The following is a 57,293-nucleotide window of genomic DNA, read 5'->3' on the forward strand; positions in this document are numbered from 1 at the left end:
TCGCCAAATAGTAATAACCGTTGTAATACTGCATCCACGGATCCGGACCACGCATCTTGATCGGGTTGGTGAACGTGCGCCCGCCCGTACCCCCGTCGGTGTACCCGGCCAGCCGCCACAGGCGCGCGGCGGTCGTGTCGCACGGCAGCTGGACGAGCCGGTTGTCCGACGCCGGCGCGACACACTTGTTGGAGTGCACCGCGATCACCTGGAAGGCGCCGGACGTCTGCGTCAGCCTGAACCGCTGGTTGTTGTTGCTGTGGCAGGCGTACTGGATGATCGTGGCGTTGTCCGCCGTGGAGGCGCCGAAGACGTCGACGCAGCTGCCGGACGTGAGCGTGTGGATGTTGTACGTCGCGGCCACGCCGGCCACCGGTGTGAACGTGAACGTCTGCCGCGCGCCGGCGCCGCACGCGGCCTGCGCGAGCTGGAGCGCGCTGGTCGAGGCGCCGCCGGGCACCTCGGCGCAGGTGGCCGCGCTGTGGTTGACGATCGTGGTGGTGAACGTGACCTCGGCGGACGCGGGGGCGGCCGGCACGACGATCCCGGTGACCAGGACCGCGAGGAAGATGACAGGCAAGCGGGGCACTCGACATCACATCCCATCCAGGATGGTGGATTGCCCGGCTAGTCGGCTGCACTGTATCCGATGCGGCGCCACCCGCGATAGTGGCCCGGCGTTACCTTCCCGTTACCGGACGGCCCGAGACCGGGACGTAGAGGTCGGCTAGCGTGGCGCTCGAGACGCAGGTCGGTACGCACCGCTCCGAAACATCCATGAGCTACATTCCGGCCGGATCGGATGGCGCATGACGGGCGATGGGCGGAAGCCGATGCGGATACTGCTCGTGGAGGACGACCGCCGGGTCACGGCGGTGATGACGTCGATGCTCCAGCGGCGCGGATACGAGGTGGAGCACGCCGCGACCGCCACCGCCGCGCTGGCCGCGGCGCCGTGCGACCTGGTGCTGCTCGACCTCAACCTGCCCGACGGCGACGGCGTCGACGTGTGCCGCACGCTGCGCGCGCGCAGCGAGCACCTCGGCATCATCGCGGTGACCGCGCGGGCCGAGGAGCGCGACCGGGTCACCGGGCTGCGGGTGGGCGCCGACGACTACGTGGTCAAGCCGTTCTCGATGGCCGAGCTCCAGGCCCGGATCGAGGCGCTACTGCGCCGCGCGGCCCGCCACGTCCCGCCGCGCGAGGTGGTCGAGGTCGGCCCGCTGCGGATCGACCACGCGGCCCGCACCGTGCTGCTGCGTGACCGGGCGGTCAGCCTGACCCGCAAGGAGTTCGACATCCTCGCCTCGCTGGCGCGCCAGCCCGGCGTGGCGGTCACCCGCGAGCGGATCCTGCTCGACGTCTGGCAGACCACCTGGTCCGGCCGCCACACGCTGGAGGTGCACGTGGCGTCGCTGCGGGCCAAGCTCGACGAGCCCAACCTCGTGCAGACCGTCCGTGGCGTCGGCTACCGTCTGCGCACCGACTAGAAGGACCGACGAAAAGGGAGGAAAGTGCGCCGGCGACTGGTCAGCACCTACGTACTGCTCCTCTGCATGGTCCTGCTCGCCCTCGAGGTGCCGCTCGCGGTGTCGCTCACCAACCGGGAGACGCAGCGTGTGCTGGCCGACCGCCTCGCCGACGCCACCCGCTTCGCCGCGCTGGCCGCGCCCGCCCTGCGCGGCAACGAGTTCGACACCGTCAAGGCCGAGCTGCGCCGCTACTACGACCTGTACGGCATCGGTTCCGTCCTGCTCGACCAGGACGCGCAGGTGAAGAGCGTCTTCGGTGGGCCGCTGCCCGGAGCGGAGCGGATGGACCCGGCGATCCGGGGCGCGCTCGCCGGCCGCCAGATGGGCTCGCCGACGACGCTGTGGCCGTGGCAGGCGCAGCCGCTGATCGTGGCCGTGCCGGTCAACGACGGCGGCGCCGTGCTCGGCACCGTCGTCACGATCTCACCGACCAGCCGCAACCGGCGCGTGGTGATCTCGTCGTGGCTGGAGCTGGGCCTGTTGGGCCTGCTCGCGGTCGTCGCCTGCGTGGTCACCGCGCTGCGCATGGCCGGCTGGGTGCTGCGGCCGGTCACCCGCCTCGACGCCGTCGCGCACGAGATCGCGGCCGGCGACAGCGGTGCGCGGGTGCAGCCCGAGCACGGCCCGCCCGAGTTGCGGCGGATGTCCGCCAGCTTCAACGAGATGGCCGACGCGGTCGCCGAGGCCCTGGAAAGGCAGCGCTCGTTCGTCGCGCACGCCAGCCACCAGCTGCGCAACCCGCTCACCGTGCTGCGCCTGCGCGTGGAAGACCTGGGCACCAAGCTCGTCGACGACGACTACGCCCGCGCCGACCACGAGATCGCGCTGGCCGAGACCGACCGCCTCGCCGACGTGCTCGACGGCCTCCTCGCGCTGGCCCGCGCCGAGCGCGGGCAGCGGCAGGTCGTGGTCGTCGACGCGGTCGAGGTCGCCCGCAACCGGTGGCTGGCCTGGCGCCCGATGATCGAACGTCGCGGCATCGACCTGGTCACCCTCGTCCCGGACCAGCCGTTGTACGCCCGCCACGTGGCCACCGCGCTCGACCAGTCGCTCGACGCGTTGATCGACAACGCGCTGAAGTTCACGCCGAGGGGCGGGCGGGTCGAGATCGAGGTCGCCGCGCACGACGGCGGCGTCCAGGTGACCGTGCGCGACAACGGCAGCGGCATGACCGAGGAGCAGTGCCGCCTCGCCACCGAACGCTTCTGGCGCGCGCCCGACGCGCAAAACGTGGAAGGCGCCGGCCTCGGCCTGCCGATCGTGATGGTGCTCGTGGAGGCGTCGGGCGGGCGGTTCACGCTCGGGCCGGCCGAGCCGAGCGGGCTGGAGGCGCGGATGTGGTTTCCGGCCGGGCCGGCGCCCGCTCCCGCACCCACGCCGGCGCCGGACGCGGCGAGCCTTACGGTTTGACCGACTTGAAGTACTCCGCGGCGCCCGGATGCAGCGGCACCGGGAGCGTGGCGACCGCCGAGCGGACGTCGAGGTTTTCCGCGGCGGGGTGCGCGGCGGCGAGCACGTCGCGCCGCTCCAGCAGCATCCGCGCCAGGTCGAACGCGAGGTCGTCGGCCATCTTGCTGGGCACGACGAGAAAGTTGGGCACCGCGATCGTGGCGACCGACTTGAGGTGGTACGCCGAGGCGGGCACGTCGCGCACCACGTACACGTCGCTGTACCTCTCGCGCATCAGCGCGACCGCCTTGGCGAGGTCGATGATCCGCTTGCCGTTGAGCTGCTTGATGCCGGCGACCGGCAGCCCGCCGGAGAAGAAGAACGCGTCGATGTCGCCGGCGGTCAGGGCGGTCAGCGAGTTGTCGAGGTTGAGCTTCTCCTGCCGCAGCACGCCGGGCGCGCTCAGCCCGGCGACCGCGAGCAGCCGCCCCACGGTCACCTCGGTGCCGGAGCCGGCCGCGCCCACCGACACCCGCTTGCCGCGCAGGTCGCGGAGCGCGTGGATGGCACTGTCCGCGCGCACCACAAGGTGGAGCAGGTCGTCGTACACCCGGGCGAGCGCGGCGATCCGCGGGTCGGGCGTGGCGCCGGCGACGAGGATGTCGGCCTGCGTGAAGCCGATCTCCGCCTTGCCGTTGATGATGAGCTGGACGTTTTCCGCCGACGCCGCGGTGACCAACGCGGTCGCGTCGGTGGAGGGCAGCTCCTGCGCGATGACGCCCGCGTACGCGGTGCCCACCGCGTAGTACACCGCCGTGCGGCTGCCGGTCGCGATGCGGACGTGACGCCGCTCCGGAGAGCCTCCCACGCAGCCGGCGAGCACGGCGGCCGGCAGGCCAGACAACAGAGCGCGGCGCGCCACGCGGCGACGCCGGAGCGGTGTCGTCTGGGAGGTCACCCCGTGTCCCGTCCCTCTCGACAGTGCGGCCTTGTGCGCTCGGCCCGGTCCGCGCAAGTTTCCCTCAAGTCCTCCCCGCCGGTGTACCGGCCGAACGGGCGGATCAGCCACGGTGATTGCGGCAAGCGGAAGAAGGGGACCACGATGACCGACGAACCGGCCCGCGCCGTCCTCCCCGCCCACGTGCTCTCCACCGCCTTCGAGGCCACCAGCCTCATCCAGTGCACCGAGACCAGCCGCACATCCGGCCGCCGCCGCCCCGAGTGGCGCGGCACACCGGCGATGGCGCCGCTGGGGTTGCCCGCACTGGCCGAGTTCGACGGCGGGGAGGCGGCCGCCCGCCTGGCCACGCTCCTCGGCGACCTCGGCTTCCCCGCCACCCTCGAGGTCACGATCGGCGGCGGCCGGCGCCGCTACCAGGTGCACCGCGTGGCCGTCCGCCCCGACCAGCGCGACGACGCCATCCGCCTGCTGGCCACCGCCTGGCGCCAGGGCCGCCGCACGCTGCTGGGCACCGACCCGATCGGCTCCTCCTCCCCCCGCAACGCCCAGCGCGCCACCCTCGCCCGCGCCGCGTGGCGCGCCGCCCTGCTGGCCGGCGGCCGTCGCCTGCGGACCGACTCGCTCGGCGTCCGCCTCGGCGACCAGGAGATGGCCGCCGTGCTGGTCCGCGCCGCCCGCCTGCTCGGCGTGACCGCCGGCGTCATGACCCGCCCCGGCTGCCTGCTCGTCACAGTATCCAATATGGACGAACGCACCCGCGTCCTGCGCACGCTGCACACCCCGCGCGTCCCGGCCCTCCTCTGACGCTTTCTCTCCGAACAGATTTGCCCACGTCCGCGTCAGCTGTAGACCGTATGCTCCCGCGGGCACCGCTCCCGGCCGGCGGCTCGCAGCGCTCGCCGAAACCCCCGGCCGTCCACTGCCGGCTCCGCGGCACAAACCCTCCTCGCGACAGGTTTCCCTTGATCGAGGTAACGAAGGCGGGTGACGCTGGCGATCGTGGTACACAACTGACCCTGGAGGGGCAGTAAACGTCCACGATCTGTTCGCCGGGCGGCGCCATATACGATTCCACAATGGACGGGCGGCGCGGCGCAGCGCATAGCCGGGGCCGGGTCCCGGGCCGGACCGCGGCCCCGACCTTGGCTTGCGCGGCCGGCTCGGCCAGACTCCAACCATGATCGTGCGCACCTGGTCCGCCCGTGCCACCCCGGCCGGCGCCGCGGACTACCACGCCTACTTCGAGGGCACGCTGCTCCCCGAGCTACGCGCCCTGGCCGGTTTCGCCGGCGCGTACCTGCTCTCCCGCACGGACGGCGCGACGGTCGAGCTGACCGCACACACCTTGTGGGAGTCGCTCGCCTCGATCCAGGCCTTCGCCGGTGACGACATCACCCGCGCGGTCGTCGAGCCCGAGGCCCGCGCCGTCCTGCTGGACATCGACGAGACCGTCACCCACCGCGACGTCCTGGTGGACGCCCGCGCTACCCGGGCTTGACCGCGAGCAGGCCGAGCACGTCGGCCACTCCCCCGGGCCCGCTCTCGGCCGCGCGGACGAAGCGCAACCCCGCGGCCGTCACCGCGTTGAGGAGGTCGGCCAGCGGGACGTGCCAGGCGCCGACCCGGGCGCGCACGCCCGACGGGTCCCAGGCCTCGGTCGTGTAGGAGCGGTCGGCGTAGCGCTCGTCGACGAAGACGCGCGGGCGGTCGCTCCAGTCGGCGAACGCGCCCACGAAGCACGGGTGCACTCCCACGTGGACGAACCGCCCGCCGGGCCGCAACACCCGCGCCACCTCGCGTACCACCGCGGGGTAGTCGGGCAGGTCGGTGTGCGCGAGCACGCAGGCGACCGCGGGCAGTGACCCGGTCGCGACCGGGAGGGCGGCCGCGTCGGCGTGGGCGACCGGGAGGCGGGCGGTGGCGTGGCGGAGCTGGCCGCGGGAGAGGTCGACGCCGAGCGGGGTCCAGCCGAGGGCGCCGATCGTGGCCGCGCGCACGCCGGTGCCGCAGCACAGGTCGAGGCAGGCGCCGGCGCCGGCGCCGAGCAGGTCGGCGAGCAGCTCGCCGCTGCGCCGCGTGTACGGCGCGGCCTTGCCGGAGACGTAGTCCTCGTACCAGTCGGCGTAGGCGTCGTACGCGGCGATCAGCGGCATCCCCGGATCGTATGGCCGGGCGCGGCCGGCCGGCAGGCCTGAACGCTACGAGCGAACGAGCAGCGCCGCGGTGATCGTCGCGCCCTTGGGGCCGGTGCGGACGTCCACCTGATGCGACATCTGCCGCACCACCCACAGGCCGCGCCCGCCGTACGCGGTGATCGGCACCAGCTCGCGGTCCAGCTCGCTCTCGTCCAGGCCCGGTCCGGCGTCGCTGACCTCGCAGTGGATCAGCTCGCCGGCGCGCCAGAGGCGCAGGCGGCCGGCGCCGCCGCCGTGGCGGATCGCGTTGCTGGCCAGCTCGTTCGCGACCATGACGAGCTCCTCGACCACCTCGTCGCCGGCGCCGAGGTCGGCGGCGTGCGCGGCGACGGCGGCGCGCAGGGAGTAGAGGCCGTTGGTGTCGAAGGGCTGGTCGAGCGCGACGTCGCCGTTCGGGGCGGCGGTGAGGGGCGCGCCGTCGGCCTGGGCCGCGTCGTCCGTCGGGAAGGGACCGTGGTCACGGTCGGCCATCAGCCAGCCTTACCCGAATCGCGGGCTGATCAGTCACGCCAACCAGATCCAGCACCTTGTGTACCGCCCGGCGGCACACGACGGCCATCAGGCGGCCCGGCTGGAGGCTGAGCGCCGCCTGACCGATCGACGCCGCGGCGGCCGCGTCCATGAAGGTCAGCTGCGTGAGGTTGACGTGGATGTCGCCGCCGAGCCGCAGCGCCTCGGCGAGGGCCTGGTTGAGCTCGGGCACCCGCCGGTAGTCGATCTCGCCGGCCAGCCGGATGCCGGGCGGCGCGTGCTGCCGGCAGATGCGCAGCAGCGGGTCCTCGTAGTACACGGCGGCGGCGACCGCCCGCGAGTGCGCCTTCGCCGCGAACGCCAGCGTCACCTGGTCGAAGCTCTGCCGGTCGTACTGGCAGACGGCGGTCAGCCGCCCGTCGCCGAACAGGCCGGCCACCCGCGTCTCGAAGACCAGCAGCTCGTCGACGGCCGCGACCGGGCGGGTGGCCCAGCACATGTCAGCGGTGACCCGCAGCCCGGCGAACCCGTCGCGGTGGGCCGCCGCCAGCTCGCCGGAGAGCATCTCGATCATATTGGTGGCCGAGACCCGCCCGCCGGACAGCCACGCGGCGTCGTTGTCCCGGATCGCGAGCTGGCCGCCGTTGGTGGTCTTGACGTCCCGTTCGGCCAGCTCGCCGGCGAAGTCGGGCTCGGTCGACGGTTCGGTGAAGCAGATGACCCGCTGGCCGGCGCCGAGGCCGTCGCGGACGAACGCGGCGACGATGTCGAGGCGCTCCTCCGCGTCCGAATAGGTCAGACACGCGTGGTCGCCCGGACGTAGATCATCAACAGATGCAGCAGCCGCCATCGCGCCTCACCCTAGACGACCTTGTCCGGACCCGCGGGCTGGCCGGAGAGTTGCCGCCGAGGGAGCCGAACGCACAAACGGGGTGATTCGCGGATGGCGGACAAAAACCATAAGCCCGCCCTGGTACGCGAAACGGTCCCCTAGCGTCATCACGGGGGTGCGACGGATGCATGAATGGCACGTCGGGACCGAGCAGCACGCCATCCCCCTGCTGGCGTCGAAGCTATCGGTCCCACCGCCGCCGGAAGTCCCGCTCGCCCGCCCGCGCCTGACCCGGCTGATCGATGCCGGGGCGCGCGGGCCGGTGACGCTGGTGGCCGCTCCGGCGGGGTGGGGAAAGACAGTACTGCTGGGCGCGTGGGCGCGGACCCACCCGGACCAGCCAGTGGCCTGGTACACGGTCGAGGCGGGTGACGGCCCGAGATTCTGGGCCTACGTGGGCGCGGCGCTGGCCCGCGGCGGCCTCGCCGTGCCCGAGGACGCCGACGTGGAACGCCTCGCCGCGGCCATCGCACGGCTGCCACGGCCGGCCGTGCTGCTCGTCGACGACCTGCACCTGGCCGGCGACGAGACCGTGGCGAACGGCCTCGACTACCTGGTGCGGCACGCCGACCGGCGCCTGCACCTGGTCGCCGCCTCGCGCACCGAGCCGCCGCTCGGGCTGCACCGGTGGCGCCTCGAGGGCGGGCTCACCGAGGTCTCCGCGCACGACCTGGCGTTCACCCGGGAGGAGACGGCCGAGCTGCTCTCCCGCCACCGGGTGCCGGCGAGCGCGCGGCGGGTGGAGGACCTGCACCTGCGTACCGAGGGATGGCCGGCGGGGTTGCGCTTCGCGGCCCGCTCGCTCTACGCGCACCCGGACCCGGACAGGTTCATCGCCGGGTACGGCGGGGAGCACCCGAGCGTGGCCGGTTACCTGGTCGACGAGGTGCTCGCCGGGCAGCCCGCCGACGCGCGGGACGTGCTGCTGCGCACCTCGATCGCCGAGCCGGTGAGCGGCGAGCTGGCCGACGCGCTGACCGGGCGGGAGGACGCCGCTCAAGTGCTGGCCGAGCTGGAGCGCACGAACGGCTTCGTGGTCCCGGTCAAGGGCCGGCCGGGCGCGTACCGCTACCACCGGATGTTCGGCGAGCTGCTCCGCGCCGAGCTGCGCCGCCGCTCGCCGGACCAGCTCACCGACCTGCACCGGCGGGCCGCCGCCTGGCACGCCGACCGGCACATGCCGCCGGACGCGCTGCGGCACGCGCTCGCCGGCCGCGACTGGACCCGGGCGACCGAGCTACTGGTGCTGCACTGGCCGGAGCTGATCCCGTACGGCGCGGAGAACGACCAGCCGCCCGCGCCACCGATCCCACCGCCGCCGGCCAGCGCGCTGCGTGCGGACCCGGCGCTGGCGCTGGCGTACGCGGCCGCGTTCCTCGACGCGCAGGACCGCGCGTCGGCGACCGCCTTCATGCGGCTGGCGCAGCGCCACCGCGACCGCATGCCACAGGGGCAACGGGCCAGGTACGCGCTGGTCGCGGCCGCGTTGCGGCTGGCCGAGGCCCAGCTCTACGGCGACCAGGCGGCCGTCATGCCGGCCGCCCGCCAGCTCCTCGACCTGTCCGCGACCGCCGCCGTGGGCCGGCCGGTCGCCGCCGCGGCGACCGGCGCCCGGCCGGCGGGCACAGGCGCGGTGGTCGCACGCAACGGTGGCCAGGGCACAACGCCGGCCACCGCCGGGACCGGTGCCGCACCGCTGAGCCGAAGCATCGGCCCGGCCGGTGCCCCGTCGCCGAGCCGGACCACCGGCGCGGCCGGCAGCTCACCGCTGAGCCAGAGCGCCGGCGGTTTGCCGGGCCGCGACGCCGGGCCCGCGGCTGGCTCGCCGGTGGACCGCAACGCCGGGCCGGTCGACGGCTCGCCGCTGGGGCGCAACGCCGGCCCGCTCGCGCCGGGCGCCACCGGCGAGCGCAACGCCGGACCGGTCGCCCCGGGCGCCACCGGCGAGCGCAACGCCGGCCCGCTCGCGCGCGACCCCCAAAAGGGCAGCCCTGTGGGGCGTGAATTCCCAGAAGGGGTCCCGGCTACCCCTCCAGGCGGTGAGAGGGCTGCCCTCTTGGCGACGGAGCTGTCGCCGTTCGGGCGGGGCGGCGAGGGCCCAGCGAACGCCGGGGAGCGTGCCTTTCGGGCCGCCGACCCGGCCACCCGCGCGGTCGCGCTCGCCGCGGTCGGCGTGTCCGAGCTGGAGACCGGCGACCTGACGGCGGCCGGGTTGGCGCTCGCCGCCGGCCTGGCCGAGGCGCGCACCGCCGGCCTCACCCGTCCCGCCTCCGCCTGCGCCGGGCGCCTCGCGGTCGTCCACGCCATCCGCGGCGAGCTGCGGGAAGCCACCGAGGCCGCGCGAGCGTACCCGGGAGGCTCTCCGGCGGACCGCGCCCACGCGCACCTGGCGCTCGCGCTCGTGGCCCTGCACCGCGACCAGCTCGCGGAGACCGCCGCGCACCTGGACCGCGCCGCGCCGCCCGGCCCCACCGGTGGCGGTGTGCCCGAGGGGGACCGTGCCGGCGCCGCGTTCCCGGCGCTGGTGGCGGTGGCCCGCGCGGGCCTGCTGGAGGCCCGCGGCGACCTGGCCGGGGCGCACCGCGCGCTCTCCGCCGCGCGGGCCGACCGGGAGCTGCCGCCGCTGGTCGAACGCTGGCTGGCCGTCGCCGAGGCCGACCTGCACACCGCGCGTGGCGACGCCTCCGGCGCGCGCACGCTGCTCGGGGCGTCGGCGAAAGAGGCATCCGGCGCGGTCGCCCTCGCACGGGCCTACCTGCGCGCCGGCGACGCGGCCGCCGCCATGCGCGCGCTGCCGGCGTGGGACGACCTGGAGGTCGACGTGCCGCTCGCGGTCCGGGTGGACGCGGGCCTGCTCGCCGCCATCGCCGCCCGCCGCGACGGCGACCACCGCCGGGCCGCGCGCGACCTGGAGACGGTGCTGGGGTGGGCCGGGCCGGATGGGTTCCGGCGGGCCTTCACGCGGGCTGGGACGGACGCGCGCGACCTGCTCGCCGCCCACCTCGACGCGGGCACCGCGTACTGGCCGCTCGTCGCCGACCTGGTGGCCGCCATGCCACCGCCGGCGGCGGCCGACCCGCCGCCGTCACCGGAGACGGGCGAGACGCTCACCGAACGGGAGCTGACCGTCCTGCGCTACCTGCAAAGCATGCTGTCCACTGTGGAGATAGCGGGCGAGCTGTCGCTGTCGGTCAACACCGTCAAGACGCACGTGCGCAACATCTACCGCAAGCTCTCCGCGACCCGCCGCCGCGAGGCGGTGCGCAGAGGCCGGGAGCTGCGGCTGATCTGAGTCACCCGCGCCGCGTGATCCGGGCTCACCCGCACGGCACCCACTCTGGGCCGGTGAAGACGTTCGTAGTGATCGGCGGCACGAGCGGGCTCGGGCTCGAAGTGGCCCGCCTCCTCGCGGCCGAGCACCGGGTCGTGGTCATGGGCGACCGGGTCGACGAGGTGAAGAATGTCGCCGCCGACCTCGGCTGCGACGGGATGACCTGCGACGTGTCGCGGGCCGACCAGGTGGAGCGCGCGTTCGACGAGATCGCGATGCGCGGGGCCGTGCACGGCCTGGCGCACTGCGCCGCGATGTGGGTCGGCGGTGGCCTGAACGACCTGGCGCCCGAGACGATCCGCCGCGCGGTGGAGGTCAACGTGCTGGGCCCCACCTACGTGCTCCGCGAGGCGCTGCGCCACATGCGGGCCCAGGGGCACGGCAACGTGGTGTACGTCGGCGCGATCGCGGTCGACGCGGCCCGCCCCGGCATCCCCGTGTACCGGGCCACCAAGAGCTACGGCAAGAGCCTGGTGGAGTCGCTCGCCCAGGCCACCGGCAGCAACCGGGTGAAGCTGATGCAGGTGCACCCGGGCCCGATGCCCACCCGCCTACAGGAACGCGTGGGCGACTCGTTCCTCGACACGGTCTACACCCCGCCGGCCGCGGTGGCGCGGGAGATCGTGCGGCTGCTCCTGCTCGCGCCGGAGGACCCGTACGTCTCCGACCTGAGGGTGCTCCAGGCCGACGGCAGGTGGTGAGCGCCGAGGGCCAGGCACAGGCGTGGGCGCCGCTGCGCATCGCGGCGTACCGCAACCTGTGGCTGGCGTTGCTCGCCGCCAACATCGGCACCTGGATGCAGACGGTGGGTGCCCAGTGGCTGCTGGTCACCCACTCGCACGCGGAGACGCTCGTCGCGGCCGTGCAGACGGCCAGCATGCTGCCGATCCTGCTCTTCGCGCTGCCCGCCGGCGTGCTCGCGGACGCGTTCGACCGGCGGCACCTGCTGATCGCCGTGCAGGGCTTCCTGGCCGCGGTCGGCGTGCTGATGACGGTGCTCACCGCCGTCGGCCACATGCGGCCGCCGCTGCTGCTCACGCTGACGTTCGCCCTGGGTACCGGCCAGGCGCTGACGCTGCCGGCGTGGGCGGCGGTGATCCCCCAGCTGGTGCCCCGCGAACAGATCCGGTCCGCGTCGGCGCTCGGCGCTATCAGCGTGAACGTGGCCCGCGCGATCGGCCCCGCCGTCGCCGGCGTGCTCGTCGCCGAGGCCGGGGTGTCGGTGGTCTTCGGCATCAACGCGGCGACGTTCGTGCTCTTCGCCGCCACGCTGCTGCACTGGCGGCCGGAGAGCGCGCGGCCGACCGAGTCGCCGGAACGCTTCACCGCCGCGCTGAAGGCCGGCGGCCGCTACGTGCGCTACTCCCCCACGCTCCGCCGCCTGCTGATGCGGATCGTGCTGTTCATCCTGCCCGGCAGCGCGCTGTGGGCCTTGCTGCCGCTGGTGGCCAGCGAGCGGATCGGCACCGGTCCGCACGGGTACGGCGTGCTGCTCGCCGCGCTCGGCGTCGGCGCGATCGCGGGCGGCGTCGCGCTGCCCCGGCTCCGCGCGCGGATGTCGGCGAGCAAGCTGCTGGGCATCGCCGGCATCCTCTTCGGACTCGTGCTGCTCGACGTGGCCGCCCTCAACGACCTGGCCGCCGTCGCGGTCGCCCTCACCCCGGCCGGCGCGGCGTGGGTGATCGTCCTGGCCAACCTGAACGCCGAGATCCAGCTCTTCCTGCCCAACTGGGTACGCGCCCGCGGGCTCGCCGTGTACCAGGTGGTGTTCGCCGGCGGGCAGGCGATCGGCGCGCTGGCCTGGGGCGGCATCGCGCAGGTGGTGGGGCTGGAGGTGACGTTCCTGCTCGCGGCGGCGCTGATGTTCTTCGACGCGGTGGCGCTGACCATGTGGCCGCTGCCCGACCTGCGCGAGGTCGACCGCGAACCGGCCGTCATCTGGCCCGAGGTGTCGCTGGCCGTCCATCCCGACCCGCAGGCCGGTCCGGTGCTGGTCACCTCCGCGTACCACGTGCGGCCGGAGCGGGAGAAGGAGTTCATGGAGGCGATGCGCCTGGTGCGCGGCACCCGGCTGCGTACCGGCGCGCTGAGATGGGGCCTGTTCCGGGTGGGCGAGGAGCCGCAGCGGTTCGTCGAGGTGTACCAGCTCGCCACCTGGGACGAGCACGTGCGCCAGCACGACAACCGCTTCACCAGCGCCGACAAGGAGTCCGAGGACCGCGCCAAGGAGATCGCCGACGAGGGCCCGGACGCGCAGCACCTGCTGCCCGCCGACACGAGGGCGGGCGACCCGGGAGCCGGCGCCGTCGACGTGGGCGCGACGCCGACCGACGCCGGCGGCCCCGGGGTGAGCGCCGATACGGTCACCCGGCGGGCGTGACGCGGCGTCACCCGGCCACTGGCGATCATGCCGACATGAATGATCCTTTCCGCTTGACGATGAGCCGGCTCCGCGGGCCGGTCACCGAGGAGGACCATCTCCTCGGCAGCTCGTACGCCCCGGTCACCCTCGTCGAGTACGGGGACTACCAGTGCCCCGGCTCGGCCGTCGCGCACACGGTGGTCCGGGAGGTCCTGCGCCAGCGCCCCACCAAGGTGGCCTACGTCTACCGGCACTTCCCGCTGACGGACGTGCACCCGTACTCGGAGATCGCCGCCGAGGCCGCCGAGGCCGCCGCCGCCCGCGGCCGCTTCTGGCAGATGCACGACTGGCTCTTCGCCCACCAGGACCAGCTCAAGCCGCTCCAGCTGGCGCTCGCCGTCGACCGTCTGGGCCTGGACATCGAGCGGGTCGGCCGGGCCATGGGCGGCCACCACTACCTGGCCCGCATCCGCCGCGACTTCGGCAGCGGCGTACGCAGCGGCGTGGCCGGCACGCCCACCTTCTTCGTCAACGGCATCCGCCACGACGCCCCGCACTCGCTCGAAGCCCTGCTGTCCGCGGTCGACGACGCGATCGACACCTAGCCGATCTATCCACACCTTCGTGAATCTTCGCCGCTTGCGGCGCCGGGCAAGAGAGCCGAGTGGGGTCGTGAAGCGCGGAGGGTGAGGCCGCGGGAGCAGCGGTCCGGACCACCGCGGACATCGCGGTAGCTCAAATTTCCATACAGATCGTCTAGGGCCGACACGGGGCCGGCGGTCGCCGCCAGCCCCGCCCCCGTCCAGTCGTTCCGGCCTGGTCCCAGGTTGGGCCTAGTTCCAGGTTCGGCCTAGCGGAAGAACGTGCACTGGAAGGCCATGTCGTCGACCCGCACCGGACCGCTGCCACCGAGCAGGGAGATCCGCATGAACACCTGGGTCGGACCGTCCCGGTAGGTCGCCACGTCGTGCCGGCGCCAGGCGGTGTCCGTGACCCGGACCGTGCGCAGCGCGAGGTACGTCCAGCTCACCGGGTCGATCACCTCGACGTTGAGCACCGCCGGCCCGCCCAGCGGCCGGACGAAGAAGCCGCCGCCGCACGTGGTGGAGTGCCCGGCGGTGCGGGGCCGTACGGTGAGCAGCTTGCCGACGCCGGACCAGCCGCCCGCCGAGGTGGTGAGGATCGCGTTGTTCTGGCCGTTGTGCGCCGTCCCCGCGCCGATCTCGAAGGCGCCGCTCCCGGCACCGGAACGGTGGAACTCCCACACCGCCGCCGGGTCACCCTCGAACCCGTCGGTGTGCTGGAAGAGGTCGGCGTACGCCGGGCTCGCGGCCACGCCGAGCGTCACCGCCGTGGTCGCCACGGCCGCGACGGCGAGGCGGACGAACTTCGCGTAGGTGGATCTCATGCCGGTCTCCTTCTCGTTCGTGGCCGTCACGGCGCGCCGTAGATGACTACCTGGTACGTGTTGATGGGCTCGGACACCGGCTGGTGCCAGGTCTTGGGGCTGGAGTTGCACACGCTGCCGTTCCGGTTGGCGTGCGAGTTCAGCCCGTACCCGATGTGGCTGGCGAACAGCGGCCCGCCGCTGTCGCCGCCGAGCGTGCAGATGTTGGTCTCGATCATCTGGCGCACGGTGCCGCCGGCGCCGTTGACCGTCACGTTGGTCTTGAGGACGCGACCGCACCGCAGCCCGGTCGTCCGGCCGGAGTTGCAGACCGAGAGCCCGCTCACCGCCGTGGCCCAGCCGTGGATGCCTTGGCTGCCCGGCCAGAGGTTGAACACGCCGGTCGGCCAGACCGACGGGCCGTTCATCCAGATCAGCCCGAAGTCGTTCTCCGGGTAGTGGCTCTCCAGCGTCGGCCCGACGTCGGACCCGTCGGGCAGCGTCCAATGTGGGAAGCCCTGCGTGCAGTGCCCGGCGGTGATGATGTAGTTGAAGCTGCCGTCGGTGGCGGTGAAGCCGGCCGAGCAGCTGCCCAGCGGGTCCCCGCTGGAGATGCCGACGTTGGGCTGGATCGCGCCGTCCTCGGTCTCGAAGCGCACGGCCGAGCCGAAGCGCCGCGCGGCCGTCCGCTGCGCGGCGTTCTTCGCCCCCGCCGCGGGCAGGCCCACCACGACCTGGTTGGCCTGCGGGTCGATACCCCAGGACGTGTTCGGCTCGCTCGGCGCGGCTTCCAGCGTCCGCTGGATCGCCTCGAGCTGACGCTGGCCGCGCGTGACGATCCGCGCCTTCGCGCCGGCTGCGGTCACCTTCGCGGCGGCCGCGGCGTCGGTGACCGTGACGACGACGGTGCCGCCGGCCAGGTACGCGCCGCCGCTCTTCGCGCCCAGCGCGGTGGTCAGCCGGTTGGCGAGGTCGACGCTGGCGTTCTCGGCACGCAGCAGCTTCTCCGCGGCGTCCCGGCTGATGCCGCGCTGCCGGGCGATCGCGCCGGCGACGTCCGCGCCGCCGGCCGCCCGGTCTGTGGTGACGGCCGTGCCGCTCGTCGGTGCCGGCTGGTCGCCCGGCTTCGCAGTCGCGGCGGTCGGGACGAAGGCGACCGGTGCCACGACGGCGATCGCCGCCGCGAGCACGGTTCGCCGGCTTGGCCTTCTCGCGCGCGGGTGTCTTGCACGTTCTGACATTCCCGTTCCCTTCACCAGAGGACTGGTGCAAACGGGTCCGGAGCCTGATGGCCGGACCGAGCGGCCATCGTCGCAATCGAACGAGGCCGATGGGCCGGACGTCGGACACGGTCGGAATCCGCTGGACGTCGCTGGACACGCCTCAATCCCCGTCGGCCAGCTCCTTGACCTTCGCCCGGACCTCGGCGGCCTCGGAGCGGCCGAGGTCCTCGAAGATGGCCACGGCCGCACGCCAGGCCGCCAGGGCGGCCGGCCGGTCGGCCATGGCCAGGCGGGTGTCGCCGACGTGGACCAGGGTGTCCGCCTCGTAGTAGCGGTCACCCAGCTCGCGGAACGTCTCCAGTGCGCGGTCGTAGCAGGCCAGCGCCTCGCGGTGCTCGCCGAGGTGGTGGTGGGCGTACCCGACGCTGTCCCACGCCGTCGCCTCGCCGAGCCGGTCGCCCACCTCGGCGAGCAGGGTCACCGCCTGCCGGCAGTTGTCCAGCGCCCGCGCGTAGTCGCCGACCAGCGCGTGGTACCAGCCGACCGAGTTGTACGCGTACGCCTTGCCCGGCTGGTCGTCGGTGCGCAGCAGCAGGTCGCGGCTGCGGCGGGCGTGCTCCAGCGCGTCGGCGTAGCGGCCCTGCCGTTCGAACATCAGGCACATGCCGCGGTGCGCGCGGGACAGGCCGACGTCGTCGGCGAGGGCGCCGTAGAGCTCCAGCGCCCGCTCGAAGTGCGCCTGGCTGTCCGCGTAGCGGTCGAGGCTGGCGTACGCGTACGCCACCTCCCGGTGCAGCCGTGCCCGCCACAGCGGATCGGCCAGCCGGTACGCGGCCGGCAGCGCGGCCTCCTGGAGGGCGGCCCAGTCGGTCCAGTACACGCGCAGCCGGCAGAACGCGCCGAGCACCCAGGCGAGCTGGCACGCGAGCTCGTCCAGCCCGGTGTCCAGGGCCAGCGCCACGGCGTCCCGCAGCGCCGGGTACTCCGCCGTCAGCCAGGACACGGCCGCCCGCGCGTCGGGAAGCTCCTGCGTGGCGGCGCCCGGCTCCGGGTCCCACGCCGGGAGCAGCTCGCGGCTGGGGTCGATCAGCGCGTTGGCCGCCCACACCGCGCGGACGCAGAAGTCCAGCAGCCGGCGCACGGCGGCGCGCCGCGGCTCCTCGCCGTCGAGGGTGCGGCTCTGCTCCATCGCGTACGCGCGCAGCAGGTCGTGCAGCCGGTACCGACCGGGCGCGTGCTCCACGACCAGGTGCGCGTGGGCCAGCTCCGCCAGCCGCCGCCGCGCGTCGTCGGGTGGCTCGCCGGCGAGGCTGGCCGCGGCCGGTACGCCGATCTCCTGTCCGGGGTGCAGGCCGAGCAGCCGGAACATCCGCGCCGTCGCGGGCCGCAGCGCGCGGTACGACCAGGAGAAGACGGCGCGCACGTCGGCCGCGTCGTCGCCCGCGTTGAGCGTGTCCAGGCGCCGGTCCGCCTCGGCCAGGTCGTCGGCGAGGGCGGCGAGCGTGAGGCGCCGGTCGGTGACCGCGTGGGCGGCGGTGATCGCCAGCGCCAGCGGCAGCCCGGCACACCGCTCGATGATCTTCTCGGTGGCGCCCGGCTCGGCCGTCAGCCGCTCGGTGCCCAGCCGCCGCCCCAGCAGGTCCCACGCCTCGACCGGGGTCAGCACGCCGACCGCGACCGGGTACGCGCCGGCGGTGGCGACCAGCGCCGCGAGCTGGGTGCGGCTGGTCACCACCGCGGCGCACGACGCGCCCGGCAGCAGCGGCCGCACCTGCGCCGCGTCCCGCGCGTTGTCGAGCACGACGAGCATCCGCCGCTGCGCGAGCAGGGCACGGTACAGCGCCGCCTGCTCGTCGGGGTCGGCCGGGACCTGGTGGGCCGGCACGTCCATCGCGTTGAGGAAGCCGCGCACCGCGTCGGCGGGCCTCATCGGGGACGCCACCGGATCGAACCCGCGCAGGTCCACGTAGAGCTGCCCGCCGGGGAACTCGTGCGCCACCCGGTGCGCCCAGTGCACCACCAGCGCGGTCTTGCCCACGCCGGCCGAACCGGAGACGGTGGCCAGCCGCGCCGCCCGCCCGCTCTCGGGCAGCAGCGCGTCCAGCTCGCCGAGCTGGGCGACCCGGCCGGCGAACCCGTACACCTCCGCGGGCAGCAGGTTGACCGGGGCCGGCGGCGGTGTGGCGGTCACGGCCGGCGCGGGCGGTGCCTTGACCTGCCGCCGCTCCGCGACCCGGTCCCGGGCCGTGGCCAGGGCACCCTGCTCGACGGCGTTGGCACCGAGCAGCGCGGTCAGGATGTCGAAGCGGTCGGTCGGCGGCAGGATCTTCCCGGTGAAGTAGGCCCCGATGATGCTCACCGACCAGCCGGTCTTCGCGGCCAGCTCGCGGTAGGTGAGCTCGGGCTGCCCCTGGCGGCGGGCCTCCCGCCGGCGAAGCTGGCGTAACGCCCGGGCCAGGTCTTCCAGGGTGGCGATCCCACCGTGAGCAGCACTCATGATTGCCTATCTGTACGAGCATCCGTCCGCAACAAATGATAGAAGTCCGCGCATAGGACGCCGCTGTCCATGATGGACACATTTGACCGCCCCGTCCGCCGGCGCACCCGGCGCGCGTAGGCTCGGGTCGTGACGGATCTTCGCAGCGCCCAGTGGTACGGCGGTGACGACCGCAACGCCTACATCCACCGCGCCTGGATGCGGCGCGGGCTGCCGGACGGCGCCTTCTCCGGGCGGCCGCACATCGCGATCGCCAACACCGCCTCCGACCTCACCCCCTGCAACATGCACCTGAACGACGTGGCGGAGAGCGTCAAGGCGGGCGTGTGGGAGGCCGGCGGGGTCCCGCTCAACCTACCGGTCATCTCGATCGGTGAGACGCAGGTGCGGCCCACGGCCATGCTGTGGCGCAACCTCGCCGCGATGGCCATCGAGGAGATGCTGCGCGCCAACCCGATCGACGGCGTGGTGCTGCTCGGCGGCTGCGACAAGACCATCCCCGCGCTGCTGATGGCCGCCGCCTCGGTCGACCTGCCCGCCGTGGTCGTGCCCGGCGGCCCGATGCTCACCGGCCACTTCCGCGGCACCCCGCTCGGCTGTGGCACCGACGTGTGGCGCCTGTCCGAGGAGGTACGGGCCGGCACCCTGTCGCAGGAGGCGTTCATGCGCTCGGAGTCCGCGATGATCCGCAGCCGCGGCCACTGCAACACGATGGGCACCGCCTCCACGATGGCGAGCATGGCCGAGGCGCTCGGCATGACCCTGCCCGGCATCGCCGGCACGCCCGCGCCCGACAGCCGGCTGCTCGCCCTCTCCCACGAGACCGGCAGGCTCGCCGTGGAGCTCGTCGCGGCCGGCCGCCGCCCGAGCGACATCCTGACAAAAGCCTCGTTCCACAACGCGATCGTCACGCTCGCCGCGATCGGCGGCTCCACCAACGCCGTGGTACACCTGCTCGCCATCGCCGGCCGCGCCGGCGTCGACCTGACCCTGGACGACTTCGACGAGGTCGGTTCCGGCGTACCCCTGCTGGTCGACCTCCAGCCCGCCGGCCGCCACCTCATGGACGACCTCTACCGCGCCGGCGGCCTCCACGCCGTCCTCAACGAGGTCGGCGACCTGCTCGACCCCGACGCCATCACGGTCACCGGCCGCCCGCTGGTCACGCATCTGGCCGGCGCCGAGATCTGGGACGAAGAGGTCATCCGCCGCCGCAACAAGCCATTGCTGGACGACGCCGGCATCGCGGTCCTGCGCGGCAATCTCGCCCCCGACGGCGCCGTCATCAAACCCGCCGCCGCCTCACCCGAACTCCTGCGGCACCGCGGCCGCGCGGTCGTCTTCGAAAGCGTCGAAGACCTGCACGCCCGCCTCGACTCCCCCGACCTCGACGTCTCCGCCGACTCGGTGCTGATCCTGCGCGGCTGCGGCCCCAAGGGCTACCCCGGCATGCCGGAGGTCGGCAACCTCCCGCTGCCCGCCAAGCTGCTCGCCAAGGGCGTCCGCGACATGGTCCGCGTCAGCGACGCCCGGATGAGCGGCACCGCCTACGGCACGGTGGTGCTGCACGCCGCCCCCGAGGCGGCTGTCGGCGGCCCGCTGGCCCTGGTGCGGACGGGCGACCCGATCGTGCTCGACGTGCCCTCCCGCCGGCTCGACATCGACCTGCCGATCGAGGAGCTGGCCACCCGCGAGCCCACCGAGGCGAGCACCGCCGCGTACGCGTCGCCGACCCGCGGCTGGGAACGCCTCTACGTCGATCACGTCATGCAGGCCGACAAGGGCGCCGACCTGGACTTCCTCACCGGCGCCAGCGGCCACTCCGTATCCCGCGAGTCCCATTAGGACGGTCGACCGGGACGCGACGCCACGGGCTCGCCCGGGTGAGCGGACTCGTCACCCGGGCGAGCTCCGGTAGGGCACCGGTCAGGACGCGCAGATCCCGTGGGCGGCGGAGAACCACCCGGCCGTGGTCGAGTCGTTCTCGAACGCCTTGACCGTCGCGGTGAGCAGCACCAACGACGCCGGGGTCATGTCCTCGATCACGACCTGCCCGGTCGCACCGCTGGAGACGACGCCGGGGCCGTGCAGCTTGGTGCCGGTCGGGCAGCCGACGTCCTCCTCCTTCGGCGAGGTGGAGTCGTTGGCGAAGTCGGACTGGGTCTGCGCCACGTGCGTCGCGGCCTGCGGTCCGCAGATCGCGAAGGCCTCGACACCCCACACCAGACCGTTGTTGTTGTCGGTCACGGCGCGCACGTTCCAGGCGAGCAGGTTGGAGTTACCGAACGACCAGGTCATGAACACCTGGCCGTAGCCGAGCGGGAAGATGAAGCCGCCGCCGTACACCTTCCGCCCACCCGTGCACGGGACCGTCGCGCTCTTGTCCGTGCTGCTCGAGTTGGGGACGATCACCCGTTCCCGCTTCAGGTTCGAGTTCGGCGGGCCGCAGATCGCCTCGGCGGTCACGCTCCAGCTGCTGGTGATGCCGCTGTCGGTCTCGTTCGCCTCGACGAACACCTCGGTGAGGGCCTCGTTGGGCAGAAGCGTGTTGACCGCCACCTTGCCCAGGCCGTCCGTGACCCGGTACGAGGCGCCGTACACCTGCTCGCCGAAGTCGCAGCGGGCGGTGGCGTTCTTGAAGTTGGTCGAGCTGTACGCGCTGGTGCCTTGCTCGAACTCGGGCGAGGCGACCGCCTGGCTCGGCGTCGGCAGCAGCGCGACGGCGGCGACGCCGGCGACCAGTGCCGTCGTGGCCCCGAGAATTCTCCGGCCCACCCGTCGTCGAATGTTCATAGGTAGATCCCTTCGTCGGTGACGCGAACGTCACCGGCGAGGATGCCGAGGCGCCTTCATGGAACCCGCACCGAAATCTTCATCGCTACGGCTTCAGCAGCGATCCCAGGTAGGCGATCTGCTCGGCCTTCTGGAAGTTCTGGCCGCCCTCGTGCCCGTTGTACGACCAGATGCGGATGTCCTTCTCCGCGGCCCAGTGGTTGTACGCGGCGTACACTGTGGACGGTGGGCAGACGTCGTCCATCAGCGCGACCGAGAAGAGCGCCGGCGCCGTCGCGTGCGCGGCGAAGTTGACGCCGTCGAAGTAGCGCAGCGTCTCGAAGACCCGCTCGACGTGGTCGCGGTGCGTCTTGCAGTACGTGGTGAGCTCGAAGTACGGCGCCTTGTCGGTGATCTCGGTGGCCCGGCGGTAGTGGCACAGGAACGGCACGTCCGGCATCACCGCGGCCAGCCCCTCGACCAGGCCGCCCACGGCGAGGGCGATGCCGCCGCCCTGGCTGCCGCCGGCCACGGCGACGCGGGTCGGGTCGACGAGGGGGTGTTCGCGGGCGGTCTCGACGGCGCGCACCGCGTCGGTGAAGAGGCGGCGGTAGTAGTACTTCTCCGGGTCGAGGATGCCGCTGGTCATGAAGCCCGGCGTCTGCGGCCCGCCGGCTCCCTCCGGGTCCGGCGTGTCGCCCGGCAGCCAGCCGCCGCTGCCCTGGCCGCGGGTGTCCATGACCAGGTGCGCGTAGCCGGCGGAGCTCCAGGCCAGCCAGTCGAGCGGGAGGCCGCGGCCGCCGCCGTACCCGATGTACTCGACCACGCAGGGCAGCGGGCCCTCGGCGCCGCGCGGCGCGAGGAACCAGCCCTTGATCGGGTGCCCTCCGTAGCCGCTGAACGTCACGTCGTGGACGTCCACCGTGGACAGGCCGCTGTCGTGCGGCGTGAACGTGGGCGGCGTGGCGGCGGCGCGCGCGGCGTCGAGCGTGCCGTCCCAGAACGCGCGGTAGTCGGCGGGCTCGTCGCGCTCCGGGCGGTAGGCGCGCAGCTGGTCGAGGGGCAGGTCGACGAACACCTGGGCACTCCTTAATGATCATCCGTGGGTCGTTTCACCCTAACCGCGGGTGCCCGCTCCTCGATAGAGTCGAGGCGTGCGGCCGGCGCTGGCACCCTTCATCGCCTCGATGGGATACCTCGAGGGGCGGTTTCCGCACGGCCGCGAGCGCGTGCTGCCCACCGGCACGGTGCAGCTGCTGGTCAACCTCGACCGCGACGCCCTCCACTCCGCCCCCGACGGCCTGCCGCCGGTCCGCACAGGTGGCGCCGCCCTCCAGGGGGCGACGGCACGCCCGGCCGTGGTCGACACCGCCGACCAGCGGGCGATCGTGTGGGTGGCGTTCCGCCCGGGTGGGGCGGCGCCGTTCTTCCCCGGGCTGGCGGAGGCGTGCGACCAGCTCGTTCCGCTCGACGCGCTGTGGGGTCGCCGCGCGGCGGCGCTGCGCGAGCGGCTGCTCGCCGCCGGTTCCCCGGACGAGATGCGGGAGGTGGTCGAGGCCGCACTGCTCGCCGCGGCCGACCCACCGCAACCCGACCCCGCACTCACCGCGGCGGTGGCCGCCCTCCACGGCGGCGCGTCCGTCGCGGAGGCCGCGGACCGCCTGGGCTGGACCACCAAGAGGCTCGTGCGCCTGTTCAGCGCACGGGTCGGTCTCGCTCCCAAGAGATTCGCCCGGGTACGTCGCTTCCAACGCCTTCTGTCCGCAGCCACCGGACGCCCGGACGGCGACTGGGCACGCCTCGCCGCCGACTGCGGCTACCACGACCAGGCACACATGATCCACGACTTCCGCGCACTAGCCGGCCAGAGCCCGACGCAGTGGACCCCCCGTTCGTCCGCCGAGCCCAACCACGTCCCCCTCTAGAGTCCTTTCAGGCCCCCGCGGGCTTGCGGCGCGGACCTGGCAGCGCGGGTCGGGGATCTCGGCGAGCGCCAGCGCGCCGCCGGCCCGTTTTTACAAGGCGAGGCCCCAAGGCCTTGGACATGATCGGGGCATGAGTGACATGTACCCGCGCCTGGTGGTGATCGGCGCCGCCAAGGCCATCGACTTTTACGTTTCCGCGCTCGGGGCGACCGAAATCGCCCGCTACACCGACGAGGCCACCGGCCGCATCCACCACGCGGCGCTGGAGCTGGCCGGCGTGACGTTCGCGGTCAAGGACGAGGGCGACGGCGACCCGGCCCCGCCCACGCTCGGCGGCAGTCCGGTCGTGATGGCGCTGTACGTCGACGACGCCGACGCCGTCGGGCGGCGCATGGAGGAGCATGGCGCCACCGTGGTGTTCCCGATCGCGGACCAGCCCTACGGCGAGCGGGGCGGGCGCCTCGCCGACCCGTTCGGCCACCTCTGGATGATCGCCCAACACGTTGGGACATAAGCGGGACCGGCTGTCCTACGCCACCCCGGCCGGCAGCCGGCATACTCCGAAAGATGCCGGCACTGAAGTCCTACGCCAGCGGGAGTGTCGACGAGTCCCGCGAGGTGGTGAAGGAGCATTTCTACGCCATCGCCATGGACGTGCACGGCCCCGCCGAGAGGTTCGCGTTCGGTATGGACGTGGTCCGGTTCGGGCCGCTGACCATGGCGGATCTGCGCTTCGGCGCGGAAATCGGGTTGGAGATCGACCGGATGCCCACGTACCACATGGACCTGCCCCTGGCCGGCCACGCGGTGACCCGCCAGGGCGGCATCGAGGTCGTCGTCTCGCCGGAGCACGCGAACCTGTACCGCCCGGAGGCGGGGCCGGTCGACGTGCCGGGGATCAGCGCCGACTGCCGACTGCTCAGCACGAAGATCGAGCCGGCCGGCCTGGAGGCGGAGCTGGAGGGGCTGCTCGGCCACCCGGTGCGCGCGCCGCTGCGGATCTCGCGCGGTTTCGACCTGACCGGGGGCCCGGGGCGCAGCCTTGCCCGCCTGGTGCGGCTGGTCGGCGCCGAGCTGCACGACGACGGCGGCCTGATCCACCACCCGCTGGTCGCCGGCCGGCTGTGGCACGGCATCCTGACCGGGTTGCTGCTGGCGGCCGACCACCCGTACCGCGACGAGCTTGCCGGCGGCGCCGCGCCCAGCCGCCCCCGCCACGTCAAGCGGGCGATCGACGTGATGGAGGCCGACCCGGGCCTGCCGGTCACCGTCCAGGACCTCGCGCGGATCTCCGGCGTGGGCGTGCGCGCGTTGCAGGAGGGCTTCCGCCGCAACGTGGGCGTGTCGCCGATGGCCTACCTGCGGCGGTTGCGCCTGGCCCGCGCGCACGAGGAGCTCCGCGCCGCCAGCCGCGGCCAGGCGACGGTGGCGAGCGTCGCCAGCCGGTGGGGCTTCGTGCACCTGGGCCGCTTCGCCGCCGCCTACCGCCGCACCTACGGCGTCTCCCCCGCGACGACGCTCGACCGCTAGTTTGTCCCGCGCCCGAACCTTCACCGGGTCAGGGGCGGCCTTGCGCCGCCGCTCATCAGGGCCGGCGAAGCCGGCCAACGTTTGTGGCCACCGCACTAGCGGGCGTGATCAGGCCAGGCCGGCCTCGGTGCGATAGCGCTCCAGCCGCTCCGCCAGCTCGGCCGGGCGGCTGAGCGCCACAAGATGGCCGCCCGGCATCACGTCGATCTCGATGCCGAGCCGCTCGCGGGCCTGCCGCCGCTGGAACTCCAGCGGAAACAGCCGGTCGTCGCGTGCCTGGAGGAGCCGCGTCGGCACGTCCGGCCACGCGTCCAGCGGCCACGGCTTTTCGAACGGCGTCCCCGACTGCGACGGCTCACCCCGCGCGAGCACCGCCGCCGTCACCTCGGCCGGCACGTCGTGGAAGAACCACGTCTCCAGGTCGAACTCCGCCGACCGCCCCTCCCGCGCCGCCATCTCCGCGGACGCCGCGGCCTGCCCGGTGTTTTCCCACCACTCGCCGCCGGACTCGCCCGGCCGCGGGATCATCGCGTTGAGCAGGACCATCAGATCCACCGGAACGCGCGCGGCCACCAGTGGCGCGCTCAGCCCGCCCATCGACTGGCCGACGAGCACGATTCCTCCGGTGCGGCCGCCGATCGCCTCGACCACCACGTCCGCGTACTCCTCCAGGCCGGCGGCGTCGTCCCCGGCGGGCAGGTCGACGGCGACCACGTCGTGGCCGCCGCCGCGCAGCAGCGGCGCGACGCGGTGCCAGTAGAAGGCCGCGCCGCCGGCGCCCGGGACCAGCACGTACCTCGCCACGTCAGGCGCCGCTTCCGGACAGCACCTTGGGCATCCGGGACTGGAAGTCGACCAGCCCGACCCAGGTGGGGCGGAGGGAGATGCGGGCCATCCGCAGGCCCGGCCGGTCGATGCCGGCGATGTTGCGGGCGCCCTGCTCGGGGCCGTAGTAGTGGTGGTGGATCCACACGTACTCGGGCACCAGACCCTCGACGTCGGTGACCTCGACGGGCCCGCGCAGCAGCAGGATCTCGGACGGTGGCCCGGGCCGGTCGATGGTGATGGCGACGTCGGGCCGGGCGCGCAGCGCGCGGATCTTCTGGGCGCCGGCGAACGTCGCGAAGACGAGCTCCTCACCGTTCCAGTGGAACTGCATCGGGAACACCCGCGGCGTGCCGTCCTTCGCCACGTACGCCATACGGGCCAGCTCGGTCGAGGTGAGCAGGTCGCGGGCCAGGTCGGCGCCGAGCAGCCGCACGTCGCCCTGCGGCAGTTTCATCAGGTCGGTCATGCTCCTAATTTAGGAGTGAGTACCACTGTTGCGCAAGTGCCCGCTAAGATTTTCGTCGTGAGTGGTAAACGGACGTACGCCGACCCGTGCGGCGTGGCGCGCGCCCTCGGCGCGGTGGGTGAGCGGTGGGCGCTCCTGGTGGTGCGCGAGCTGCTCTTCGGGCCGAAGCGCTTCAGCGACCTCAGCCGCGGCCTGCCCGGCATGAGCCAAAATGTGCTGTCCCAGCGCCTGCGCGAGCTGGAGGAGGCCGGCGTGGTGCGGCGCGGACGGCTGGGTCCGCCGGCGAGCATCCAGGTCTACGAGCTGACCGAGCGCGGCCAGCGCCTCGAGCCGGTGCTGCTCGCCCTCTCCGCGTGGGGCAGCCGGCTGCCGCTGCCCGAGGGGGGCCAGCTGAGCGTCGACGCGCTGATGCTCGCGCTCCGCTCCACGTTCGACCCCGCGGCCGCCGGCGATTTGGCGGCGCGGGTCGAGCTGCGGCTGGGCGACGACCGCTTCCGGGTCGAGGTGGCCGGCGGCGAGCTGAGTCTGGCCCGCGGCGCGTTTCCGACCCCGCCCGACGCCATCCTGACCACGGGCCCGGCGACGCTGCGCGGGCTTGTCTTCGCCGGCCGCAAGACCGCCGACGCCCTGCGCAGGGGCGACCTGCACATCGACGGCGACCGCAAGGTGGCCGACCGGCTGCTCCGCTCGTTCCCCCGCCCCGCGGCAGACGAGACCTAAGAACGAGCCGGCCGCGTGATTACGCAGCCTTGGACACGAATCGGCGACTGCTCATGACTGTCCGGTCGACGCCTGCTTGCATGATGACGCAGTTGACGACACGGGACGGGGAGGCAGTTCGATGACGGGTTTCCGTCGCACGAGGTTGGCGTTGATCGGGGCGACCTGCCTGCTGGCGCTGGGGGTGCCGGCCGGTCCGGCGCTGGCGGTGCCGAGCGAGCAATGGTCGCCAGTCTCGTGTGCCACCGGCGCGATCACCGGCTTCGGCGTGCGCGTGGACGAGGGCCGGACCCTTCTCGGGCTCTCCGGATGGGTCCAGCCGTGCCTACCGGCCGAGCCGGCGAACGGGTTCGCGGTGATCGTCTACCGCGGGATGGGCGCCGGGATCGGCACGCCCATACTGCCCTACGGCTCGCCGGCCGGGCCGACGGAGTTCACTGTGGACGTCGCGCTGGTCGGCAGCGGCGACACGGTCGGCAACGAGCTACTGGCCGCGTGCCTCGCCTACGCCCCGTACGGGCGCCTGGCCTGCCTCGGCATCGACGAGGGCAGCCGGGAGGCGCCGCCGGTCGTCGCACCGCTCCCGGTGGACGCCCCGGCGGTGCTGGGGATGGTCGTCGACACCGGCGGTCCGGTCCGCCGAAATCCGGTGTGCGGCACCTGCCTGTGACGGGAAATGCCGACACCGCTGCGCGAACGCGCAGCCTTGGATACGAATCGGCAACGGCTCGTGACTGTCCGGTCGACGCTTGGTTGCATGATGACGCAGGCGGCTGAGTCCTGGGGAGGCGACTCGATGGCTGGTTACTTCCGCGCGGTCTTCGGGGCGTCGTGTCCCGTCGTAGCCATGGCCGCGCCCACACCGGCGGCCGCGGCACGGGTGCCGCACCCGCCCAGCGGGAGGTACCGGTGACCGCGTCCACGGAGCCGGTGCCGTCGCTGATCGGCTGGGGCGCGTCGCCCGACGCCGACCTCGTCTACCGGCGGCTCTCCACCTTCGGCCGGGCCACCGCCCGCGAGCTGTTCCGCGAGCTGGGGATGCCGCGCCAGCGGGTCAACCAGGCCCTCGACAAGCTGGCCGCCCTCGGCCTCGCCGTCGCGCGCCGGTCGCCGGGCCAGACCGGCCTGGTCTGGGTACCCCGCTCCACCGCGAGCGTGCGCCGCGAGCCGCCGCCCCCGCCGCCGGCCGACGCCGTGCGGCGGGAGCCCTTGCCGGAGGTGGTCGCGCAGGCCACGCAGCTGGGCGAGGGGCTGCGGCACCTGCGCACGCGGGCCGCGAGCCGCGCCCGGCTCGGCGAGCTCGTCGCGATCGCGCGGCACGAGCACCTGGCCATGCACCCCGAGCCGAGCTTCGACGCCGAGGCCGCGAAGCCGGCCGTGGCCATGGACCGGACCCTCCTCGAACGCGGCGTGTCCATGCGGGTGCTGGGCGTACAGCCCGCCACACCCGACCCGATGTCGCCGTACGGGCGCACGCCCGCCGACCCGCAGCCGGCGTACCGGGAGATGCCGGCCGTACCCATGAAGCTCTTCGTGGTGGATCGAAAGGTCGCCCTGTTTCCGGTGACGCCGACCGACGTCAACCGGGGCTACCTGGAGGTTACCCAGCCGCCCGTCGTGGCCGCGCTGGTGGCTCTCTTCGAGCGGCACTGGGCGGCCGGCCGAGCCATACAGGAGAACCCGATGTCACGGATAGAACTCGACCCCCGCGAACACATGCTCATCGGGCTGCTGGCGCAGGGGCACACCGACGCCTCCGCCGCCACTGAGCTGCGGGTCAGCGCGCGCACCGTCTCCACGATCATCCGTTCCCTGATGGACCGGCTGGGCGTGGAAAACCGCTTCCAGCTCGGCGTGGCTCTCGGCGCGCGGCATCTCGTCGCGCCACCGGAGCCCGACGCCGGCGGCGAGCCGGCGTAGCCTTGCGCCATGGGTTCTGGTGTGGACAAGGGGGACCTGGTCCCGGACTTCGAGCTGCCCGACCAGACCGGCACGCCACGGCGGCTCAGTGAGCTGCTCACGGGTGGGCCGGTCGTCCTGTTCTTCTACCCGGCCGCGTTGAGCCGGGGCTGCACCGCCGAGAGCTGCCACTTCCGCGACCTGGCGCGGGAGTTCAAGGCGGCCGGCGCGCAGCGCGTCGGTATCAGTCGCGACAGCGTGCGGCGGCAGCACGAGTTCGCCGAAAAGCACGGCTTCGACTACCCGCTGCTGTCAGATAGCGACGGTGAGGTGGCCGAGGCCTTCGGCGTCAAGCGAAAGCTGCCGCTCGGGCCGATGAGCATGAAGCGGATGACGTTCGTGATCGGCACCGACCGGCGGATCGTGGCGGTCATCCACAGCGAGCTGAGCATGGAGCAGCACGCCGACCGCGCGCTGGAGGTGCTGCGCACCGGCCGGACGGTCTAGCCCGCCGTCACCGTCCACCGTGGATCTACCATTCGGCGAACGAGCCGTCGTCCTGCCGCCACACCGGGTTGCGCCACGCGTGGCCGGTGCGGTCGGCGCGGCGCACCGCCTCCTCGTCCACGTCGATGCCGAGACCGGGCGCATCCAGGCGGGCGATGTGGCCGTCGACGATCCGCAGCGGCGCCGGGTCGACGAGGTAGTCGAGCAGCTCGGTGCCGCCGTTGTAGTGGATGCCGATGCTCTGCTCCTGGATGAGGAAGTTGGGCGTGGCGAGCGCGACCTGGAGGCTCGCCGCGAGCGAGATCGGCCCCAGTGGACAGTGCGGGGCGAGCAGCGCCCCGTGCGTCTCGGCGAGCGCGGCGATCCGGCGCACCTCGGAGATGCCGCCGGCGTGCGACGGGTCGGGCTGCACGACGCTGACCCCGGCCTGGAGCGCGGGCAGGAAGTCGGCCCGGCCGTACAGGCGCTCACCGGTCGCCACCGGCACCGGCGCGCAGGCGACGAGCTCGGCGAGGCGGTGGCCGTGCTCGGGCACGAGCGGCTCTTCCACCAGCAGCGGGTGCAGGCCGGCGACGGCGGGCAGGATGAGGCGGGCGGCCGGGTAGGTGGCCCGCCCATGCAGGTCGAGCGCCACGTCGCGGTGCGGGCCGAGCACTTCGCGGGCGGCGGCGAGGCGGCGCACCACATCGTCCACATCGGCCAGTGTCGGCACCGGGGCGAGGCGGCCGGAGGCGTTCATCTTGACGGCGGTCATGCCGGCCTCGACGTGCGCGGCCACCGCCTCGGCGATCTCGGCGGGGTCGTCGCCGCCCACCCACGCGTACACCCGGACCCGGTCGCGGACCGGGCCGCCGAGCAGTGCGTGCACCGGTGCGCCGTACGCCTTGCCGGCGATGTCCCACAGCGCCTGGTCGAGCCCGGCGACGGCGCTGGAGAGCACCGGCCCGCCACGGTAGAAACCACCCTTGGTCAGCACCTGCCAGTGGTGCTCGACGCGGAGCGGGTCTTCGCCGACGAGGTACTCGGCCAGCACGTCCACCGCCGCCCGCACCACCTCGGCACGCCCCTCGACCACCGGCTCGCCCCAGCCGACGACGCCCTCGTCGGTGGAGATCCGGCAGAAGAGCCAGCGGGGCGGGACGAGAAACGTCTCCACGCGGTCGATCTTCATGACGGTGCCTCGCCCAGCCGGGCCACGTCGTCGAAGGCCTTGCGGAGCAGCTGCCGCATCGCGTCGGCGGCCGCTGCCGGCTCGTGGGCGCGGATCGCGTCGACGACCGCCCGGTGCGACGGGACCGGATCGTCGGTGCCGAGCGCGCCGTGCACCATCCGGTCGCGCTCGGCGAGGCCGGTCTCGATCACGACCTCCATGCGTACCAGCAGCTCGTTGTGCGTCGCGGCGAGCAGCGCGCGGTGAAACGCGAGGTCGGCGGCGACGGCGGCCGAGGCGTCCGGGCCCGCCGCGGCCATGGCCGCGAGCGCGGCGTCGAGGGCCTCGACGTCGGCGTCGGTGGCGCGTGCCGCGGCGAGGCTCGCGGCGCCCGGCTCGACGATGCTCCGCAACTCGTGCAGGTCCTCGAAGAGGCTCGGCTGGGCCGCCCGCGCGAACTGCCACCGCAGCACGTCGCCGTCGAGCAGGCTCCAGTCGGCGCGCGGGCGGACGAACGTGCCGCGCTTGGGGCGCGCGTCGACCATTCCCTTGGCGGCGAGCACCTTGAGCGCCTCGCGGACCACGGTCAGGCTGACGTCGAACTCCGCCTGGAGCGCCACGATGTCCAGTGTGGAGCCTTCGGCGAAGTGGCCGGTGAGGATGCGCTGTGCGATGACCTCCACGGTCTGGCCGTGCACCCCGCGCGCCGCGTACTGCTGCATCTGCCTACCTTCGGTTTTCAGGATGACGACTTCACCGCGGTCCAGCCGCCGTCGACGACGAGGCTGGCACCGGTGACGTAGCTGGCGTCCGGCGACGCGAGGAACGCTACCGCCGCCGCCACCTCGTCGGGGGTACCCAGGCGGCGGGCCACCGTCACGGACGCGGTGAACGCGCGGTCCTCGGACGAGATCCGATCCCACGCCGGTGTGAGGATCGGGCCGGGCAGCACGCTGTTGACCCGCACCTCGGGCCCGTACTCGACGGCCAGCTGCCGGGCGAGCGCGACGAGCCCGCCCTTCGCGGCGGCGTACGCCGGGCGGCCGGGCAGCCCGACCAGCGCGTGCACGGAGGACACCACCACGACGCTGCCGCCGGTCGCGCGCAGGTCGGGCAGGCACGCGCGGACCCCGAGGAACGTGCCGGTGAGGCTCACGCCGATCTGGTGGTCCCAGGACGCGCGGGTGGTCGCGTCGGCGGGCGCGATCTCGACGGCGACCGCGTTGGAGACGAGGATGCCGACCGGGCCGAAGCGCTCGCGGGCCGCCGCCACGGCCGCCGTCCAGTCTCCTTCGTCGGACGCGTCGGCGCGGATCACCAGGGTGTCGCCCTCGATGGACGCCGCCACGTCATCGGCGGGGCGGATGTCGGCGAGCACCACGGACGCGCCCTCGGCCGCGAGGCGGCGCGCACAGGCCGCGCCAATGCCCGACGCAGCGCCCGTGACCAGGGCATTCTTGCCCGTGAGCCGTCCAGCCACTGACCACTCCCGCCAACTAACCATTAATTACGAAGATATCTTGACAGCCGCCCAGGGCTGTTGCAACCTTTCGGAAACACACCGCTTACACACACACGGGGCTTCGCTCGCAGGAGGACAACGATGGTTCACAGCGAACTCGGCCGCCGCAAGTTCCTTGCTGGCATCGGCGGCCTGGGCGCCGCCGCCCTCCTCGGCGGCTGCGCGACCGGCAGCTCCGACAGTGGCGGCGGATCCTCGGCCACCCTCACCCTCCAGTCCTCGCTCTCCGACCCGTCTCCCAAGGCCGCGCTCACCAAGGTTGTCGAGGGGTACACGAAGACCAAGGTCACCCTCAACACGATCGCGATCGAGACCTTCCGGGCCCAGCTGCCGACGTACCTCAACTCGGCCACACCACCGGACGTGCTGACCTGGTACGCCGGCTCGGTGGCCCGCGACTACGCCAGCAAGGGCTTCCTGCTCGACGTCTCCGACCTGTGGACCGGCAGCGGCGCCTGCGCCGGCTTCTCCCCCGCGCTCAAGGAGCTGTCCACCGGCGCGGACGGCAAGCAGATCTTCGTACCGACGAACTACTACTGGTGGGGCGTCTTCTACCGCAAGAGCGCGTTCCAGGAGTGGGGCGTGCAGCCGGCGACCACGTGGGACGAGTTCATCGCGCTGTGCAAGGCCATCAAGGCCAAGGGCGTCGCCCCGCTGAGCATGGGCACCGGCTCCACCCCGTGGGTCGCGTCCGGCTGGTTCGACTACCTCGACCTGCGGATCAACGGGGCGCAGTTCCACCGCGACCTGCTCGCCGGCAAGCACTCCTTCGACGGCCCCGAGGTCAAGGCGGTCATGGAGCACTACCGCGAGCTGCTGCCGTACATCGACCCGAAGGGCCGCTCGTACTCCTGGCAGGACGCGGTCACGCCGCTGGCCAGCAAGAAGGCCGGCATGTACCTGATCGGCGCGTTCCTCACCCAGTCGCTGCCGAAGGACGTCGTCGACGACATCGACTTCTTCCGGGTGCCGATCATCGACCCGAGCGTGCCGGTGGCCGAAGAAGCGCCGACCGACGGCTACTTCGCCAGCGCCAAGTCGAAGAACGTGGCCGGCGCCAAGGAGCTGCTCTCGTACCTCGCGTCGGCGCCGGCCCAGGAGCTGTTCATCAAGGAGTCGGCCTCGTCCAACCTGCCCACCTCGCCGCAGGTGAGCACGACCGGGTTCTCGCCGCTCGTGCAGAAGGGCATCACGCTGCTCAACGAGAGCGCCGCGATCACGCAGTTCTTCAACCGCGACTCCAGCGACGAGCTCCAGAGCACCGCGGACACCGCGCTCACGAAGTTTCTCGACTCGCCCGGTGACGTCGACTCGATTCTCGCCAGCTGGCAGTCGTCGGCCCAGAAGGTACTCAACTCGTGACGGTTGCCGCCGCCCGAAGAAGAAGGCAGCGCCACCTCTCGCCGGTGGTCTGGCTCTTCCTGCTCGTACCCGCTGCCATCGAGATCGGGCTGGTCTTCTGGCCCGCCCTCAACAGCTTCTACCTCTCGCTCACGAAGTGGAACGGGCTGGGCGCGCCTGAGCAGGTGGGCCTTTCGAACTACCGCGACCTGTTCTCGGACGACGTCTTCCGGGAAGCGCTGGGCAACAACGTGATCTGGGCCGTCGGCTTCGGAGGACTCTCCGTGGCCGGCGGCCTCGCCCTCGCCGTGGCGCTCAACAAGCCGCGCCGCGGCGTCGGCATCTACCGAAGCGCGATCTACCTGCCGATGGTGTTCTCGCTCGCGGTCACCGGCCTGTTCTGGCGGGTGCAGTACCAGCCGGACGGCACCGTCAACACGCTGCTCGGCGCGGTCGGCCTGGAAAGCCTCGAACGGCAATGGCTCGCCGACCCGAAGACCGCCCTCTACGCGGTGCTCGTCGCGGCCGTGTGGCGGCAGGTCGGCTACGTGATGGTGCTCTACCTCGCCGGCCTCAAGGGCACCGACCCCTCCCTCGACGACGCGTCCGCTGTGGACGGTGCCGGCCCGTGGCAGCGCTTCTGGTACGTCACCTGGCCACAGCTGCGCGGCGTCAACACGGTCGTCTTCGCGGTGACGGTCATCGACTCGCTGCGCACGTTCGACATCGTGTGGGCGATGACGCAGGGCGGGCCGTACCACTCGTCGGAGCTGCTGAGCACCTACATGTTCCAGCAGGGCTTCACGTTCTTGAACCTCGGCTACGCCTCGGCCATCGCCGTCGTCATCTTCGCGCTCGCGCTGCTGTTCATCATCACGTACCTGGTCCGGACCCTGAAAGAAGAGGTCTCATGAGCGCACCGGCCGTCGCCACGCCGGCGCCGCCGGCGACATCACCCTCCACTTCGCACGATCGTCATCGGGTACGGCGGAAGGGTTGGGTCTTCCACGCCGTCATGGCGCCGCTGACGCTGCTGTGGGTGGCGCCGATGGTGTTCGTGGTGCTGATCTCGATCCGCTCCTTCGACGACATCGCCGCGCGGGGCACCGCCGCGCTGCCGGACAGCTTCACGTTCGACGGCTTCCGCACCGCGTTCGGCGAAGGGTCGATGGGCGAGGCGCTGTGGACCAGCGTCCAGGTGACCGTGCCGGCGGTCGTCCTCAGCCTGCTGCTGTCGTCGATGGCCGCGTTCGCGCTGAGCCGGTACGCGATCCCGGGGCGGCGCGCGATCCTGCTCGTCATGCTGGCCGGCAACCTGCTGCCGCCGCAGATCCTGCTGATCCCGGTCTCCCGGATCACCGAGTCGCTCGGCATCTACGACACGCTGATCGGCCTGATCGCGATCCACGTCGGCTTCGGGCTCGGCTTCTACACGTTCGTGCTGCACGGTTTCATGCGGTCGATCCCGTCCGAGGTGACCGAGGCGGCGCGGATCGACGGCGCGGGCGCGTTCTCCGTGTACGCGCGGATCATCATGCCCCTGTGCCGCCCGTCCCTCGCGGCGCTCGGCGCGCTCGCCACGACCTGGATCTTCAACGACCTGATCTGGTCGATCACCGTGCTCCGCACGCAGGCCAAGTTTCCGGTGACGGCGGCGCTGCTCAACCTCCAGGGCGGCTACGTCAGCAACTGGAACGTGGTCGCGGCGGCGTCCATCATGGCCGCGGTACCGACGGCCGTCGTCTTCTTCGCGTTCCAGCGCCACTTCGTGTCCGGTCTACTGATGGGGTCTACCAAGTGACTGACCGCCTCACCATTACCCTTTGGGACTTCACCTGGTACACGCGCACCGGGCCCGGAGAGCCGTTCGAGGATCTCGACGAGGCGTTCCGGCAGGCGGCCGAGCGCGGCTACAACGCGATCCGGATCTGCGCGATGCCGCTGCTGCTGTTCGGCAGCGGGCTCGACACGAGCCGGCTGACACTCAGCGGGCTGGGCGGCGACTACGGCCAGCGCACCCGGTGGTACGACGTGCGGCACACCACCACGGTGGACGGCCGGGCGCAGCTCCTGGCGCTCTTCCGCGGCGCGGCCCGGTACGACTTCAAGGTGATCGTCTCCAGCTGGGAGTACCAGCAGAGCCCGTCGTTCCTCGCCGACGACTCGTGGCACCGGGCGGTCACCGCGATCCCGCCGGCCGACCGGGCGAACGCGCTCGCCGACGCGCTCGCCGCCCTCGTCGACCTGCTGAAGGCCGAGGGGCTGGACGACCGGGTGGCGTTCGTCGAGCTGCACAACGAGGTGCAGATCGGCCGGCTCGCCGACGTCACCGGCACCCGTGGCGAGGCGGCGATCGTGCCCCTCCAGCCGTACCTGGAGGGCGGCATCGACCGCTTCCGGGGCCGCCACCCGGGGGTGCCGGTCACCACCAACTACGCCCGCGTGCCGGTCGGGTACATGCGCGGCCTGCCCCGCAACGCCGGCGTCGCCGTCTTCCACCCGTACGTGTACGGCGTGCTCGAACAGCTCGTGGACGAGTTCGCGCTCCGCGACGGCAGCCGGCCGTATCCGCAGGAGCGGGCCTACGCCGAGCTGCTCCGCGACGGCGCGCCCGCGCTCGACGACTGGCAGCCGCCGGCGGCCGACCGGTGGCGGCTCGACGCGACCGCGGTGCGGCACCGGGAGATGTACACCCACGACTGGTGCGACCCGGTCAAGTGGGACCGCTGGCTCTACGACCGGTACGGCGAGCACCGCCGCGCGATGCGCTCCACACTGGACACCTGGATCGACGTGGCCGCTGACTGGGCCGCCGAGCACTCGGTGCCGCTGGTCTTCGGGGAGGGCTGGGTCGGCTACACGCCCCTGTACGGCACCTTCGAGGAGGGCCCGGTCGGCGCCGAGATCTGCGCGCACGCGGTCCGCCGCTCGTCCGAGGTCGGCGCCTGGGGCACGCTGGTCTGCTCCAACGCCGCCCCGCACCATCCGATGTGGGCCGACGTCGCGCTCCAGCGGCGGCTCAACGAGGGATTTCTCAAGTGAGTCGCGAGTGGACGCTCACCGGTGCCACCACGGAGTACACCGTCGGGCTGCCGGAGCACGGCGGCTGGCTGGAGCTGCGCGCCTGGGGGCCGCACGGGGTCGGCGCCGGCCCTTCTCCACTGGCCTGGGAGGGCAAGGCGCAGTACATGACGCCAGGCGACGTCGCCGCGGTCGAGTACGCGCCGGACGGCGCCCGCCCGTTCGCCGGCCCGGATCTCGTGGTGCGGCCGGCGCGGGCGCTGTCCTGGTCGTTCGACGGCGCCGCCCAGCACGGTGACTCGCTCCGGGTCGACTTCGCCGACGCGGCGACCGGGCTGCGTGCCGCCCTGCACTACCGGCTCGCCGCTGACTCCGACGTCGTGGAGCGCTGGGTCGAGCTGACCAACACCGGCGACGCGCCGCTCCAACTCGTCGAGATCGGGTCGGCCGCCTTCTCCGTACCCACCCCGCACGGCGCCCGCCTCACCTACCTCAGTGGACAGTGGGCGCGCGAGTTCACGCCGGCCAACACCGACCTGTGGCGGGGCCGGTTCGAGATCGGCAGCACGCTGGGTGTGACCGGCCACCAGTTCTCGCCGTACCTGGCGGTGCGCGACGTCCGCGACGCCGCCCAGGCCTGGGGGGTGGCGCTGGCCTGGACCGGGTCGTGGCGGATCGCCGCCGAGCGGGACGCCGCCGGCCTCACCCGGGTCCGCGCCGGCCGGGTCGCCGTCGACGGCCCGCTGGCGCTCGCGCCCGACGCCACGCTCGTCACGCCGGTGGCCGCCGGCGCCTACAGCGCGGACGGCGTCGAGGGGCTGGCCCGGGTCTGGCACGCGTACGAGCGGAGCCTGGCCGGCGACCGGCTCACCCGCACCCGCAAGGTCGTCTACAACTCGTGGGAGGCCACCTACTTCGACGTCACCGCCGCCGGCCAGCTCGCGCTCGCCGAGGTCGCGGCGGAGCTGGGCGTGGAGACGTTCGTGGTCGACGACGGGTGGTTCGTCGGGCGCGGCGACGACACCGGCGGACTCGGCGACTGGACACCCGACCCGGCGAAGTTTCCGGACGGGTTCGACGCGTTCGTCGACCAGGTGCGCAAGCTGGGCCTGGAGTTCGGCCTGTGGGTCGAGCCGGAAATGGTCAACCCGCGCTCGGCACTCTACGCGGCCCACCCCGACTGGGTGTACCAGGTGGACGGCCGCCCCCGCACCACGATCCGCAACCAGTACCTGCTCGACCTGGGCCGGCCCGAGGTCGAGGACTTCGTCCACTCCACACTGGACGGTCTGCTGCGCGGGTACGACATCACGTACCTGAAATGGGACTTCAACCGCCCGCGTACCGAGCCCGGCCGCGCCGGTGTACCCGACGACGGGCTCGACCTCGACGGCGCGCACGTGGCGGCGCTGTACCGGATCCTGGACGCGCTGCGCCGCGACCATCTACACGTGACGGTCGAGGGGTGCGCGGCCGGCGGCGCGCGCGTCGACCTGGCGATGGCGTCCAGAGTGGACGTGGTGTGGCCGAGCGACAACACGGCGCCGATCGACCGGCTGCGGATCCAGGACGGCTACCTGCGCGCGCACGCGCCACACCTGATGAGCTCGTGGGTGACCGACGCGACCGGCCTATTCGACACCCGGCCGCGGTCGCTCGCGTTCCGGTTCGTGCTGGCCAGCGCCGGCGTGCTCGGCATCGGCGCGGACATCCGCCGCTGGAGCCCGGCCGAGCGGGCCGAAGCGGCGCGCTGGGTGGCCCGCTACAAGGCGGTCCGCGACGTGGTCACCCGCGGTGAGGTGCACCGGATCGGCGGCCCCGACGAGGAGCGCTGCGCCGTCCAGTACACGTTGGACGGCCGGGTCGTGGTCCTGGCCTGGAACCCGGGCCCGCTGGACGGCCTCGACACCGTGCCCGCCCGGCCGGTGCGACTGCCCCTGCGCGGCCTCGACCCCGCCGCGAGGTACGAGGCGGCCGGCACCGTCTACTCCGGCGCCCACCTGACGTCGGTCGGCCTCCCGGTGCGCTGGACGGCCTCGTACGACGCCGACGTGTTCGCGCTCACCCGGGTCAGCTGACCGAGCTCGGCACGCCGCTCTTGCACTGGATCTTCATGTGGACCCGCTCCGGGCCCTCGAACCAGACGTGCACCGTGCCGGCCGGGCCGGGCTCCGTCTTGCCGACCGTGTAGCCGTCGGCCGCCGACCAGCTGAGCGCGTGCGCCAGGCGGCCCTCGCAGCGGACCTCGACGGTGCCGCCGGCGGAGGCGAGCGTGCGGGTGGTGCCGTCGGGCGTCGGGTCGGGTGACTGCTCGACCGTGGGCGAGGACCCGGGCGTGGTCGGTGGCCCCCCGGTCGGCACGCCGGTGATCGGCGCCGCCGGGCCGGACGTCACGCCGCCGGTCGTCGCCGCGGGTCCCGCCGGCTGGCCGGGCCCGCCGGTGGACGGGTCGCCGCCGCCGGGCGGCGTGACCGCGCCGGGCGTGCCGGTGGCCTCGACGTCCGGCACCTGCTCGGCGAGCGCGCCGGTCGGGTCGCCGCCCGCGCCGGCGATCAGGACGGCCACCACCGCGGTCGCGACCACCGTGGCGGTGACGACCCCGACCGCGAGCATGCGCTGGCGGCGCCGGACGGCGGCCGGCTCCACAGTCGGCTGGTCGTCGGGCGCGGGGCCCGCCTCGGCGGCGTCGAGGACCGGTGCCGCCGCGTGCCGGCCGGAGGTCTCCCCCGGCAGCAGCACCATGCCGGCGGCCGCCGCCAGCACCTCGGCGACCTCGGTGGCCGTCGGCCGGTCGGCCGGGTCTTTGGCCAGGCACCGCCCGCACAGGTCGGCCACCTCGGCCGGCACACCGCTGACCGGCGGCAGCGGCTCGGGCTCCGCGTAGGTGTGCGCGCGCAGCATCTGCGTGGTCGTCTCCGCCGCCCAGGGGAGCTTGCCGACCAGGACGTAGTGCAGGAGCAGGCCCAGCGCGTACACGTCGGAGGCGGGCACGACCTGGTCGCCGGTGAGCCGCTCCGGCGCCAGGTAGGCGGGCGTGCCGATCATCCGGTCGTCCTGGTCGAGGTCTTCGAGCGGGCCGGCCGCGGCGGCGATGCCGAAGTCGACCACCTTCGCCCCGCGGGTGGTCAGGATCACGTTGGCCGGCTTGATGTCGCGGTGCACCAGGCCGGCGTCGTGCGCGGCGGCGATGCCGCTGGCCACCTCGGCGCAGACCCGCATCGCCAGCTGCGCGGGCAGCGGCCCGTCGGCGATCCGCTGGCTCAGCGTCGGCCCACGCAGCAGCTCCATCACCACGAACGGCTCCGGCCGGCCGGACTCGTCGACGGACTCGCCGAAGTCGTACACCCCGCAGACGTGCGGGTGGGAGAGGCGGGCGGCGGCGCGGGCCTCGGACTGGATGCGCAGGCGGGCGCCCGGGTCGGCGGCGAGGCGGCCGGCCAGCACCTTTACCGCTACGGGCCGGCGCAGCACCTCGTCGGTGGCCCGCCAGACCACCGACATGCCGCCGGAACCGATCTGGTCCTCCAGCCGGTAGCGGCCACCCAGTAGTCGGAGCGCTTCCACGCGGCACAGTCTGCCCCAATTGACATTGATGAGAAAGCCCGCCAACCGGACGACGGATGTCCGACCACTTCGCCACGTATCACCGTTGCGGTGATCTCCTCCCACTCCGGACGGACCCCCGCCTCCCGCCGTGGGGTGACGCGCCCGCCGGATCGGTCACCGACGATGGGCCGCATGAGGAAACGACAGATGGTACGCGCCGTCGCGGCCGTGGCCGTGGCTCTCGTGGCGGTCGCCGGCCTGCCCGCATCCGCCTCGTCCGCGCCCGCCGCACCGATCTCCCTGAGCCGGGCACTCGCCGCCCTGCACGCCTCCGGGGTGCCCGCCGCCTTCGCCGAGGTCCGCGACGGTCGCCGCACCTGGTCCGGCGCCTCCGGCGTCGCCGACCTGTCCACCGCCCGCCCGGCGCGGCCCGACATGCGGCACCGGGTCGGCAGCATCACCAAGAGCTTCGTCGCCGCCACCGTGCTCCAGCTCGTCGCCGAGGGAAAGGTCGGGCTGGACGACCCGGTCGGCCGGTGGCTGCCGGAGCTCGTCCCCGGTGAGGTGGGCCAGCGGGTCACGGTGCGGATGCTGCTCAACCACACGAGCGGCATCGGCAACTACACCGAGGCGATCCTCGATTCCTACGCCGAAGTGACCAGCGTGGGGCAGACCCGCTTCACCCCAGAGGAACTCGTCCAAATCGGACTGTCGCTGCCGCGCACCGGCGCGCCCGGCGACCACTACTCGTACTCCAACACCGGGTACATCATCATCGGCCTGCTGATCGAGAAGGTCACCGGCAACGCCGCGTCCGCCGAGGTGACCCGCCGGGTGATCCGCCCGCTGCGCCTCGACGACACCTACTTCCCGGGCGCCGACCGGACCATCCGCGGGCGGCACGCCGGGGCGCACTTCGCGCTGTTCGGCGTGCGCGACTTCGCCACCTACGACATGTCGTGGGCCTGGACGGCCGGCGAGCTGATCTCGACGCCCTCCGACCTGGACACCTTCTACCGGGCGCTGCTCGGCGGCCGGCTCCTGCCGCCCGCCCAGCTCGCGCAGATGCGCACGACGGTGCCGATGGACCCGGCGCGGCCCGACGACGGCGGATACGGGCTGGGCCTCTTCTGGTTGCCCACGCCGTGCGGCGCGGCGTGGGGCCACGACGGCGGCGTGATCGGGCAGATCACGGTGTCGCTGCACGCGCCCGACGGCGGGCGGCAGATGTCCCTCGCCACCAACCTCAGCCACTACAACCTCGGCGTCATCCCGGAGGTCCACCCGATCGACGCCGCCTTGGCGGACGCCGTCATGGCCGGTGTCTGTCCGAACGCGACGGCACAGCGCGCGGCGGCGGGCACGACCATGCGCCTTCCCCTTCCGGGCGCGATCGCGATCCCGCTGCGCTGATACGTCGCAGTTCCGACAACACACGGCCGGGTACCGCCTCGCCTTGTGCGAAAGCACAGGAGACCCGAGGCGGTACCCCCCGTCGTCTAGACGGCGTTAAACGCATTAACGCGTCTCGGTCGGCGGCGCTCCGACCGCCCAGCCCCGCGCCGACCTCGGCCTCCAAGCGGGACCGGCACCTCGGTTCGCGGATCGCACGTGCGGGTGGCAAATCAACGACTTTGCCTTTTGGCCGGCGCCGAAAAGACGAGAATAGGCGCTGAGACCTTCGGATGAATGGGGCGGGGATACGTCACATCGACCGGGAGCCTCTGTGCGGGGGTGACCGATGCCAACGACAATTGGCGCTTTGCGGGAGGCGACGGTAATTGTGCCGGGGGCTCCCATTGAAGAATGGGCCCGATTCGCGCTCATCCTCGCCTGGCCGCCGCGGTGGTCAGCCCACGCCTGCGCGACCAGCTGCGGCTGCGCGCCGGCGGCGGTCAGGGCGACGAGCTGGATCTCACGGTAGTTCAGGAGGGGCGACATGGACGTTCGGCAGGTATTCGCGGACTCAGCGGTCAAGCAGGAGTTCCTCGACCGCTTCGACGAGCTCGCCGAGCACGCACAGGACCAGTTGGGCGGCCTGGAGGGCCTGGAAGGCGGGCCCGGCGTCGACGACGCCGCCGCCGTCGCCGACGGGATGGCCGAGGGCACCTACGAGCCGGGCGCCGAGCCGGGCCTCGAAGCGATCATCGAACGCTTCACCCGGCCGGTCTACCTGGTACAGCGGTCGACGTTCGAGGCGCCGCCGGACGACTTCCCGGAGAGCGAGCTGATCCGCGAGCGGCTGGCGACGGCACGGGCCGCGGTCGAGTCGATCATCGGCAGCGCGGGGCGCATCGACCTGAGCAACCACCGGCTCGACTGGGTCGGCACCGGCTGGATGGTCGGCGACGGCATCGTGGTGACCAACCGGCACGTGGCCCGGGAGTTCGCCACCGCGGTCGACGGCGGGTTCGCCTTCCGGGCCAACTTCGGCGCGCCTCCCGTTCGCGCCTCCGTCGACTGGCGGCACGAGCACCAGCAGACGGAGGAGTCCCGCTTCCGGGTCCGCGAGATCCTGTGGATCGAGCCGGAAGACTCGCTCGACGTCGCCCTGCTGCGCGTCGACGCGCAGGGCGCGGACGGCGAGCCCCTGCCCCGCACGATCGACCTCATGTCCGGCGAGGAGATCGCCGCCGCGGGCGTCGGGTCCTGGGTCGCGGTGATCGGATACCCCGCCCACGACAGCCGCAACGACGCCGCCGACCAGCAGCGCATCTTCGACGGCGTCTACAACGTCAAGCGGCTGGCGCCGGGGCAGGTCACCGCCGTCGTGGCCAAGGACCTGCTGCACCACGACGCGACGACGCTGGGCGGCAACTCCGGGTCCGTCGTGCTCGACCTCGACAGCGGCAAGGCGCTCGGCCTGCACTTCGGTGGCATCCAGGGCGACCGCAACGAGGCCGTGCAGGCCTCGCGCGTACACGAGATCCTGCAACGGGTCCTGCACTGAGGGGGCGCATGATGTCCGGTCCGCCCGCACCCTGGTGGGACGATCCGCGGACCGACTGGTCCGCCGGGGAGCCGGGACGCGTGGTCGACGTGCTGACCTACGCGTACGAAGACCTCGCCGCGATCCAGGCGATCGCCGAGTCGGTCGGGCTCGACTGGCACACCGGGCCGGCGGCGGCCTCGGCCCGTGCCCGGTGGCAATGGGCGCTGACCGAGGCCGCCGGGCGGGGTCGGGCGCTCGACCTGGCCGCCGAGGTGCTGCACGACCCGGGCAGCGAGGCGTTCCACCCGCCGCTGCGCAAGCTGCTGGGCGACCGGCTCGCCCCGGCGTACGCCCGCCTGGCCGCCCGCCACGGGCTTCCGCCCCCGCCGACCGAGGGCACCGACCCGGTCGTCACCAGCCTCGTCGAGTCGATGGAGGAGCCCGGTGACCAGCCGGTCGGTGGTCTCGAGGCGATCACCTCGGTCACCGCCGGCCTCGACGACCCGCGTTCGCTGGTCCAGGCGATCCTCGACGCGATGGCCCGGACGGCGATGATCGAGGTGGCCGGACAGCCCCGGGGCACGGGTTTCCTGGTCGGTCCCGACCTGCTGCTGACCGCCGCCCACGTCGTCGGCGCGTCGCCGGTGCTGCCGGCGGACATGGTGGCCCGGTTCGACTACAGCGACATCCCGGGCCGCAGCCTCGCCGAGACCGGCACCGGGATCCCGGTGGTGGAGCTGCTCGCGGCGAGCCAGCCGACCGACGCGGAAGGCACCGGCCGGGTCCGCGACTGGAACGCGCCGGCCGACCGCCTCGACTTCGCGCTGGTCAAGCTCGGCTTCCCGGTCCCGCTGGCACGCGAGGTGACGCCGCGCGGCATGTACCCGCTCGAGGAGACCGCCTACGACTTCAGGTCCAGCCCGCTGCTGTTCATCACCCAGCACCCGCTGGGCCAGACGCAGCGGGTGACCTGGATCCGCACGCCGCCCGAGTGCAACCAGCTCGGCACCCGCATCCGCTACCGGGGCAACACGCTCAACGGCTCCTCCGGTTCGCCGGTCGTCGACATCCGCGGCCGGCTTGTCGCGCTGCACCACTACTCGCAGGGCGGCGACAACCAGGCCGTTCCCATCTCGTGTATCGCCAAGGCGATCTGCGACGGGCCGTACGCGAGCCTGCTGTCGGCGGCCGCACCGGTCTCGCCGGCCGTCGTGGCGCCCACGCCGCCCGCGCCGGTGGACATCGATCCGCTGCGGACGACGTCGGTCGGCGGCCGACCCCTGGTCAACCGCGGCGGCCTCCGCGACCGGGTCCGCACCATGACGGCGAAGGAGCCGGCCAACCGGGTCCTGGCGATCACCGGGGAGAGCGGCAGCGGCGTCTCCTACTCCTTCCAGTTCCTCCAGCACGTGGCGGAACGGGCGAAGCTCAGCGCGCCGATCCGGAAGGCGGCGCCGGACGGTCTGGTGGCCATCCAGATCAACCTCAGCAACTACATCGGCCTGGGGATCGACACCCGCCGCGAACGCATCATCGACGACCTGCTCATCGGCCTGGAGCTGCCGTACCCCAAGGAGCAGCTGGCACAGGACGCGCGGACGATCAGCACGCTCCAGATGTGGCTCACCACGAAGCTGCGCGACTCGCCGCGGCAGTGGTGGATCTTCATCGACAGCGTCAACGACACGACCGCCGCGAAGCAGGGCGGCCTCGACGAGCTGATCCACGCGCTCGTCACGGTGGCGGACGACCCGCGGGTCCCGCTCCGGCTGGTACTGGCCGGCCGCGACGCCGAGCGGTTCGCCCTCGAACACTCCCAGTGGCTGGAGCAGGACACCGCGATCGGGCTGGCCCGCAGCGAGGTGGAGGCCTGGTTCCGGGCCAGGGCGGTCGAGGAGGGCGGCAGCCTCGACGAGGCGAGCCTGGCCACCCAGCTGGACACGTTGTTTCCCGTCGGCGGTCCGCTCCCCGAGCCGCGCAAGCTGGCGCCGCGGCTGCCCGCGCTCCTGTTCGACGTGCTGGGGGCCCGGGATGGATCCTGAGCAGGCACTGTCGTTTGTGGACGCGGCCGAGGCGGAGGAGCGGCTGGCCGCCGACCCGGCGGTCGAGCGGCTGGCCGTGCTCGGCACGTTCGACCCCGGCGCGCTCCGCGCCACGAGTGAGGGGGCGAGCCTGGAGCACCTGCTGTGCCGGCCGCTGCCCGCCCGCGGCGGCCGCCCGGAGGTGGTGCTCTTCGAGCGGCGGCGGATCGACGCCCTGGCCGCGATGCTCCGCCGGGGCGGGCAGGCGGAGCTCGCCCGGATCCGGCGCGAGGTCCGGCCCGAGCACGACACGCCTTTGCAACGGGTACTCGACGACTTCGTCCTCGCGACCGGGCGGCCGGTCACGGCACTGAGCGAAGACGAGCTGGTGGTCGCCCTCGACGTGTGGCGGTGGGCGACCGAGGCGGTGGCCCGCGCGGGGCTGGCGGGCACTGTCAAGGTCACGCCGAGCCGCGCCGAGATCGAGGGGCGCCTGGCCCTCCTCGAGGTCGTCCGCAGCGTCCGCAAGCTCGCCGACGCGGGCTGCCTGGGCCGCGAGCACGAGGTCGCCAGGCTGCACGCGTACCGCACGGCCGCCCCGGTCCCCGGCGGGCTGGCCGCCGACCCGGCGATGGTGGTGTACGGCGTCGGCGGCGTCGGAAAGTCCACTTTGGTCGCCCGCTTCGTCATGGACATGTACGAGTCGTGCGGCCCCGCCGACCGCTGGGCGTGGGCCTACCTGGACTTCGACCGGCCGACGCTGTCCGCCTGCGAGCCCACGGCCGTGCTCAACGACGTCATCCGGCAGGTCGGCGCGCAGTTCCCGGAGTACCGCCGGGAGCTGGAGCACGACGAGGACGTCGCGCACCGCCGGGGTAAGGGCGCCGGCCTCGAAGCGGCCGACACGGCGACCTCCTACCGCGAACGGGCGGCCGGCTTCGCCCGCGGAAAGTCCATGGTGGACACCGCCCTCGTCGTCGTCCTCGACACCTTCGAGGAGGTGGAGCGCACCCGGCCCGACCGGGCGGCGGACCTCTTCGACCTGTTCGCCACACTGGCCGGTGAGCTGCGCTCGTTCCGGCTGGTCGTGTCCGGCCGCGGCCCTGCCTCGGTCTTCCTCGCCCCCGGCCGGCACGACCGGCAGCTGCACGTCCTGCCGCTGGGCGAGGAGGCCGCCGCCGACCTGCTGCGCTACATCGTCCGCCAGGAGGCCGGGGCCGCCGCTCCCCCGATCGACGACGCGCTGGCCCGCGAGATCATCGGGCTGGTCGGCGGCATCCCGCTCACGGTACGGCTGGCGGCGCAGGTGCTGGTGCGGGAGGGCTCGGCCGCCGTGGAAGACGCGGCGGCCCGGGCCCGGGCACTCGACCGGGTCCGCGTCGAGTTCGTGCGGGGCTTCCTCTACCAGCGGATCCTCAACCACGTCTCGGTGCCCGACGAGCGCACGACGGATGAGCTGCGGCGGGTCGCCCAGGCCAGCCTCGTCCTCCGGCGGATCTCCGTCGACCTCGTCGAGCGGGTCCTGGTACCGGCGCTCTGGCCGCCGCCGACGCTGCCGCCGGCCGAGCTCTTCGGCGGCCTCGCCAGCCAGCTGACGATGGCCGAACGGGACGGCGACGTGCTGCGGCTGCGCGAGGAGCTGCGCGGGCCGGCGCTCGCGGCGCTCAAGCTGCACGACCCGAAGCTCGTCTCCCGGGTGGGCGACCTGGCGGTGGGCTTCTACGAAGGCGAGCCCCGGTCGGACGACACCGACCTGGAGCTGACCTATCACCGGCTGGCCCAGGGCGACCTGACCGCACCCGTCGACGCCGACACCATCCGCCGCCTCGGGCTGTCGGTCGCCGACTTCCCGCCGTCGTCCGCGCGGCTGATCCACGCTCCGCACGCGCTCGCCGTCTCCGACGACCTCGCCAACTGGGAACGCCGCACCGCGCCGGCGGTCGACGTCGCCCTCCGCAAAGGTGACCTGTCCGAGGCCCGGAGGCTCCTGACCGGGCGGCCGGAACGCATGCCCGGCACGGAGCTGCACCGGCTCGAGTCGCGGGTGGCGGAGGCCGGCGGCGACCTGCGGCTGGCCGCCGAGGCGTCCCGGAAGGACGTGCGCGCCGCCCAAGAGGCGGGGGACGCCACCAGGACCGCGGCCGCCGTCGTCCGGCTCGCCCGGCTGGAGGAGCGGCTCGGCGAGTCCGAGGCGGCACAGGGCGAGCTCCAGAAGGGCGCCGACCTGCCGCTGCTGGCCGGCCATCCCGAGCTCCGGCTGGAGCTGCTGCTCAACCGGATGAACATGCTCGAACGCGGCCGCCTCGGCGACGGCGACCTGCGCTGGTCGCTCGGGCTCGGCGTGCGCGGGCTGATCCAGCGGTACGGCCCGCGGAATGTCACCCACAGCACCGCCCTCGTCCGCCTGCTCGCCGCCGCGCTGGGCCAGGAGGAGCCCGACCGCCTCAAGGAGGCGGTGCGGCTCGTCGGCCTGGGCCACGAGGAGGACCTGCGGCGGGTACGCGCCATCGTGTCCGCGATCGCCGACTGGGACCTCGCGCGGGAGGATCCGGGCCGGTTGGCCAGGCAGTTGGGGTTGCGGCCCCTGACGTCCGACCGGGAGGGGCTCGAAGCCGCCTGGCGGACGCTCACCGGGCTGGGCACCGACGCGGGGCTCCTGCTCGACCGCCTGTGGCGGCTGGAGTTTCCCCCGGAGCCGGTCCGGGAGGCCATCCGGGCGCTCTACCTGTGGTGGGCCGTCGACTCCGGCACGGAGCAGCGCCCCGCCAGCGCGACGCACTTCCTCGCGGAGACCCCGCTCGACTGGTCGCGCCAGGAGACCCGCGAGCTGGAGGACATCCTGCTGACCGTCTACTCCACGAGCACCGACAGCCGCATGCTCGCCTCCGCGGCCGGCCTCGACATGACCCTGATCAGCTGGTCGGGGTCGGCGCGGCGGGTCACCCGCGAGCTCATCGGCACGGCGAGCCGCGGCGGCCGGCTCGACGCCCTGGTCCGCGCGGTGCTGGCCGACCCGGCGAGCGGCGCGGTGCGGGACCGGCTGCGTTCACTCGTGGGCGACGCGTGGCTGTCGGAGCACGGCCGGCCCTGACCATTGCCGTATCCATCGATCACCGTTAGCATCCGTGCCTATGGCGGTGACGCGAAGGATATTCACATTCTCGGTGGTCGTGCTGCTCGGGGTGACCGCCGGCGCGGCGGCGCCGGCGGCGGCGCCCCTCCCCACGACGCAGGGCGTCTACGGCGCGGTCTTCCGCGACGACCGGGGCCGCGAGATCGTGCTGCGCGGCTTCAACGTCGCGGGCAGCGCCAAGCTCACCGAGAACGGCCTGCTGCCGTTCCGGAGCCGCGCCGACGCCGCCACCTCCGCGCAGGCCATGCGCGACCTCACCGGCGCCAACGCGATCCGCTTCCTGATCAGCTGGGAGGGCGTGCAGCCCGCGCGGCACACGATCGACTATGGATACCTCGACCGCGCGATCGAGCAGATCCGCGAGTTCACCGACCGGGGCATCCACGTGCTCGTCGACTACCACCAGGACCTCTACTCGGCGCACCTGTTCGACGACGACAGCTGGTACGACGGCGACGGCGCGCCGAAGTGGGTGATCGACGCCGGCGACTACCCGGACGAGTTCTGCGGCATCTGCTTCCTCTGGGGGCAGAACATGCAGAACAACGCCGCCGTCCGCGAGGCCATGTACGACTTCTGGCGCAACGAGTACGGCGTGCAGGACGCCTTCCTCGACCAGGCCGGCGCCACGATGCGCTACCTGCGCCAGCGGCTGCCCGCCGCCGCGTTCGACCGGATCGTGGGCTTCGACCCGTTCAACGAGCCCTTCGACGGCGGGCTCGACGGCGGCACCGGCGCCGAGTGGGAGCGGCGCTGGCTGCTGCCGTTCTACCAGCGCTTCCGCGCGCGCATGGACGAGGCCGGCTGGGCCGCCAAGCCGGCGTACGTCGAGCCGCTCGTCTTCTGGAACACCGGCTTCTTCGAGCAGGGCGGCCTCTCGACCATCGCGCCGCTCGGCACGCGGTACGTGTTCAACTCCCACTACTACGACGGCGCCCGCATCACCCTCGACCCGACCCCGGCCGGCGACGGCACCTACGCCGCCGCCATGAACCGCGTCCGTGACCGCGCCCGCACCCTCGCCACCGCGCCGTTCGTCTCCGAGTTCGGCAACTCGCTCCACAGTGACCGGACACCGTGGATGGTGCGCGCCATGTACCAGGGAATGGACGCGGGCGTGCCCGGCGCCAGCTGGTGGGGCGCGCCCGCGTCCGGCGGCACCGTGCTGTCCAACACGATGTGGCACTGGGACATCTACAGTGGACGGCACGCCGAGCCCGGCGACGGCTGGAACGGCGAAGACCACTCGGTGGTCGCCGTCGACGCCGCCGGCACGGTGGTCCCCCGCCTCGACCGCCGGGTGCTCGACCGCCTCTTCCCCACCGCGGTCGCCGGCAGCACACTGGCGTTCGCGTACGAGGACCTGGCCCGCTCCGGCTACGGCGGCGCCGGCCAGCAGCAGGCCTGGCTCGCGGCGCCGCAGAGCCTGCCCGCGATCCGCGCGCTGACGGCCGGCCGGCAGTACGGCGTCCTGGTGTGGCGCGGCACCGCGGGCACGACCGAGCTGCACCTGCCCGCGTCGTTCGCGCCCGCGACCACCACCGTGGTCACCGACGTGACGGCGGTCACCACGGCCCTGGAGGAAGGATCGGCGACCGCGCGGCGCCTACTGCTGGACGCCGGCGCCGGCGTGCACGCGGCCCTGGTGGTCAACACGACCGGCGGCACGGTGACCGCCGCCCAGCTCGCCGCGGCTCAGCGCGAGCTGGCGACGTGGCGCACCCGGCACTTCCCGTCCTGAACCCCCCGCGCCGTTGGGTCGGGCCCGCGGCAGGGCGCGCTCGGCCGCAGAGCCCGTTGAACAAGCCGCCTGGGTTTGTGGCATGTCTCGCTGGCCGCTGGGCAAGGCGGCCGCACCGGCGCGGCACAGCACCTACCGGCCAGCCGCGTCCGCCGGGAGCCGTTCGGACACCGGCTATCCGGACGCCGTGCCGGCCTACGACCTAACCGGGCCCACGACAGCGGTGTCTGGCGGCTCTGGCCGCGCCGGTGCTCGGCGGTCGAAGACAGCTCCACCAGACAGGCTGGCCCGACGCCGCTCGGACGCGATCGGCCGGCGGGCGGCGATCTGCGTTCGGGCCTCTGGCGGCTGGACATCGCGGCCGCCGCCCAGGGTTCTATCTGAAGTTGGGTTTCCGGCCGACCGGCGAGCACAGTGGTGGCCAGACCGTCGGCGTCCTGGACCTTTTGAAGATCCCGGCCGGACCCCCATTGACGGGACATCGAAGCAATGGGGCAGCAGTCCCGACGGAACCGGCCCGTGCTGCCGGCGCCGCTCGATTCGTCAATGCCACGATATCGTGGCGTTAATTGCCTTGTCGGCGTGGAAGGGCTGGTGGTCTTGGTGGTGGCACGGGACGATTAGTGGGTGTTAGTGGATGCGTCTGCCCAGCTCAAGGCCCTCGCGGGCGAGTGTGCTGACGCGCCTACCTGGTCGCTTTCCGACACCGCTCTTGTCGATTGTTTGGACACCATTCACCAGGCCGCGGCCGCTATTACCGCGGCCGAGTCGCACCTGGTTCGGGAAATCGACGGCCGCGGTCTGCCCGTCGCGCAGCACGCGTCCAGCACCGCCGTGTGGCTGCGTGAGCATCTGCGGATCAGCATCCACGCGGCAAAGCGGATGCTCGACCTGGCCGCGGCGCTCGACCAGCGACCGGCCCTCGACGCGGCGCTGGTCGCGGGTGTGGTCAACGCCGAGCAGGCCGCTGTGGTCGTGTCCGCGGTCCAGGAGTTGCCCGCCGATCTCGGCACCGATCTGGTCGATCAGGCCGAGGCGGTGTTGATCGGTCAGGCCGGGCAGTTCGAGCCGACGATCCTGCGTAAGGCCGGACAGCGGATCCTCGCCCACGTCGCACCGCGGATCGCCGACGCCGCCGATACGGCCGCGTTGCGGCGGATGGAGCAGCGCGCCCATCACGGCCGCGCGTTCCACCTGACCCGGCAAGGTGATGGCCGGGTCCGGTTGACCGGCTGGCTGGACGAGGCCGGCGCCGCCACCGTCAACGCCGCCCTGGACCCGCTGTGCGCGCCCCGCCACGACCACGGTGAGCCGCGCACCCCCGCCCAGCGCCGCGCCGACGCCCTGGTCGCGGTGTGTGAGCTGGCCACCCGCACCGAGCAGCTGCCGGACAACGGCGGGCAGCGGCCACACGTGACGGTCACCGTGCCGTTCGACCCGCTGGGCCAAAAGCTCGGCATCGGCACGCTGGACACCGGCGGACGGCTCAGCCCCGAGCAGGTCCGCCAACTCGCGTGCGACGCCCAGCTGATCCCCGCCGTGCTCGGCGGTAACGGACAGGTCCTGGACGTCGGCCGCGGCCGCCGGCTGATCAGCGGAGGGCTGCGGGCGGCGTTGGAGCTACGCGACCGCGGGTGCGCGTTCCCCGGCTGTGACCGGCCACCACGCTGGTGTGACGGGCACCACATCCGCGCCTGGATCGAGGGCGGCCCGACCAGCCTGGACAACAGCGTCCTACTCTGCGGCCACCACCACCGGATCATCCACCGCGGACACTGGACCGTCCGCCTCGCCGCCGACCGGCTACCGGAGTTCATCCCACCCACCTACGTGGACCCGCGGCAGGCACCCCGACGCAACCTCTACCACCACCGGACGTGACATGCGCTGGCCGGCGTGAGAGTCGGCGGGCTTAACAGGGCAGCCTCGTATCGGCCGCCTTGTCAGGGTCTCGCGGAGGGCCGGCGGTCGGGCTCAGGCGCACTCGTCGTGGTGGGGTGGGCGGATGGCGTAGCGCGCGCCCAGGGTGAGGCCGAGCTGAAACCTGTTGGCGACGCCGAGGCGGTCCATCATGTCGCGCAGGATGTAGGAGACGGTGCGCCGGCTGATCCCCAGCTCGCGTGCGGCGCGGACCTCCGTGTGGCCGGCGGCCAGCAAGGCGATCAACGCGCGCTCGCGGGGCTGGAGCGGCGCAGGGCCCGCGGTGGGCGCCGGCTCGCGCGGCTGGAGCGGCGCGGGGCCCGCGGTGGGAGCCGGCTCGCGCGGCTGGAGCGGCGCGGGGCCCGCGGCAGGTGCCGGCTCGCGCGGCTGGAGCGGCGTGAGGCCCGCAGCGGGTGCTGGCTGGTGTGCCGGGTGGAGGTGCCGCGCCATGAGGCCGACCAGCGCGGCGACGAGCGGGGCCCGCGCGGTGCCGGCGTGGGTCCGCCGCCCGTACGCGACCTCGGCCGCCGGCCGTGGTGTCCACGTCGGTGCCCGGCTCGGCACCGTGGCCTCCGGCGCGACGGCGCCCGCCGAGGCCAGCTCGTCGAGTGCCCGGCCGACGCGGCGCAGCGCCATGCCGAGGTCGGTGGCCAGGTCCGCGGCGGTCCGCGGTCCGAAGTTGACCAACGTGCGGTACAGGAGGTCCGCGTCCGGAGACTGTCCTAATCGGACCAGTGAGGCCACCGGCGGACCTGTGCCGACTGTCGCGTGAGCACGATGAGATCGAGTCACTGAACACCCCCGTGTCGCCTTCGTTCCTAACACGCCCAGCGGCGCCGTGAGGTTGGCAGATCGAGGACAGTCCGCGATCGCGTTGCACTGTTGCGCATTTCCTGCTTCTCAATACGGAAATGTCGGGCTGTGGCCTTGACCGTCCGACCCGGCGTCAACAGGATCCGGGCATCGCTCACGTGCGAAAGGGGAACGGGGAATGCGCACGTACGTCAGGATCTTCACCGCGGTCGCCGCGCTCGCGCTCGGCGGCGCGGTCACGGCCGCGGGCACCGGGGCGGCGGCGGCCGCGGCACCGCCGGCCACCGAGCTCACGATCACCTATCTCGCGACGCCGGCGTCCCAGGTCGTCGTCTGGCAGCTTGTGTGCGACCCGGCGGGTGGCACCCACCCCGACCCGGTCGGCGCCTGCGAGCTGCTGGAGAAGGCGACCGCCGACCCGTTCAAGCCGGTGCCGCCCGGCACGATCTGCCTGCCGTTCTCGGACGGCCCGGAGACGGCGCACATCACCGGGCGGTGGCGCGACCAGCCGGTCGACGCGTCGTTCAACCGGGTGCACTCGTGCGAGATCGCCAGGTGGGACAACCTCGTGCCGGTGCTGCCGAAACACAAGTAGCCACCGTCCACACGGTCGTCGGCCGCGCCCAGCCTCCAAGCCGGCGCGGCCGGCGCGACCTCGCGTTCACCGAAGGGACCGGCGGGAGCATCTCCGCCCCGGCGCGCACGTTCTGGGCGGCCGGTCTGGGCGGCCGGGTCGGTCTACCAAGATCGCGGAGTCTTCGGGCGGCGTTGGAGCCCGCGCTACCACCCCGTCACCCGAGGCGGCCAGAGTCACGCCGGTATCGGGTGATCGGGAGGCTTGATGGACAACGACGGAAGGGCGCCCGGCGTCGGGCGCCGGACGCTGCTCGCCACGCCGGCCGCGGCCGCGCTGCTGGCCACGCCGGTCGCCGGCCTGCTCGCGGCGGGCGAGCCCGCGGCGGCGCATGACAAGGAAGGCGGGTTCGACTGGCGCAGCCCGCGGTTCGCGCTCGCCGTGCTGCCCGACACGCAGTACCTCTTCGACGAGGACAGCTCGGACCCCGCGCCGCTGGAGGCGACCTTCCGCTACCTGAAGCAGGAGCGGGCCGAGGCGAACATCGCCTTCATGACCCACCTCGGCGACGTCACCGAGCACGGCAGCGACCACGAGATCGGGCTGGCCGACAAGGCGTTCCGGTTGATCGACGGGAAGGTGCCGTACAGCGTTCTCGCCGGCAACCACGACATCCGCGGCGGCGACGACCAGCGGGGCGACTCCGCCTACCTGCGCGCGTTCGGGCCGCGGCGCTTCGCCGGCACGCCCACGTTCGGCGGTGCCTCGCCGGACGGGTACAACAGCTACCACCTGCTGGCCGCCGGCGGCCGCGAGTGGATCGTGCTCGCGCTCGACTGGCGCATCTCCGACCGCGGGCTGGAGTGGGCGCAGGGCGTGATCGACGCGCACCCGCGTACCCCCGTCATCCTCACCACCCACGACCTGGCCTGGGCCGAGGACGGCGGCGAGGCGCACCTGAGCGGCAACGGGCAGCGACTGTGGGACCGCCTGATCCGCCGCAACGACCAGGTGTTCCTCACGCTCAACGGCCACTACTGGCCGCCCGGCCGCACCACGCTGACCAACGACGCCGGCCACGACGTCCACGTGCACATTACGAACTACCAGGACCGCTACTACGGCGGCGCCGCCATGATCCGGCTGTACCACTTCGACATGGTGCGCGGCGTGATCGACGTGGAGACGTTCGCGCCGTGGTTCCTGGCGCGCGACCCGGCCAAGCGCTCGCCGCTCGAATCCGAGACGATCGAGCTGACCGGGCCGGTCGACAGGTTCACCGTGGACATCGACTTCGCCGCCCGGTTCCAGGGTTTCGCGCCGGTCGCCCCGCCCGCGCCGCGCCCGGCCGCCGCGGTCACGTCCCGCTCCACGGTCGCGTACTGGCGCTTCGACCGTTCCGGCATCGACGGTGCGGGGACGCCGGGCACGCCGCTGGCCGCCGGCGCCGTCGCCCGTGACCTCACCGGCAACGGGAACGACCTCACCCTCCAGCGCCTGCACGCCAGCGCGCCCGAAGTCGTGACGTGGTCGGGCGAGCACCACCCCGGCCAGCCGGCGCACGCCAGCCTCCGCTTCGACGGCGGCAAGGGCCCGGACCGCGGCGCCATCCTGCGGGCCGCGGACCGCGCGCCGATCAACACCATGACCTTCCGCGACGGGTACACCATCGAGGTCTTCGTCAAGCTGCCGGACCCGTTCGTGGGTGACCACGCGTGGATGGGAATCCTCAGCTGGGAAGGGCGCAACGGCGACGCGGGCAAGACCACCGGCTGGTCGCCGCTCGAACCCACGTGCAGCCTCAACATCTCGCCGGAACGCTTCCTCCAGTTCGTGGTGTACCCGTCGGTGCAGGACGCGGACCCGACGTCGTGGAGCCACGCGCTGCCGGTCGGGCGGTGGATGCACCTCGCGGTGGTCAACGACTCCCGTCGCACGGTCGTGTACGTGGACGGCTCGAAGATCGCCCGCAACCCCACCCAGCCGTCCATCGGCATCTGCACGATGGGCAAGCCGTTCGTGGTGGGCGCGAACTCCTTCGACCTCAGGTACGGGCAGGGCTTCTACGGCTGGATCGGCGACATCCGCATCTCGTCGAAGGCGCTGCGCCCGGCGCAGTTCTTGAACCCCTACGCGTGACGGCACCCCTACGCGTGAACAAAGGGCGGGCGGCGGCTTCCCACGGCGGGCCGCCGCCCGCCCGACTCAGGCCGGGTTGCGCGCGTGCGTCAGCGTCTCCCAGGCCACGAAGAGCGAGTTGGTGCCCGCCGGGCGGCCCTGCTCGGTGAGCCGCTGGGTGTTGCTCATCCCGATGCCGAGCCGGCCGTGCAGCGCGTTGAAGCCCACCTCGGTCACCGGCCCCAGCCCCCGCGTGAGGGTGCCGCCGCACAGCCAGGCGGGCGGGGCCTCACCGAGCTGGTAACGCGCGTGGAAGCCGAGCGCGTGGCGCAGCCGCTCCCCCACCTCGGGGTACACGTCCTGCCCCTGGATCCGGGTGGTCTCGGCGACGTGCGCGATCGCGGCGATGCCGTACCCGGTGTGGGTGAAGTCGCGGCAGGTCTCCTGCGACAGCCCGTCGACGAACGTGCTCTGCCCGTGCCAGTACGCGACGATCTCGGCGCGGGTGTCGATGCCGCTACCGGCCGGCCCGCGCGGGAGCGCGCCGTCGCCGGTGAGGTAGATGTACGCGGGCACCCGCGCCCGGAAGATGGCCAGCGCCCGGTCGTAGGCCGCCCGGTCCTCCAGGAAGACCGCGATGCCGAGCGCGGCCTCCATCATGGACAGTTCCCAGTTGCCGTTGGTGCTGGCCCGTCCGGCGGCCACCTCCGGCAGGTACACGGTGCGGAGCATGGTGGCGAAGCGGTTGACGTTCGGCCAGGCCGTGTACGTGTACCGGATGATCTCGGCGGCCCGCGGCCAGCTGGAGCCGGCCCACGCGGCCTGGAGCGGCGCGTTGCTGTTGGTGTGGTCGGTGATGACCGCGGACCAGGCGTCCATGATGGAGATCGCCTTGGTGGCGTAGCGCGCGTCGCGGGTGATGTACCAGGCGAGCGCGAGCGTGTAGGCGGCGAGCGCGTCCTGCCGCTCGTCGGTGCAGCCGAGGTTGGGGTTGGAGTAGGAGCCGCACTCCACCACCGCGCGGGGGCGCGGCGTGCGGGACAGCGAGGCGTAGGCGCTGGCCATCATCTGGTCGTAGGCCGCCCGCCACGGCTGGGCGCCGGCATTGACCTGGGTACGGACGAAGTCGAGCTGGGCCCGGCTGACCAGCACGCCCGGGTGGGTGAACGTGGGCGGCGCGGCGGCGGCCCGGTGGACACCCACGCCGGTGAGCAGGACGGCCACGACGGCGGCGGCGAGCAGCCGGACTCTTCCCATCGGAAACACTCCGTACTCGAATGTAAACATTCTTAAGAGTTCCAATGAGACCATCGATGATCGCCGCTGTCAACGCAGCCAGTGCCGGCTCCGCGGGTCGTCATACATGTCGATGTACGGGTTCGGCCTGTAGAGGTGGAGTCGGGTGCCCTCGGAGAAGAGCGCGAGGAACGGGACCCAGTAGACGAAGAACGGCATGGCTGTGGCCAGGACCAGGAAGCCGGTCAGCGACCACGTCGCGAGCGGCGCCGCCGCGACGGCGTAGGCCAATGGGACGAGCAGGATGACGAAGACGATGAGAAACGCGTTGGGAAACCGTTCCGCGGCCGTGGAGACGGCGTGGCCGGATCTCACCTTGGTGTCGGCCTCGTCCAGGTAGCGCCGCCAACTGCCCTCGCGCCCCTTCTCCCCCCAGAGAATGATGCCGATGGCGAGACCGAACGCGGCCACCGCTGGCGCCAGATGCAGCAGCGGCGACCACCAGCCGAAGGGGCGGATCAGCGCGCGCCACTCGAACACCGCGACGTTGACCGTCCCGGCCAGCGCGGCGACGGCTCCGACCGCGTTCACGACACGGGCGGGCCAGAAGAGGGAGACGGTGACCGTCCGCGACCGGTCGACCTCGACCCGGGCCAGGCGCCCCTCCGCCTTCGCCTGGTAGAAGCGGTTGAGCGTGTCCGGTGCCACCTCCAGGTACTCCGCCCAGGCCAGCAGCGTCACGAGGTTGCTGTCGAGAGGCAGCCCTTCCTTGAACGGGTAGGCCTTCTGCCGGACGGCCGCCGTCAGGAAGGGCCGGTCGTAGCGTTCCTGCCGGTCGAGCGCCGCCTTCCCGTCCGGCTCCATCACCAGCTCCAGCAGCCGGGCGACGAGGGTCTTCGCCGCCGGCAGCCTATCGATGCCGGGTGCGGTCAGGCAGCGCCACAGCGGTTCCACCAGGCGAGGGTCGTCCGGTATGCGGTCGATGACGCGCGGGACCAGTGCGGCGATCCGGGCGGCGTTGGTGCCGGCTAGGGCGTTCAGCAGCGGGAGCACGCCGTCGATGTCGCCGCTCAGGGCCGCCAGGCTGGCGTTCGGATCGGTGATCGTCTTCTCCAGCCGCTGCACCGCCATCTCCTGCACCGTGGCCCGCGGCGACATCGCGGCCGCCACCAGGGCGGAGAGGTCGCGGTCGCGCGCATCCGGACGCAGGCTGTCCAGAATGTCGGCGGCCACGTCGTCGGAGGCGCGCGCCCGCCCGAGGCAATGCGCGGCGAAGGAGCGGTCGGCGAGCCTCGGCAGGAACTCGTTCGCCGCCCGCTGGTCCAGGCCGGCGGCGTA

Annotated in this window: 48 protein-coding genes (1 of these 48 running past the window's edge); 29 read left to right on the forward strand and 19 right to left on the reverse strand. The window is 73.1% G+C overall.

Features of this window, described 5'->3' with window-relative positions; translation table 11 throughout:
* A partial coding sequence (locus ACTMTJ_RS03115) for an RICIN domain-containing protein (RefSeq protein ID WP_441214499.1) occupies window positions 1-589 on the reverse strand: 589 nt, incomplete at its 3' end.
* A 244-nt stretch (window positions 590-833) separates the two neighbouring features.
* Here ACTMTJ_RS03115 and ACTMTJ_RS03120 point away from each other — a divergent pair.
* Window positions 834-1,490, forward strand: a complete 657-nt coding sequence (locus ACTMTJ_RS03120) for a response regulator transcription factor (RefSeq protein ID WP_441214500.1) — start codon at window positions 834-836, stop codon at window positions 1,488-1,490.
* A gap of 24 nt (window positions 1,491-1,514) precedes the next feature.
* Window positions 1,515-2,942: an ATP-binding protein gene (locus ACTMTJ_RS03125; RefSeq protein ID WP_441214501.1), complete on the forward strand. Its 1,428-nt coding sequence runs from the start codon at window positions 1,515-1,517 to the stop codon at window positions 2,940-2,942.
* On the opposite strand, the gene ACTMTJ_RS03130 is transcribed toward ACTMTJ_RS03125, so the two are convergent.
* Complete coding sequence (locus ACTMTJ_RS03130) at window positions 2,932-3,843, reverse strand: TAXI family TRAP transporter solute-binding subunit (protein ID WP_441214502.1); 912 nt, start codon at window positions 3,841-3,843, stop codon at window positions 2,932-2,934. The genes ACTMTJ_RS03125 and ACTMTJ_RS03130 overlap by 11 nt on opposite strands.
* A 180-nt stretch (window positions 3,844-4,023) precedes the next feature.
* Here ACTMTJ_RS03130 and ACTMTJ_RS03135 point away from each other — a divergent pair, with 180 nt between their 5' ends.
* Both ACTMTJ_RS03135 and ACTMTJ_RS03140 read left to right on the forward strand, forming a co-directional pair.
* On the forward strand, window positions 4,024-4,686 hold the full coding sequence (locus ACTMTJ_RS03135; protein WP_441214503.1) for a hypothetical protein: 663 nt from the start codon (window positions 4,024-4,026) through the stop codon (window positions 4,684-4,686).
* A gap of 373 nt (window positions 4,687-5,059) precedes the next feature.
* The gene (locus ACTMTJ_RS03140) at window positions 5,060-5,380 is read left to right on the forward strand and encodes an antibiotic biosynthesis monooxygenase family protein (RefSeq protein WP_441214504.1); all 321 of its coding nucleotides are present in this window, start codon (window positions 5,060-5,062) and stop codon (window positions 5,378-5,380) included.
* Here the strand turns inward: ACTMTJ_RS03140 and ACTMTJ_RS03145 are convergent.
* The 3 genes from ACTMTJ_RS03145 to ACTMTJ_RS03155 are packed head-to-tail and all read right to left on the reverse strand — an operon-like array spanning window position 5,367 to window position 7,398.
* Window positions 5,367-6,035, reverse strand: a complete 669-nt coding sequence (locus tag ACTMTJ_RS03145; RefSeq protein WP_441214505.1) for a class I SAM-dependent methyltransferase — start codon at window positions 6,033-6,035, stop codon at window positions 5,367-5,369. The two genes, ACTMTJ_RS03140 and ACTMTJ_RS03145, sit on opposite strands and share 14 nt — an antisense overlap.
* Window positions 6,036-6,080: 45 nt before the next feature.
* On the reverse strand, window positions 6,081-6,548 hold the full coding sequence (locus ACTMTJ_RS03150; protein WP_441214506.1) for an ATP-binding protein: 468 nt from the start codon (window positions 6,546-6,548) through the stop codon (window positions 6,081-6,083).
* Entirely contained in the window at window positions 6,535-7,398 is an 864-nt protein-coding gene (locus ACTMTJ_RS03155) for an MEDS domain-containing protein (RefSeq protein WP_441214507.1), read from the reverse strand. Before ACTMTJ_RS03155 ends, ACTMTJ_RS03150 begins: the two co-directional genes overlap by 14 nt.
* 166 nt (window positions 7,399-7,564) lie before the next feature.
* On the opposite strand from ACTMTJ_RS03155, the gene ACTMTJ_RS03160 reads away from it, so the two are divergent.
* From ACTMTJ_RS03160 to ACTMTJ_RS03175, 4 genes are read left to right on the forward strand one after another with little or no spacing between them, the layout of a single operon-like run.
* Entirely contained in the window at window positions 7,565-10,732 is a 3,168-nt protein-coding gene (locus ACTMTJ_RS03160; RefSeq protein ID WP_441214508.1) for a LuxR C-terminal-related transcriptional regulator, read from the forward strand.
* 53 nt (window positions 10,733-10,785) lie between these two features.
* On the forward strand, window positions 10,786-11,472 hold the full coding sequence (locus ACTMTJ_RS03165) for an SDR family NAD(P)-dependent oxidoreductase (protein ID WP_441214509.1): 687 nt from the start codon (window positions 10,786-10,788) through the stop codon (window positions 11,470-11,472).
* Window positions 11,469-13,151: an MFS transporter gene (locus tag ACTMTJ_RS03170; protein WP_441214510.1), complete on the forward strand. Its 1,683-nt coding sequence runs from the start codon at window positions 11,469-11,471 to the stop codon at window positions 13,149-13,151. The genes ACTMTJ_RS03165 and ACTMTJ_RS03170 overlap by 4 nt, the downstream gene beginning before the upstream one ends.
* A 35-nt stretch (window positions 13,152-13,186) precedes the next feature.
* The gene (locus ACTMTJ_RS03175) at window positions 13,187-13,738 is read left to right on the forward strand and encodes a DsbA family protein (protein WP_441214511.1); all 552 of its coding nucleotides are present in this window, start codon (window positions 13,187-13,189) and stop codon (window positions 13,736-13,738) included.
* A 245-nt stretch (window positions 13,739-13,983) separates the two neighbouring features.
* On the opposite strand, the gene ACTMTJ_RS03180 is transcribed toward ACTMTJ_RS03175, so the two are convergent.
* From ACTMTJ_RS03180 to ACTMTJ_RS03190, 3 genes are all read right to left on the reverse strand, one after another.
* Window positions 13,984-14,541 carry a hypothetical protein gene (locus ACTMTJ_RS03180; protein WP_441214512.1) on the reverse strand — a complete coding sequence of 186 codons (558 nt, stop codon included), beginning with the start codon at window positions 14,539-14,541 and terminating at the stop codon, window positions 13,984-13,986.
* 26 nt (window positions 14,542-14,567) lie between these two features.
* Window positions 14,568-15,710: a S1 family peptidase gene (locus ACTMTJ_RS03185; protein WP_441214513.1), complete on the reverse strand. Its 1,143-nt coding sequence runs from the start codon at window positions 15,708-15,710 to the stop codon at window positions 14,568-14,570.
* 193 nt (window positions 15,711-15,903) lie between these two features.
* Window positions 15,904-18,240: a tetratricopeptide repeat protein gene (locus tag ACTMTJ_RS03190; protein ID WP_441214514.1), complete on the reverse strand. Its 2,337-nt coding sequence runs from the start codon at window positions 18,238-18,240 to the stop codon at window positions 15,904-15,906.
* A gap of 129 nt (window positions 18,241-18,369) precedes the next feature.
* Here ACTMTJ_RS03190 and ACTMTJ_RS03195 point away from each other — a divergent pair, with 129 nt between their 5' ends.
* Window positions 18,370-20,085, forward strand: coding sequence for an IlvD/Edd family dehydratase (locus tag ACTMTJ_RS03195; protein WP_441214515.1), 1,716 nt, complete (start codon window positions 18,370-18,372; stop codon window positions 20,083-20,085).
* Window positions 20,086-20,166: 81 nt separating this feature from the next.
* Here ACTMTJ_RS03195 and ACTMTJ_RS03200 read toward each other — a convergent pair whose 3' ends face one another.
* Together ACTMTJ_RS03200 and ACTMTJ_RS03205 are read right to left on the reverse strand one after the other, a co-directional pair.
* Window positions 20,167-21,033, reverse strand: a complete 867-nt coding sequence (locus ACTMTJ_RS03200; protein ID WP_441214516.1) for a hypothetical protein — start codon at window positions 21,031-21,033, stop codon at window positions 20,167-20,169.
* An 85-nt stretch (window positions 21,034-21,118) separates the two neighbouring features.
* Complete coding sequence (locus ACTMTJ_RS03205) at window positions 21,119-22,090, reverse strand: acetylxylan esterase (protein WP_441214517.1); 972 nt, start codon at window positions 22,088-22,090, stop codon at window positions 21,119-21,121.
* 76 nt (window positions 22,091-22,166) lie between these two features.
* On the opposite strand from ACTMTJ_RS03205, the gene ACTMTJ_RS03210 reads away from it, so the two are divergent.
* From ACTMTJ_RS03210 to ACTMTJ_RS03220, 3 genes are all read left to right on the forward strand, one after another.
* The gene (locus ACTMTJ_RS03210; RefSeq protein WP_441214518.1) at window positions 22,167-22,937 is read left to right on the forward strand and encodes a helix-turn-helix domain-containing protein; all 771 of its coding nucleotides are present in this window, start codon (window positions 22,167-22,169) and stop codon (window positions 22,935-22,937) included.
* Between the two features lie 130 nt (window positions 22,938-23,067).
* A complete protein-coding gene (locus tag ACTMTJ_RS03215; RefSeq protein WP_441214519.1) occupies window positions 23,068-23,451 on the forward strand; it encodes a VOC family protein in 384 nt (127 codons plus the stop codon).
* 53 nt (window positions 23,452-23,504) lie between these two features.
* Window positions 23,505-24,467, forward strand: a complete 963-nt coding sequence (locus ACTMTJ_RS03220) for an AraC family transcriptional regulator (RefSeq protein ID WP_441214520.1) — start codon at window positions 23,505-23,507, stop codon at window positions 24,465-24,467.
* A 108-nt stretch (window positions 24,468-24,575) separates the two neighbouring features.
* Here ACTMTJ_RS03220 and ACTMTJ_RS03225 read toward each other — a convergent pair whose 3' ends face one another.
* Together ACTMTJ_RS03225 and ACTMTJ_RS03230 are read right to left on the reverse strand one after the other, a co-directional pair.
* The gene (locus ACTMTJ_RS03225; protein WP_441214521.1) at window positions 24,576-25,271 is read right to left on the reverse strand and encodes an alpha/beta fold hydrolase; all 696 of its coding nucleotides are present in this window, start codon (window positions 25,269-25,271) and stop codon (window positions 24,576-24,578) included.
* A gap of 1 nt (window position 25,272) precedes the next feature.
* Entirely contained in the window at window positions 25,273-25,761 is a 489-nt protein-coding gene (locus ACTMTJ_RS03230; RefSeq protein ID WP_441214522.1) for a pyridoxamine 5'-phosphate oxidase family protein, read from the reverse strand.
* 57 nt (window positions 25,762-25,818) lie between these two features.
* Here ACTMTJ_RS03230 and ACTMTJ_RS03235 point away from each other — a divergent pair, with 57 nt between their 5' ends.
* From ACTMTJ_RS03235 to ACTMTJ_RS03250, 4 genes are all read left to right on the forward strand, one after another.
* Complete coding sequence (locus tag ACTMTJ_RS03235) at window positions 25,819-26,481, forward strand: winged helix-turn-helix transcriptional regulator (RefSeq protein WP_441214523.1); 663 nt, start codon at window positions 25,819-25,821, stop codon at window positions 26,479-26,481.
* A 121-nt stretch (window positions 26,482-26,602) separates the two neighbouring features.
* Window positions 26,603-27,151: a hypothetical protein gene (locus ACTMTJ_RS03240; RefSeq protein ID WP_441214524.1), complete on the forward strand. Its 549-nt coding sequence runs from the start codon at window positions 26,603-26,605 to the stop codon at window positions 27,149-27,151.
* 239 nt (window positions 27,152-27,390) lie between these two features.
* Window positions 27,391-28,401 carry a MarR family transcriptional regulator gene (locus tag ACTMTJ_RS03245; RefSeq protein ID WP_441214525.1) on the forward strand — a complete coding sequence of 337 codons (1,011 nt, stop codon included), beginning with the start codon at window positions 27,391-27,393 and terminating at the stop codon, window positions 28,399-28,401.
* 9 nt (window positions 28,402-28,410) lie between these two features.
* Complete coding sequence (locus tag ACTMTJ_RS03250) at window positions 28,411-28,887, forward strand: peroxiredoxin (RefSeq protein WP_441214526.1); 477 nt, start codon at window positions 28,411-28,413, stop codon at window positions 28,885-28,887.
* A 25-nt stretch (window positions 28,888-28,912) separates the two neighbouring features.
* Here the strand turns inward: ACTMTJ_RS03250 and dgoD are convergent, their stop codons facing one another.
* Genes dgoD through ACTMTJ_RS03265 form a run of 3 tightly spaced genes read right to left on the reverse strand, consistent with a single transcriptional unit; the run spans window position 28,913 to window position 31,517 of the window.
* Window positions 28,913-30,058: a galactonate dehydratase gene (gene dgoD / locus ACTMTJ_RS03255; RefSeq protein WP_441214527.1), complete on the reverse strand. Its 1,146-nt coding sequence runs from the start codon at window positions 30,056-30,058 to the stop codon at window positions 28,913-28,915.
* A complete protein-coding gene (locus ACTMTJ_RS03260) occupies window positions 30,055-30,759 on the reverse strand; it encodes a FadR/GntR family transcriptional regulator (RefSeq protein ID WP_441214528.1) in 705 nt (234 codons plus the stop codon). The genes dgoD and ACTMTJ_RS03260 overlap by 4 nt, the downstream gene beginning before the upstream one ends.
* A 17-nt stretch (window positions 30,760-30,776) precedes the next feature.
* Window positions 30,777-31,517: an SDR family NAD(P)-dependent oxidoreductase gene (locus tag ACTMTJ_RS03265; protein WP_441214529.1), complete on the reverse strand. Its 741-nt coding sequence runs from the start codon at window positions 31,515-31,517 to the stop codon at window positions 30,777-30,779.
* A gap of 123 nt (window positions 31,518-31,640) precedes the next feature.
* On the opposite strand from ACTMTJ_RS03265, the gene ACTMTJ_RS03270 reads away from it, so the two are divergent.
* From ACTMTJ_RS03270 to ACTMTJ_RS03290, 5 genes are read left to right on the forward strand one after another with little or no spacing between them, the layout of a single operon-like run.
* Window positions 31,641-32,921 (forward strand): ABC transporter substrate-binding protein, encoded by a 1,281-nt coding sequence (locus tag ACTMTJ_RS03270; RefSeq protein WP_441214530.1) that lies wholly within the window; start codon window positions 31,641-31,643, stop codon window positions 32,919-32,921.
* Entirely contained in the window at window positions 32,918-33,814 is an 897-nt protein-coding gene (locus ACTMTJ_RS03275) for a carbohydrate ABC transporter permease (RefSeq protein WP_441214531.1), read from the forward strand. Before ACTMTJ_RS03270 ends, ACTMTJ_RS03275 begins: the two co-directional genes overlap by 4 nt.
* Complete coding sequence (locus tag ACTMTJ_RS03280) at window positions 33,811-34,701, forward strand: carbohydrate ABC transporter permease (protein ID WP_441214532.1); 891 nt, start codon at window positions 33,811-33,813, stop codon at window positions 34,699-34,701. Before ACTMTJ_RS03275 ends, ACTMTJ_RS03280 begins: the two co-directional genes overlap by 4 nt.
* Entirely contained in the window at window positions 34,698-35,942 is a 1,245-nt protein-coding gene (locus tag ACTMTJ_RS03285) for a cellulase-like family protein (RefSeq protein WP_441214533.1), read from the forward strand. The genes ACTMTJ_RS03280 and ACTMTJ_RS03285 overlap by 4 nt, the downstream gene beginning before the upstream one ends.
* Complete coding sequence (locus tag ACTMTJ_RS03290; RefSeq protein WP_441214534.1) at window positions 35,939-37,999, forward strand: alpha-galactosidase; 2,061 nt, start codon at window positions 35,939-35,941, stop codon at window positions 37,997-37,999. The genes ACTMTJ_RS03285 and ACTMTJ_RS03290 overlap by 4 nt, the downstream gene beginning before the upstream one ends.
* On the opposite strand, the gene ACTMTJ_RS03295 is transcribed toward ACTMTJ_RS03290, so the two are convergent.
* On the reverse strand, window positions 37,992-39,485 hold the full coding sequence (locus ACTMTJ_RS03295; RefSeq protein ID WP_441214535.1) for a protein kinase domain-containing protein: 1,494 nt from the start codon (window positions 39,483-39,485) through the stop codon (window positions 37,992-37,994). The two genes, ACTMTJ_RS03290 and ACTMTJ_RS03295, sit on opposite strands and share 8 nt — an antisense overlap.
* Window positions 39,486-39,767: 282 nt before the next feature.
* Between ACTMTJ_RS03295 and ACTMTJ_RS03300 the strand changes: the two genes are divergently transcribed.
* The 6 genes from ACTMTJ_RS03300 to ACTMTJ_RS03325 all read left to right on the forward strand — a co-directional run bounded on the left by ACTMTJ_RS03300 (window position 39,768) and on the right by ACTMTJ_RS03325 (window position 51,175).
* On the forward strand, window positions 39,768-40,880 hold the full coding sequence (locus ACTMTJ_RS03300) for a serine hydrolase domain-containing protein (protein ID WP_441214945.1): 1,113 nt from the start codon (window positions 39,768-39,770) through the stop codon (window positions 40,878-40,880).
* A gap of 526 nt (window positions 40,881-41,406) precedes the next feature.
* Complete coding sequence (locus ACTMTJ_RS03305; protein WP_441214536.1) at window positions 41,407-42,417, forward strand: trypsin-like serine peptidase; 1,011 nt, start codon at window positions 41,407-41,409, stop codon at window positions 42,415-42,417.
* A gap of 11 nt (window positions 42,418-42,428) precedes the next feature.
* Entirely contained in the window at window positions 42,429-44,441 is a 2,013-nt protein-coding gene (locus ACTMTJ_RS03310) for a trypsin-like serine peptidase (RefSeq protein WP_441214537.1), read from the forward strand.
* Window positions 44,431-47,511, forward strand: a complete 3,081-nt coding sequence (locus ACTMTJ_RS03315; RefSeq protein WP_441214538.1) for an effector-associated domain EAD1-containing protein — start codon at window positions 44,431-44,433, stop codon at window positions 47,509-47,511. Before ACTMTJ_RS03310 ends, ACTMTJ_RS03315 begins: the two co-directional genes overlap by 11 nt.
* A 40-nt stretch (window positions 47,512-47,551) precedes the next feature.
* Window positions 47,552-49,294 carry a cellulase family glycosylhydrolase gene (locus ACTMTJ_RS03320; protein WP_441214539.1) on the forward strand — a complete coding sequence of 581 codons (1,743 nt, stop codon included), beginning with the start codon at window positions 47,552-47,554 and terminating at the stop codon, window positions 49,292-49,294.
* Between the two features lie 723 nt (window positions 49,295-50,017).
* Window positions 50,018-51,175 (forward strand): DUF222 domain-containing protein, encoded by a 1,158-nt coding sequence (locus ACTMTJ_RS03325; protein WP_441214540.1) that lies wholly within the window; start codon window positions 50,018-50,020, stop codon window positions 51,173-51,175.
* A gap of 93 nt (window positions 51,176-51,268) precedes the next feature.
* Here the strand turns inward: ACTMTJ_RS03325 and ACTMTJ_RS03330 are convergent, their stop codons facing one another.
* The gene (locus ACTMTJ_RS03330) at window positions 51,269-51,958 is read right to left on the reverse strand and encodes a helix-turn-helix transcriptional regulator (RefSeq protein ID WP_441214541.1); all 690 of its coding nucleotides are present in this window, start codon (window positions 51,956-51,958) and stop codon (window positions 51,269-51,271) included.
* Window positions 51,959-52,205: 247 nt separating this feature from the next.
* Here ACTMTJ_RS03330 and ACTMTJ_RS03335 point away from each other — a divergent pair, with 247 nt between their 5' ends.
* Together ACTMTJ_RS03335 and ACTMTJ_RS03340 are read left to right on the forward strand one after the other, a co-directional pair.
* Complete coding sequence (locus ACTMTJ_RS03335; protein WP_441214542.1) at window positions 52,206-52,622, forward strand: SSI family serine proteinase inhibitor; 417 nt, start codon at window positions 52,206-52,208, stop codon at window positions 52,620-52,622.
* A gap of 246 nt (window positions 52,623-52,868) precedes the next feature.
* On the forward strand, window positions 52,869-54,740 hold the full coding sequence (locus tag ACTMTJ_RS03340) for a LamG-like jellyroll fold domain-containing protein (protein ID WP_441214543.1): 1,872 nt from the start codon (window positions 52,869-52,871) through the stop codon (window positions 54,738-54,740).
* A 66-nt stretch (window positions 54,741-54,806) separates the two neighbouring features.
* Here ACTMTJ_RS03340 and ACTMTJ_RS03345 read toward each other — a convergent pair whose 3' ends face one another.
* Window positions 54,807-55,976, reverse strand: coding sequence for an alginate lyase family protein (locus ACTMTJ_RS03345; protein WP_441214544.1), 1,170 nt, complete (start codon window positions 55,974-55,976; stop codon window positions 54,807-54,809).
* Between the two features lie 69 nt (window positions 55,977-56,045).
* Window positions 56,046-57,293, reverse strand: partial view of an NACHT domain-containing protein gene (locus ACTMTJ_RS03350; RefSeq protein WP_441214545.1) — the 3' portion only. 1,410 nt of this gene lie beyond the right edge of the window; 1,248 of the gene's 2,658 nt are visible here — the last part of the coding sequence; its start codon lies beyond the right edge, outside the window; the stop codon is at window positions 56,046-56,048.

The sequence above is a fragment of the Phytohabitans sp. LJ34 genome, from assembly GCF_052068095.1.
Taxonomy (GTDB): domain Bacteria; phylum Actinomycetota; class Actinomycetes; order Mycobacteriales; family Micromonosporaceae; genus Phytohabitans.

What these genes read in the sequence shown, in the direction of transcription:
- ACTMTJ_RS03140 (WP_441214504.1), top strand. Translation starts at nt 5,060, where the DNA reads ATGATCGTGCGCACCTGGTCCGCCCGTGCCACCCCGGCCGGCGCCGCG.
- ACTMTJ_RS03160 (WP_441214508.1), top strand. Translation starts at nt 7,565, where the DNA reads ATGCATGAATGGCACGTCGGGACCGAGCAGCACGCCATCCCCCTGCTG.
- ACTMTJ_RS03200 (WP_441214516.1), bottom strand. Translation starts at nt 21,033, where the DNA reads ATGAACATTCGACGACGGGTGGGCCGGAGAATTCTCGGGGCCACGACG.
- ACTMTJ_RS03145 (WP_441214505.1), bottom strand. Translation starts at nt 6,035, where the DNA reads ATGCCGCTGATCGCCGCGTACGACGCCTACGCCGACTGGTACGAGGAC.
- ACTMTJ_RS03215 (WP_441214519.1), top strand. Translation starts at nt 23,068, where the DNA reads ATGAGTGACATGTACCCGCGCCTGGTGGTGATCGGCGCCGCCAAGGCC.
- ACTMTJ_RS03340 (WP_441214543.1), top strand. Translation starts at nt 52,869, where the DNA reads ATGGACAACGACGGAAGGGCGCCCGGCGTCGGGCGCCGGACGCTGCTC.
- dgoD (WP_441214527.1), bottom strand. Translation starts at nt 30,058, where the DNA reads ATGAAGATCGACCGCGTGGAGACGTTTCTCGTCCCGCCCCGCTGGCTC.
- ACTMTJ_RS03240 (WP_441214524.1), top strand. Translation starts at nt 26,603, where the DNA reads ATGACGGGTTTCCGTCGCACGAGGTTGGCGTTGATCGGGGCGACCTGC.
- ACTMTJ_RS03260 (WP_441214528.1), bottom strand. Translation starts at nt 30,759, where the DNA reads ATGCAGCAGTACGCGGCGCGCGGGGTGCACGGCCAGACCGTGGAGGTC.
- ACTMTJ_RS03150 (WP_441214506.1), bottom strand. Translation starts at nt 6,548, where the DNA reads ATGGCCGACCGTGACCACGGTCCCTTCCCGACGGACGACGCGGCCCAG.
- ACTMTJ_RS03250 (WP_441214526.1), top strand. Translation starts at nt 28,411, where the DNA reads ATGGGTTCTGGTGTGGACAAGGGGGACCTGGTCCCGGACTTCGAGCTG.
- ACTMTJ_RS03320 (WP_441214539.1), top strand. Translation starts at nt 47,552, where the DNA reads ATGGCGGTGACGCGAAGGATATTCACATTCTCGGTGGTCGTGCTGCTC.
- ACTMTJ_RS03155 (WP_441214507.1), bottom strand. Translation starts at nt 7,398, where the DNA reads ATGGCGGCTGCTGCATCTGTTGATGATCTACGTCCGGGCGACCACGCG.
- ACTMTJ_RS03180 (WP_441214512.1), bottom strand. Translation starts at nt 14,541, where the DNA reads ATGAGATCCACCTACGCGAAGTTCGTCCGCCTCGCCGTCGCGGCCGTG.
- ACTMTJ_RS03305 (WP_441214536.1), top strand. Translation starts at nt 41,407, where the DNA reads ATGGACGTTCGGCAGGTATTCGCGGACTCAGCGGTCAAGCAGGAGTTC.
- ACTMTJ_RS03280 (WP_441214532.1), top strand. Translation starts at nt 33,811, where the DNA reads ATGAGCGCACCGGCCGTCGCCACGCCGGCGCCGCCGGCGACATCACCC.
- ACTMTJ_RS03220 (WP_441214520.1), top strand. Translation starts at nt 23,505, where the DNA reads ATGCCGGCACTGAAGTCCTACGCCAGCGGGAGTGTCGACGAGTCCCGC.
- ACTMTJ_RS03120 (WP_441214500.1), top strand. Translation starts at nt 834, where the DNA reads ATGCGGATACTGCTCGTGGAGGACGACCGCCGGGTCACGGCGGTGATG.
- ACTMTJ_RS03135 (WP_441214503.1), top strand. Translation starts at nt 4,024, where the DNA reads ATGACCGACGAACCGGCCCGCGCCGTCCTCCCCGCCCACGTGCTCTCC.
- ACTMTJ_RS03310 (WP_441214537.1), top strand. Translation starts at nt 42,429, where the DNA reads ATGTCCGGTCCGCCCGCACCCTGGTGGGACGATCCGCGGACCGACTGG.
- ACTMTJ_RS03175 (WP_441214511.1), top strand. Translation starts at nt 13,187, where the DNA reads ATGAATGATCCTTTCCGCTTGACGATGAGCCGGCTCCGCGGGCCGGTC.
- ACTMTJ_RS03230 (WP_441214522.1), bottom strand. Translation starts at nt 25,761, where the DNA reads ATGACCGACCTGATGAAACTGCCGCAGGGCGACGTGCGGCTGCTCGGC.
- ACTMTJ_RS03270 (WP_441214530.1), top strand. Translation starts at nt 31,641, where the DNA reads ATGGTTCACAGCGAACTCGGCCGCCGCAAGTTCCTTGCTGGCATCGGC.
- ACTMTJ_RS03190 (WP_441214514.1), bottom strand. Translation starts at nt 18,240, where the DNA reads ATGAGTGCTGCTCACGGTGGGATCGCCACCCTGGAAGACCTGGCCCGG.
- ACTMTJ_RS03315 (WP_441214538.1), top strand. Translation starts at nt 44,431, where the DNA reads ATGGATCCTGAGCAGGCACTGTCGTTTGTGGACGCGGCCGAGGCGGAG.
- ACTMTJ_RS03345 (WP_441214544.1), bottom strand. Translation starts at nt 55,976, where the DNA reads ATGGGAAGAGTCCGGCTGCTCGCCGCCGCCGTCGTGGCCGTCCTGCTC.
- ACTMTJ_RS03335 (WP_441214542.1), top strand. Translation starts at nt 52,206, where the DNA reads ATGCGCACGTACGTCAGGATCTTCACCGCGGTCGCCGCGCTCGCGCTC.